The sequence below is a fragment of the Mycobacterium sp. NGS45 genome (genome assembly GCF_059812645.1).
The window spans coordinates 56182-113145 of the sequence record NZ_JCALDB010000016.1; the positions used below are offsets into that span (position 1 = coordinate 56182).

The window sequence follows — 56964 nt, forward strand, 5'->3', positions numbered from 1 at the left end:
CGGGAAGCGCCGGTAGAGCGTGCTGCGGCTGATCCCGGCCGCGCGCGCGATGGCGTCGAGCTGCGCCCGCTCGACCCCGAGCAGCGCGACCTCCGCACCGGCGGCCGCCAGGATCGCGGCCTCCTGTTCGGCAGCGTCGCTACGGGTGCGCGGCGCTCGCATACCACCGGCTCCTCGGCTCTCCCGTCGCTGACATGAAGAACGAGAATACGTCTCAACGTTTCAGTGAGGTCGAGAAACCCGTCAGGTTGCTGGACGCAGCGCACCGGCCGCGGGTCAGCTGCCGGCTGAGTCCGCCAGGACGGCGGACGGTCGGGCGCGGACTTCGGATTTACCTGACCGTAAATAGACGCGCCCAAGTGCCATCCGGTTGCGCAATTGCGCATGTGTAGCGGTATTTCCACACGGCATCCGGTGAAGTTAATGAGAATTCCCTGAAAGCTTGACGCTAATGTGAGGGCCACCATACGGTGACGGTCGGTGCCGAACCCGTCACCACGAGTTGCTGGTCTCCGCTCCCCAGGGCGGAGGCGCTGCGGGGAGGGATGTTGACTTTGCGTTACCAGCGGTTGCACCGTGCCGGCGAACGACGGTTCCACGAGTGCGCTGCAATCGCGGACCGCGCTGGCCGATGCGTTCCGGTCGGCCGACACGCAGAGGATCCGCTCCGATGACCGTCCAGGATTCGCCGCCGGCCCGCCCGCAGGGCGACGGCGTCAAGGCCATCGAGGACTGGACCACCGGCTACGTCCGGCGCCACCCGATGGCGTCCGTCGCGACGGTCGGCGACCAGTTCGTCATCGGGGTGCGCACCATCCAGTACCTGTTCGTCGATCTGTTCACCGGCCGCTTCCAGTGGAAGGAATTCGTCCGCCAGGGCGCGTTCATGGCCGGAACCTCGGTGGTGCCGACCGTGCTGGTGGCATTGCCGATCGGCGTCACGCTCTCGATCCAGTTCGCGTTGTTGGCCAGCCAGGTGGGCGCCACCTCGCTGGCCGGTGCGGCCAGCGGACTGGCGGTGATCCGGCAGGCCGCCTCGCTGGTGGCCGCGGTGCTGATGGCCGCCGCGGTCGGCTCGGCGATCACCGCCGATCTCGGTTCGCGCACCATGCGCGAGGAGATCGACGCGATGGAGGTCATGGGTGTCTCGGTGCTGCGCCGCCTGGTGGTGCCGCGCTTCGCGGCGGCCATCATGATCGGCGTCGCGCTCACCGGTGTGGTGGCCTTCGTCGGCTTCTTGGCCAGCTACCTGTTCAACGTCTACTTCCAAAACGGTGCACCGGGCAGCTTCGTCGCCACCTTCGCGTCCTTCACCACCACCGGCGACATGATCGTCGCGTTGATCAAGGCGGTGATCTTCGGGGCGATCGTCGCGGTGGTCTCGGCGCAGAAGGGGCTGTCCACGCAGGGCGGCCCGACCGGCGTCGCGAACTCGGTGAACGCCGCGGTGGTCGAATCCATCCTGGTGCTGATGATCGTCAACGTCTCGGTCAGCCAGCTCTACGTGATGCTGTTCCCACGGACGGGCCTGTGACATGACCGCCTCGACCTACGTACCGATTCTGGGACGCCTGTCCCGGGCCGGCAGCCGGATCGCCGAACCGATCATGCGGCTCGGCCACATGCTGGTGTTCTTCGTCCGGGCCCTGGCCGGGATCCCGATCGCGCTGCGGCACTACCGCTCCGAGTTCACCCGCCTGCTCTCCGACATCGCCTGGGGCAACGGCTCGTTGGTGGTCGGCGGCGGTACCGCGGGGGTGGCGATCGTGCTCGGTGTCACGGTCGGTGCGCTGGTCGGCATCGAGGGCTACAACTTCTTGAACCTGCTGGGCCTGGGTCCGGCGACCGGCATCATCTCCTCGCTGGTCAACACCCGTGAACTGGCCCCGATCGCGGCGTCGCTGGCATTCGCGACGCAGGCCGGCTGCCGGTTCACCGCGCAACTCGGCTCGATGCGGATCGCCGAGGAGATCGACGCGCTGGACTCGCTGGCCATCCGGCCGATCCCGTACCTGGTCACCACCCGGCTGATGGCCTCGATCGTGGCGGTGATCCCGCTCTACGTCGCCTGCTTGGCGGTCAGCTACCTGACCACCCAGCTGGTGGTGGCCGCGATCAGCGGCGGGTCCACCGGCTCCTACCTGCATTACTTCACGATGATGCTGTCCGGCTCCGACATCGTGTACTCGTTGATCAAGACCGTGGTGTTCGTCTGGCTGGCGTCCACGGTGCAGTGCTACTACGGCTTCTACGCCAGCGGCGGGCCGGAGGGCGTGGGGGTGGCCGCCGGGCACGCCATGCGTGCCAGCATCACGGTGGTGGTGATCGTCAATATGCTGCTCACGATGGCCATCTGGAGCGTGGACGCCGGCGCAAGGTTCGGTGGCTGATGTCCAGCGCATTCGATGGTGACGGCCGCGGACCGACCGCGCGCCAGCTGTTTGGTTGCGGTGTCGCGGTGCTGGCGGTCGCGGCACTGGTGACCGGAATACTGCTGTACAAGTCGACCGGCAGGCTGGACCCCTACGTCCGCGTGGTGGCGAACCTCGAGAACGTCGGCGACGGCCTGCCGCAGAAGTCGGACGTCAAGTACCACGGCCTGCTGGTCGGTTCGGTCAACAACGTGATCCCGGCGGCCGACGGCAACCCGAACTTCGTGCACATCAACCTCGATCCCGAGTACGCCAAGTCGATTCCGGCCAACGTGACCGCGCGGGTGGTGCCGAGCAACGTGTTCGCGGTGTCCTCGGTGCAACTGGTGGACCAGGGCGGCGGTCCGGCGATCCAACCCGGAACCCACATCGCCGAAGACACCGAGTTGCCGACGGTGTTGTTCCAGACCACGATCAGCAAGCTGCGCGACATCCTGGCCGCCACCGGCCGCGGCCGCGAGGACCACACCGTCGGTCTGCTGGCCGCGGTGCAGGAAGCCACCCACAACCGGCGCGGCAAGCTGCTCACCAGTGGCGCGCAGCTGAGCCGCACGCTCGACGAACTCGACAAGATCGTCGCCGGCAACCCGGACGGCACCACGGTGTCGGCGTTGATCGACGCCGCCGAGGGCCTGCAGGCCACCGCACCCGAGTTGCTCGACTCGCTGCAGCAGGCGGTCCGGCCGATGCAGACGCTGGTCGAGCAGCGCGCGCAACTGCGCTCATTGCTCGGTGCCGGGATGAACACCCTGGGCACCACGCACACCTCGCTGGCCAACCACTCCGACCGGCTGGTGAAGATCACCGGCGAGCTCACCCCGGTGATTGGGGTGTTGGCTCAGACCGCGCACCACTACGTGCCGGCGTTCGTCAAGCTCAACGGGTTGTCCAAGAAGTTCTTCGACGAAGTGTGGATTTCCGAGGTGGACACCGGGAACATGCGGATCAACCTGTCGCTGACCCCGAGCTACACCTACACCCGGGCGGACTGCCCGCGCTACGGCGAGCTGAAGGGACCCAGCTGCTTCACCGCACCGCTGATCCCGGTGCGCCCGGATCTGCCCGAAGTCCTGATGCCGCAGAACTACCAGCCGCCCAAGGACCTGGCGCCGCCGCGCGGGACCGTGCTGGGCCCGAACGGCAACCTGGTGGCGGTCGGGCCGCCGCTGCTGCAGCCGAACGGCCCCAACCTGGTGGACCCCAACCCGCCGCTGCCGCCGGGCTTCAGCCCGGCCCCGCCGGTGCCCGGCACCGCCAACCCTGACCTGGGTACCGGGCCGTTCCCGGATCCGACCTACACACCGCCCGCTCCGGTGGCACCCAAACCTTGGGACCAGCCCGCGCCCGGCGCGCAGGCACCGGCCCCGGCCGAGCCGGCCGCACCCGCGCCGGCGGCTCCGGCCCCGGCCGCTCCGGGTACCGGGTTCCCCGCCGAGGCTGCGTCGTTCGGCGGCAACGTCGGCCCGGTTGGCAGCGCGCAGGAGCGCACCGCGCTGAGCGCCATCACCGGCCAGCCGGCCAGCACGGCCACCCAGCTGTTGCTCGGACCGGTCACCCGCGGTATGACGGTGTCCCTGACCGAGCAGAGCCAGGCAGAGAGGCCGTCGTGAGGTACCGCACCGCAGCTGTCGGACTGGCCATCTTCATGGTGGTCGCGTTGACGCTGACGTATCTGATCTATGCCACGTTGCGCCGCGACGTGTCCGGCAAGACCACGCCGTACGCCGCGATGTTCTCCGACGTCTTCGGGTTGCGGGAGGGCGACGACGTGCGGATGGCCGGCGTGCGGGTCGGCCGGGTCGAGAAGATCGAACTGCACGGCAACGAGGCCAAGGTGTCGTTCGTGGTGCAAAACGACCAGCGGGTGCTGGGCAACACGGTGGCCTCGGTGACCTACCAGAACATCGTCGGCCAGCGCTACCTGGGCCTGTCGCTGGGTAGCGTCGGCGAGCCCGAACCGCTGCCCGCGCACAGCGTGATCCCGATTGAGCAGACCGATCCGTCGTTCGACGTCGGTTATCTGCTCAACGGCTACGAACCGCTGTTCAGCGTGCTCAACGTCGAAGACGCCGACAATCTCACCAAAGGCGTCATCGACTCGCTGCAGGGTGACACCCGATCGATCACCACGCTGGTGGATCAGACCTCGCGGCTGACCGAATCGGTGGCCGGCCGCGATGAGGCCCTCGGCGGCGTGATCACCAACCTCAACACGCTGTTCGGGACGCTGGCCCAGCAGAACGAGAACCTGGACAACGTGATCGCCAACACCCAGCAGGTGGTCACCAGCTTCGACGCCCGCCGGCCGGAATTGATCGACTCGATGGGGTCGATCGCCAGGGTGGTGCGGCAGCTGTCCACCATCTCCGACGAGGTGTACCCGTCGCTGGACGCGTTGGTGGCGCGTGAGCCGGGCTTCGTGAAGCACATGGTTTCGATCGAGCCGCAGTTGGCGTTCACCGGTGCCAACCTGCCGCTGATGCTCAAGGGCCTGGCCCGGCTCAGCGGCGAGGGCGCCTACACCCAGGTGTACGCCTGCGACCTGAACGCCACCGGATTCTTCCCGGGCCTCAACGACGTCACGCCGATCATCGTCGCGGCCGCGACACCGGGCAACAAGACTATGTATTCACCGAGGTGCAGGAACATGGCCAATGGCTGATCCGGTATCGGCCCGGCGCCGTCCATTGGAGTCCTACAACCGGACCTGGTTGGGGATCATCGCGTTGGTCGTGGTGGGTGTGTTGGTCGCTGCGATGCTGATGGTCAAGCTGCTGGGCTTCGGCTACAAGAACTACAGCGCGCAGTTCCTGCAGGCCGCCGCACTACAGGTGGGCAACCCGGTCACGATCGCCGGTATCGAGGTCGGAACCGTGCAGGGCTTGAAGCTGGCCGGCGACCGGGTCGACGTCGACATGCGGGTGCGCGACGACGTCAAGCTCGGCGAGGACACCCGGGCCAGCATCCGGATCACCACGATCCTGGGTTCGCGGTATCTGTCGCTGGAGCCGGGCGGTGTGGGCGAATTGCCGGACGGCATCATCGATCTCGACCACACCGAGGTGCCCTACGACCTGCAGACCGCACTGCAGGACGTGGCCACCACCTACAGCGAGGTCAACACCGATCAGTTCGCCGAGTCGCTCGGCGTGCTGGGCAAGCAGCTCGCGACGCTGCCGCCGGTGGTGCCGCAGGCCATGCACAACATCCAGACCCTGTCCTCGATCGTCGCCGACCGCCGCGATCAGCTCGGGGAGCTACTGGAGACCACCGAACTGGTCAGCAACACGCTGCGCCGTCAGCAGGCCAACATCGGCAACATGGTGCGGCAGGGCCAACAGCTGCTCGGCGACTTCGTGGTCCGCCAGGCCACCTTCCAGGCCATGATGGATTCGCTCACCAACCTGGTGAACACGCTCAGCGATGTGGTGATCAACGACCGTCCGAAGCTCGAGGAACTGCTCGGCAACCTGCGCGAGCTCACCGACATGCTGGGCCAGCACGACGATCTGCTGCGCAGCACGCTGCAGGTCGGTCCGGTCACGCTGCGGCAGTTGGCCAACGCCACCGGTACCGGTAACGCGGTAGACCTGACGGTCAGCAACGGTCTGCTCATCGACTCCTGGATGTGCGCGATCAGCGGGCGGGCCAAGCAGTTCAACATGATCCAGTACTTCAAGGACTGCAGGTGATGAGCGGCAAGGGCAAGGTCATAGCGCTGGTGGCGGGGATCGCCGTGCTGGCGCTGATCGCGGGCTTGATCGGCTGGAAGGCCTGGCAGCAGCGCGCCGACGTCATCCACGTCACCGCGCAGTTCGACAGCGCAGCCGGCTTGTACACCAACAACAAGGTCGCGGTGCTTGGCATGCCGGTCGGCCAGGTCACCAAGATCACGCCCCGGACCGGCTACGTCGAGGTGCAGTTCACCGTCGACCGCGATGTCGCGGTCCCGGCTGAGGTGAAGGCCGTGACGATCTCCAATTCGATCCTGACCGACCGTCAGATCGAACTGACCCCGCCCTACCGCGGTGGTCCCACGCTGCAGGACGGCGCCACCATCGGGCTCCCCGACACCCACACGCCGGTCGAGTTCGCCAAGGTACTCGACGTCATCAACAAGCTGTCGGTGTCGCTCGAGGGCGATGGTGAAGGTGGCGGACCGGTGGCCGACGTCGTCAACAACGCCGCCGCGATCGCTGACGGCAACGGTGAGCTGATCAAGACCGCGCTCGGTGAACTCTCCGAGGCGCTGAGGCTGTCGGCGGACAATGGTGCCAAGTCCGAAAAACAGATCACCACGATCGTCAAGAACATCAGCTCGCTGTTCGACGCGGCCGCCCAGAACGACACCACGCTGCGCGAATTCGGTTCCACCATCCGGCAACTGAGCCAGATCCTGGCCGACGAGAACCTGGGCACCGGCTCCACCGGCCGGTTGCTCAACGACGTGGTCAAGCAGACCGGCGAGATCCTGGAAGCCAACCGGGACAACATCAAGGCCGCCATCGAGAACGGCAACATAGCCCTGAAGACCACCGTCGACCACCAGCGCGACCTGGCCGAATTCCTTGACGTCGCGCCGCTGACGCTGGACAACCTCTACAACATCGTGGACCGGGAAAACGGTGCGGCCCGAGTCAAGTTGATGACCGACCGGGTGCTGTTCGACAACCAGTTCATCAAGGAGGTCTGCAACATGATGGGCCTGCGCCAGCTGGGCTGCAGCACGGGCACCTTGCAGGACTTCGGCCCGGACTTCGGTTTGACCTACGTGCTGGACGGACTCGCGGCAATGGGGCAGAAGTGATGAGCGCGCGCAACCGAAAGGCAGCACTGGCCGCGACGGTGGTGGCGTTGACCGCCTCGGCCTGCGCCACCAACGGCGTCTCCAGCCTGCCGCTGCCGGCGCCCGGTGTGGGTGGCGACGGCTACGTCATCACCGCGGTCTTCGAGAACGCGCTCAACCTTCCGGCCGACGCCAAGGTGAAGCTGGCCGGCGCCGACGTCGGCCAGATGACGTCGATGGTTGCCAAGGACTACACCGCGGTCACCGAACTGCGCATCATGGAAGGCGTCCGGCTTCCGGTTGGCAGCACCGCAGAACTGCGTTCGGCAACGCCGCTGGGTGACGTGTTCATCTCGCTGCGGCCGCCGACCGCCGCCGGACCGAACCCGCCGCTGCTGCAGGACGGCGACACCATCCCGCTGGAGTCCACCGCGGCCGCGGCGACCGTCGAGTCGGTCCTGAGCTCGGCCGCGATCCTGGTGAACGGCGGTGCGGTGCGCAACTTCACCAGCATCGTCAACGGGCTGGGCAAGGCGACCGGCGATCAGGGCCAGGCCTTCGGTGCGCTGATCGGCAAGACCAACCATCTGCTGGACACCATGAATGCCCGCTCCGACCAGATCTCCGAGGCGATGACCCAGACCTCGGAACTGGCCAAGGCCATCGATGCCAAGAACCAGGTGCTCTCCGATGTGATGGCCAACGCGGCGCCGGCCACCGAGGTGCTGGCCGAGAACACCACCCAGGTGGCCGACCTGCTTCGGGTGGCCGGTGACACCACCGAGGAACTGCGGAAGTTCCCGTCGGTGGCCGGCACCGACACCAGCGGACGCTCCGTGATCAAGGACGCCAACCAGATCGCCGAGCAATTCAACAACGTGGTGCTGGAGCCCGACGCCACCCTGTTCTCGCTGAACCGGTTGATGCCGCCGCTGATCAAATCGACTCCCAGCGCCGCGATCTCGACGCGCGCCAGCATCGACCGGCTGGTCCTGGGCCACATCCCGGACATCGGTTTCAAGGGCGACCTGGGTCTGCACGGGCCGAAGTGGAACGAATTCCAGCAGTTGGTCGGATCGTTCAAGTACACCCTGTTCCGGCTGCAGGAGCGCATCGTCGGCAAGGGTCCCGGCGTACCGCAGGTGCCGGTGATTCCGGACCCGAACGCGCCCGGTCAGGTGCAGGTGGCCACGCCGGAGCCGGTCCCGCCGGCACCTGAGTATCCGCACCTGCCCGAGGCGCCGCCGGTTACGCCGGTCGCGCCCGGCCCGGCCGAGGCCACGCCGGCACCGCAGTCGGGGGTGCCGCAATGATCGGGCGGTTGGCCGACGGTGTGGTGGGCGTGGTCCGCGCCGGTCACCGCAAGAAGTCGTGGCTGTCGTCGCTGGCGCTGGTGCTGGTGCTGGTGGTGGCCGGGGCCTACCTGTTCCTGGGGGCGCTGCGGGTCAATCCGCTGTCCTCCTCCTACCGGGTGATGGTCGAACTGCCGGAGTCCGGCGGACTGCTGACCGACCAGGACGTCACGTTGCGCGGCGTTCCGATCGGTCGGGTGGAGACGCTGGCGCTGTCGCCGGAAGGGGTCAACGCCACGCTGCGGGTGGACTCCAACATTCAGCTCTCGAAGTCGACCGGCGTGCGGGTTTCGGGTCTGTCGCCGGCCGGTGAGCAGTACGTCGACTTCGACGGCGGCGACGGTTCCGGGCCGTTCCTGGAGGACGGCAGCGTGATCAAACTGGGCACCGCCACGGTCCCGGTCACGCTGGCCGAACTGTTGGCCAACGCCGACGGGCTGCTGGCCCAGACCGACACCAGCAAGCTGGAGTTGATCAAGGAAGAGCTCAGCCTGAGCCAGGCCGGTCCGGAGAAGCTGGCCGACATCATCGACGGCGGCACGTTCCTGCTCGGCACCCTGGATTCGGTGCTGCCGGAAACCACCAGCCTGCTGCGCAACAGCCGGGTGGTGCTGCAACTGGCTGCCGACAAGAACGCCGGCCTGGACGTCGCCACCGACAACCTGGCTTCCACGTTCACCGGTATCGACAAGATGCGCGAGGGTTTCCGCCGGCTGACCAACCAGACGCCAGGCTCGCTGGCCCAGGTGGACAACCTGTTCGCGGACAACTCCGACACCATGGTGCAGCTGCTGGGCAATCTGACCACCACGTCACGGCTGCTGTACCTGCGGGTGCCGGCGCTGAACGCGCTGTTCCCGGATCACCGCGGCTCGCTGCTGGATGCCCTGGGCTCGATCATGCACGACAACGGCCTGTGGGCGACCGGTGACATCTACCCGCGCTACGCCTGCGACTACGGCACCCCGAGGATGCCTCCGTCGGCAGCGGACTTCCCCGAACCGTTCATGTACACCTATTGCCGCGACGACGATCCGGCCGTGCTGATCCGTGGTGCCAAGAACGCGCCGCGCCCGGCCGGGGACGACACAGCGGGGCCGCCGCCGGGAGCCGATCTGGGCCGGCGCACCGACCCCACACCCAAGGGGCGCTACACCATCCCGACGCCCTATGGTGGTCCGACCCTGCCGATCGAACCGCCGCGCTAGAACCTGCAAGGAGTAATGTTCGATGTCCGTGACGACCGATAAGAAATCCGACAGCGACGGTATCGAGGACGAGACCAGCACCGCGGTCGAACCCGAGCCGACTGTCGAGATCGATGCGTCGACCGCGGACACCGTCGAGGCCAGCACCGCCGAACCGGCCGAACCGGCCGGGGATGACGGCGACGGCGACGTTCCCGACGTCGCCGACAGCGCGACCGACGAAGACGACGGCAAACCCCGGCTGTGGCTGCGGATCGTGGCCGGCGCCCTGGTCGCGCTGTTCGTCCTGGCCTTCGCCGGGGTGGCCGGGTATCTGGGCTGGAGCCAGTGGCAGGCCGACCAGGTCGACGATGCCGCCGAGCAGGCTCAGGCGGCCGCGGTCAGCTACGCGCAGGTGCTGACCAGCATCGACTCCGACAAGGTGGACGAGAACTTCCGGCAGGTGCTGGAAGGCTCCACCGGTGAGTTCAAGGACATGTACTCGCAGTCCAGCGTGCAGCTGCGCCAGCTGCTGATCGACAACAAGGCCCAGGCGCACGGCGTGGTGCTGGAGTCGGCCGTGCAGTCCGCATCCAAGGACAAGGTCGTGGTGTTGCTGTTCGTCGACCAGTCGGTGTCCAACACCCAGGTGCCGGACCCGCGGATCGACCGCAGCCGGATCAAGATGACCATGGAGAAGGTCGACGGCGCCTGGCGGGCCAGCAAGGTCGAACTGCCCTAACCGCATCGGCAGCCACACGATCAGCACCAAGAAGGGACAGCCATGGGTATCCGGAGCGCGGCAGCCGCGGTGCTGGCGGCAGTCACCTTGCTCGGTACGGCGCCGACGGCGACGGCCGCGGTCGAACCGTTCTGTCAGGGCATCGGCGGGCAGTGGGACGGCCAGTACTGCAATGCCAGCGTGACCTCGGTGCGCAAAGCGGTCCGCAACATCAGGGTGGCGCTGCCCGGCGAGTTGGTGAACAACCCCGCGATCGGCGACTACCTGACCACGCTGATGAACAACTGGCGCACCGCGGCCGAGAAGATGGTGCAGGACAGCTACGCCGAGGAGAACTTCGAGATCTTCCACCACGGCGGGGCGATGTCGGTGGTGTTCAACGAGCGCTACACCGGCACGGTCGGCACCAACGCGCTGGAGCACCCCGACGCGCCGATCTTCAACGACGCCTTCCGCACGTTCACCTTCGCCAACGGGCGCCAGCTGCAGTTGGCCGACCTGTTCCGCGACGGCGTCGATCCGATGGCCGAAATCCCCACGCTGGGTGCGCCGTTCATCGTCGCGGCGCTGGATTCCGCGCACCCGCCGCACCAGCCGGGCAGCTACCCGTTCAGCGCGGACCGCTGGACCCCGAACAACGTGTACTCCGGCGGCTACCGGGCCTGGGCGTTGACGCCCGATGAGCTGATCCTCTACATGCCGGACTACCCGGTCGGGCACGACACCCCGCTGGACTTCAGCCCGGGCCTGATGCAGTGGTTCATGAACGGCGGCACGGTCCGGGCCCACATCCCGCTCAGCGCGCTCAGCGGCGTACTGCGCCCCGAGTACGGCGGGGCCTGAGCCGCCCGGCGGTTACAGCGAAACCGTGTCGTAGTCGCCCACCGTGTCGATCAGGATGCGCAGCTGCTCGTCGGCGGCGCCCAGACTCTGATCGATCGCGGTCAGCCGGGCCGCGTAGTGGCCGATCGGATATTCGTCGGTGATGCCGATGCCGCCGTGCAGCTGGATCGCCTCTTGCGCGATGTGCTTGCCGGACCGGCTGATCTGCAGCTTGGCGCGGGCTGCCACCACCGGGTCGATGGTGCCGTCGGCGATCGACATCGCGGCGTAGTAGTTCATGCTGCGCGCCAGTTCCAGCGACACGTACATGTCCGCGGCGCGCTGGGTCAGTGCCTGGAAGCTGGCCAGCGGAACCCCGAACTGCTTGCGGCTCTTGAGGTATTCGGTGGTCAACCGCAGGGCTTCTTCCATCGCGCCGACGGCCTCGGCGCACAGTCCGGACAGCTGCCGGATCACGGTCGCCTGGATCGCGGCGGTGGCGTCTCCGCCGGCGCCCAGCGGCTCGGCCGGTGCGGCCGTCAGATCGATCTGCGCGCCGTGCTGACCGTCGATGGTGCGGAACGGGGTGCGCACCGCGGCCGCGGCGTCGACCAGGAACACACCGACGCCGTCGTCGTCGGGCAGTGCCGCCGTGACCACCAGCGTGTCGGCGCTGCCGGCGCCCAACACGGCGCTCTTGCGGCCGGTCACCGTCCACGAATCCCCTTCGCGCACAGCGGAAGTGTTGACCGTGGCCGACAGCGGTGCGCGCATGCCGGGCTCGGTGTGCGCGAACGCCAGCAGACTCTGCCCGGCCGCGACCGGGTCCAGCAGCTCACGCTGCGCGGGGCTGCCCAGCTCGGCGACCAGACCACCGGGAATCAACGCGGCCGCCAGCACCGGCTCCGGGGCCAGTCGGCGCCCGATCTCGGTGCACACCGTCATGATCTCGAGTTGACCGGATTCGTCGGGCTCGAAGCCCAACCCCAGAATCCCGATCTCGGCCAGTTGCTGCCAGACCTTCGAGTTGAATCCTGGTGCGGATTCGATTGTGGCGTTGCGTGTTTCGATGTCGCCGGTGCGGGCCAGCAGATCCCGCGTGGTGTCCCGGAGCAGAACTTGTTCGTCGGTCAGGTCGAAGTCCATGGCGTGCTCACAATCCCAGGATGGTCGAGGCGATGATGTTGCGCTGCACCTCGTTGGTGCCGCCGTAGATGGAGGTCTTGCGGTAGTTCAGGTAGTGCGCTGCGGCCTCGCGCGCCCATTCCGGGACACCCAGGTCGCCGTCGCCGAACATCGGCAGCGCGTCCGGGCCGGCCACGTCCACCATCAGCTCGGTGGCCGCCTGTTGCAACTGGCTGCCCCGCAGCTTGAGGATCGACGATGCCGGGTTGGGAGTGCCGTCGGCCTCGGAACCGCTGACTCGCAGCTGGGTCAACTCCAGGGCCAGCAGCGCGTTCTCCACTTCCACCACCCGGGCCGCGAACAGTGGATCGGCCAACAGGGTGCCGTACGGCCCCGGGATCTGCGCCGCGCGTTCCTTGACCTGCGCCAGCACCACCTTGGTGGCACCGATCCGGGCGATGCCGGTGCGTTCGTTGGACAGCAGGAACTTCGCGTAGCTCCAGCCCTGGTTCTCCGCGCCGACCAATTGATCCGCGGGAACCCGGACGTCTTCGAAGAACACCTCGTTGACCTCGTAGCCGCCGTCGATCAATTTGATCGGCCGCAGCGTGATGCCCGGCGTGGACATCTCGGCCAGCAGGAACGAGATACCGGCCTGCCGTTTGGGTGCGTTCGGATCGGTGCGGGCCAACACGAAGATCCAGTCCGCGTACTGGCCCAGCGTGGTCCAGGTCTTCTGGCCGTTGATCACGTAGTCGTCACCGTCGCGTACCGCGGTGGTCCGCAGCGACGCCAGGTCCGACCCGGCCTCGGGTTCGGAGAAGCCCTGACACCACCAGATGTCCAGGTTGGCGGTCGGCGGCAGGAAGCGCTGCTTGAGTTCCTGGGAGCCGAACTGCGCGATCACCGGACCCACCATGGTGGCGTTGAAGGCCAGCGGTTCCGGGACGCAGGCCAGCCGCATCTCGTCGGCCCAGATCTGGCGCTGCAGCGGAGTCCAATCCCGGCCGCCCCATTCGACAGGCCAGTTCGGCACGGCCAGACCGTGCTCGTTGAGGATGCGCTGCGTGACGACGACGTCGTCGGGGTGGCGCGGGTGACCGTTGCGGGTCCGGTCGCGGATCTCGGCCGGAATCTTGGTGACGAAGAACTCGCGCAGATCGTCGCGGAACTTCGCGTCGGCGTCGCTAAGTGCCAACCTCATGGACGTCGCCTCCGAATCGACTACGTGGCTCCCCTGCCGTCCATCACAGCATCACCGCCCGACCCGCTGCCAACCGGGTGGTCGGTTGGTGGCGCGGGATGATGCCCGCAGACTCGACCGCCACCAGTTCTCCGACACGGTTTAGGGTGGTCGGCAGTGTCGCTTGCCGCAGGCGTTGGCGACGTGTCCGAGCGATGGCTGCAGACTGAGCCCCCGGACAGCCATCAGGCCTGGTCAAGCGTGCGCCAAGGAGGGATCGCGGGTGAGTCTGAATACCATCGCGTTCGAATTGGTACCGCCGAACGTCGAGCACGGCGAGGTGCGGGCGCGCGAGGACGCGCACAAGCTGCTGGAGTGTTCGGAGGCGGTCGGTCTGGCCGGCCGGATCCGGCACGTGATGATGCCGTCGATGATCGAGGAGGACGACGGCCGGCCGGTCGAGATGAAACCCAAGCTGGACGTCTTGGATTTCTGGAACCTGATCGGTCCCGAACTGCCCGGCATCAACGGGCTGTGCACGCAGGTCACGGCGTTCATGGACCAGGCCAGGCTGCAGCAGCGGCTGGACGCGCTGACCGGCGCCGGCATCGAGGGCATCGCGTTCGTCGGTGTGCCGCGCACCATGAACGACGGCGAAGGCTCCGGCGTGGCACCCACCGATGCGCTGACACTTTTCCGGGACACGGTGGCCAACCGGGGCGCGATCTTGATTCCGACCCGCGAGGGCGAGCTGGGCCGGTTCGCGTTCAAATGCGAGCGCGGCGCCAGCTACGGCATGACCCAACTGCTGTACTCCGACGCCATCGTGCAGTTCTTGACCGACTTCGCCGCCGAGCACGAACACCGACCCGAGATCCTGCTGTCGTTCGGCTTCGTGCCGGCTGTGGAAAGCCGGGTGAACCTGATCAACTGGCTGATCCAGGATCCGGGCAACCCGGCCGTCGCCGCGGAGCAGGCGTTCGTGGCCGAGCTGGCCGACGCTGAACCGGCCCGGCGCCGGACGTTGATGCTGGATCTGTACAAACGTGTCATCGACGGTGTGGCCGAACTGGGCTTCCCGCTCAGCATCCACCTCGAAGCCACCTACGGCGTGAACAAGGCGGCCTTCGACACCTTCGCCGAACTGCTGGAGTACTGGTCCCCGGACCGCTGACCGGCCGCGGGCGCCTATTCTCGTCGGCGTGCCCGACCCCAGCCCCGACCTCGTCCGCAACCTGCGCGCGCGGCTGGCCGGTGTCACGCTGCACGACGAGGCCCGGCTCCGGCGCAAGCTGAAGAGCCTGCGCCAACCCAGCCAGGCGCAACTGGATCGGATCGCCGAACAGATCGCCGCCTCCGAACGGCTGGTCGCCGCCCGCACGGCCGCGGTCCCGACGATCAGCTACCCGGATCTACCGGTCAGCCAATTCCGCGACCAGCTGGCCGCGGCCATCACCGAGCATCAGGTGGTCGTGGTGGCCGGTGCAACCGGCTCGGGCAAGACCACCCAGCTGCCCAAGATCTGCCTGGAACTCGGCCGCGGCATCCGCGGCACCATCGGGCACACCCAGCCGCGCCGGTTGGCGGCGCGCACCGTCGCGCAGCGGATCGCCGACGAGTTGGACAGCCCGCTCGGCGACGTCGTCGGCTACTCGGTGCGGTTCACCGACCAGGTCGGTGAACGCACCATGATCAAGCTGATGACCGACGGCATCCTGCTGGCCGAGATCCAGCGTGACCGTCGGCTGCTGCGCTACGACACGTTGATCATCGACGAGGCCCACGAACGCAGCCTCAACGTCGACTTTCTGCTCGGGTATCTGCGCGAATTGTTGCCCCGCCGAACGGATCTCAAGGTCATCATCACCTCGGCGACCATCGAACCGGAGCGGTTCGCCGCGCACTTCGGACGGCCCGAACACGGGCGCAGCGGTGATGCCCCGATCGTCGAGGTGTCCGGCCGCAGCTACCCGGTCGAGATCCGGTACCGGCCTCTCGAAGTCGAGGTCCGCAGCGACGACGACACCGCCGATCCGGACGACCCCGATCACGAGATCGTGCGCACCCAGACCCGCGACCAGACCGAGGCGATCGTGGATGCGATCAACGAGTTGTCCGCCGAACCGCCGGGCGATGTGCTGGTGTTCCTGTCCGGTGAGCGTGAAATTCGGGACACCGCAGAGTCTTTGCGGCAGCTGCCGAACACCGAGGTGCTGCCGCTGTACGCCCGGTTGCCCACCGCAGAACAGCAGAAGGTGTTCAGCCCGAGCCGCAGCGCGCGGCGCGTGGTGTTGGCCACCAACGTCGCCGAGACCTCGCTGACCGTGCCCGGCATCCGCTACGTCGTCGACCCCGGCACCGCGCGGATCTCCCGGTACAGCCGCCGCACCAAGGTGCAGCGGCTGCCGATCGAACCGATCTCGCAGGCGTCGGCCGCGCAGCGGGCCGGCCGGTCCGGTCGCACCGCGCCCGGGGTCTGCATCCGGTTGTACTCCGAGGCGGACTTCGAGGCGCGGCCGCGCTACACCGACCCGGAGATCCTGCGCACCAATCTGGCCGCGGTGATCCTGCAGATGGCCGCGCTCGGCCTCGGCGATATCGAGCAGTTCGGCTTCCTGGATCCACCGGATCGGCGCAGCATCCGCGACGGTGTGCAACTGCTGCAGGAGCTCGGTGCCTTCGACGCCGCCGGTGCGCTCACCGAGGTGGGCCGCAGGTTGGCGCGGCTGCCGATCGATCCGCGGCTGGGCCGAATGATCCTGGCCGCGGACGACGAAGGGTGCGTGCGTGAGGTACTGGTGCTCGCCGCGGCCCTGGCCATCCCCGATCCGCGGGAACGGCCGGCCGACCGCGAGGAGGCCGCGCGCGCCAAGCACGCCCGCTTCGCCGATCAGCACTCCGACCTCATCAGCTACCTGAACCTGTGGCAGTACCTGCGTGAGCAACGAAACGAACTGTCCGGCAGCGCGTTCCGGCGGCTGTGCCGCAACGAGTTCCTGCACTACCTGCGGATCCGGGAATGGCAGGACCTACACGGACAGCTGCGCAGCATCGCCGGCGAACTGGGTATCCGGGCCGGCGACCATCCCGCGGACCCGGCCCGCGTGCATGCCGCCCTGACGGCCGGTCTGCTCTCCCACGTCGGGCTGCGCGACGGCGACGGCCGCGAGTACCTCGGCGCCCGCAACGCCCGGTTCGTGCTGGCCCCGGGCTCGGTACTGACCAAACGACCGCCGCGCTGGGTGGTGGTGGCCGAACTGGTCGAAACCAGCCGGCTGTACGGACGGACCGCCGCGCGAGTGGATCCGGAGGCTGTCGAGCGGGTCGCCGGGCACCTGGTGCAGCGCAGCTACAGCGAACCGCACTGGGACGCCGAGCGCGGCGCAGTCATGGCCTATGAGCGGGTCACGCTGTACGGGCTGCCGCTGGTGGCCCGTCGACGGGTGGGCTACGCGCAGGTCGACCCCGAGGTCTCGCGTGAACTGTTCATCCGGCATGCCCTGGTGGAAGGCGACTGGCAGACCCGGCACCACTTCTTCGCCGACAACGCCAAACTGCGCGCAGAACTGGGCGAGCTCGAGGAACGGGCCCGACGGCGTGACCTGCTGGCTGGTGACGACGAGATCTACGCGCTGTACGACGCCCGGATTCCGGCCGAGGTGATCTCGGCCCGACACTTCGACGGCTGGTGGCGCAAGCAGCGGCACCGCACCCCGGATCTGCTCACCTTCACCAGGGATCAGTTGCTGCGCACCGAAGAAGACACCGCGCATCCCGACACCTGGCGGGCCGGCGATCTGGCGCTGCCGGTGAGCTACCGGTTCGCCCCGGGCGCCGAGGACGACGGCGTCACCGTGCACGTCCCGGTGGACGTGTTGGCCCGGCTCGGCGGCGACGCCTTCGCCTGGCAGGTGCCGGCACTGCGCGAGGAGTTGATCATCGCGCTGTTGAAGTCGTTGCCGAAGGACTTGCGGCGCAACTTCGTTCCGGTTCCTGACACCGCCCGGGCGGTGCTCGCGACGCTGGATCCCGGTCAGGGTTCGCTGCTCGAGGCGCTGTGCCAGGAGTTGCGCCGGCGCACCGGCGTCGTGGTGCCGCCGGCGGCCTTCGATCTGGACAAGCTGCCCGCCCACCTACGGGTGACGTTCCGGGTCGAGACCGCCGAGGGCGTGGAGGTGGCCAGCGGCAAGGACCTCGCCGACTTGCAGCACGACCTGGCCGCACCCATGCGCCAAGCCGTGGCGGCGGCAGCCGGCGGCCTGGAACGCAGCGGATTGCGCAGCTGGCCAACCGATCTGGATGAACTGCCACGCACCGTCGAACAGGATCGTGGCGGGCACCGGGTGCGCGGATACCCCGCGCTGGTGGAAACCGCTGACGGCGTGGACCTGCGGATCTTCGCCACCGGCACCGAAGCCGACGCCGCGATGCGGTTCGGTAGCCGACGTCTGCTCCGGCTGGCCGTACCGTCGCCGGTCAAGGCGGTCGAACGCAGTCTGGCGCCGCGCGGCCGACTGGTGCTCGGCAACAACCCGGACGGGTCGCTGGCTGCGTTGATCGACGACTGTGCGGACGCGGCTGTCGATCAGTTGGTACCCGAACCGGTGTGGAACCGGGCCGATTTCGATGCTGCGCAAACCGCAGTGGCCGCCGATCTGGTGATGGTCACCGGCCAGGTGCTGAGCCGAGTCGAACGGGTGCTGACGGTCTGGCATGAGGTGCGGGTGGCGCTGCCGGACCAGGTACCGGCGGCCCAGCAACCGGCGGTCGCCGACATCGATGAACAGTTGAGTCGTTTGCTGCCAGCGGGTTTCGTGGCAATGGCCGGTGTCGGTCGGCTCGGTGATCTGACCCGCTACCTGACCGCGGTACTGCGCCGGCTGGAACGGCTGCCCAGGGACCTGGCCGGCGACCAGGACCGGATGCTGCGGGTGCACGCTGTCGAAGATGCCTACGACGAACTGGTGACTGCGCTGTCGCCGGCCGCTGCGGACTCCGCCCAGGTTCGGGAAATCGGCTGGCAGATCGAGGAATTGCGGGTCAGTCTGTGGGCTCAGCAACTGGGTACGCCGCGTCCGGTCAGTGCCCAGCGCATCCAGCGGGCGATCGACGCCCTCGCCCGGGGCTGATCGGGGCTCAAGGGGCAGCGCGGGCTGCGCCACGGTGCCCCGAAGTCGAACGCCTTGGCGGAGGCGTTCTGTAGTTCCGGATCCTCAGGCCAGCCCCTTGAGCATCAGGTTCCAATACAGAAACGGCAGACCGTACTTCTTCAGATACCAGTAGCTGCGGTGCGGCTTGGTCGGGTCCAGGAGGGGGAACGACGGCGTGAGGTTCAGGTCGTAGTCGAACTCGGCCAGCAGCATCGAATGCGACGACGTGACGATGGGACAGGATCCGTATCCGTCGTAGCGGGCGCGAAGTGGTTCGCCCTTCAGGACCGAGCCGACGTTGTCCACCACCACCGGAGCTTGTTTGCGAATCGCCGCGCCGGTCTTGGAGTTCGGCGACGAACCGGCGTCGCCGAGACTGAAGACGTTGGGGTACCGGACATGCTGCAAGGTGTGCTTGTCGATGTCGACGTAGCCATTGGCATCGGGGGCGGACAGCGGGCCGGCCTTGATCCAATCCGGTGCTGATTGTCGTGGCACGGCATGCAGGAAGTCGTAGGACAGCATCATGCTCGAGCCGGCTTCCGCGGTACTCGTTATCCCGACCTTGTGGGCTGCCGCATCGACCATTGTCACCTCGGCGTTGGTGTGCACCGTGATGCCGTAGTCGGCGGCGACGGCATCGAGGGTGTCCGCGATCGCCGGGATGCCGAACAATCGGGGTGTCGGGACCACCAGATGGATGTCGATGTCATCGAGCACACCCTGGGAGCGCCAGTGGTCGCCGGCCAGGTAGGCGATCTTCTGCGGTGCGCCGGCGCACTTGATCGGACCGGACGGCATCATGAACACCGCACTGCCCGAACGCAGCCCACGGATGGCATCCCAAGTGAGCGGCGCCAGGTCGAATCGGTAGTTCGACGTCACGCCGTCCTGTCCGAGCGCATCCTGCAGGCCCGCGGTCCGATTCCAATCCAGTTGGATGCCGGGACAGACTACGAGGACGTCGTACTCGTAGTCCGTGCCGTCGCTGCAGGTGACTGTGTTGTTGTCCGGATCGACCGATGCCGCCCAGCTCCTGATCCAGGTCGCCCCGACCGGCAGCACCGAGGCCTCGGATCGTTCGGCGGTCGTGGCCTTCGCCCGGCCGCCGCCGACCAGCGTCCACAGCGGTTGGTAGTAGTGCTTGTCGGACGGTTCGATGACGGCCACGTCGGTATGGCCGTTGCGGAGCAGTCGGGCGGCGACCGTGATCCCGGCTGTGCCGCCGCCGACGATCACGATCTGGTGTTTCGCAGTGGTCATGAATAGCGGCCCTTCTGGGTTCTGTCGGCACTCAGGCGTTCTGCCGAGATTCCGCCCAGGCGCCGAAGCCGCCCAGGATGTCGCTGACGTCGGCGAATCCCCGCTGCCGCAGCAGGCTCGCAGCCACCGAGGACCGGTACCCACCGGCGCAGTAGACGACGGTCGGTTTGGCCGGGTCCAGCTCATCCAGCCGGCTGGGCAGCTGCCCCACCGGAATGGTGATCGCGCCGGGGATGGTGCCGGCCTCGACTTCGCCTGGGTTGCGGACGTCGACGATCTGCAGGTCGGGCAGTTCGGCGGCCCGCTCGTCGAAGGCCTTGGCCGTCAGCCGGGAGGCCATCTGGACGTCGTCACGATGGGCGAACAACACCTCGAACGGTCGATCCAGGTAGCCGATCACCCGGTCGAACCCGATGCGTGCCAGCCGGTTCTTGCCCTCCAGTTCCTGTCCGGGCTCGGTGAACAACACGATGTCGACGTCCGGCGGCAGCACCGATCCGGCGAATTCGGCGTAGCGACCGTCCAGTCCGATGTTGACCGCGGCGCGCAGGTGACCCAGGGCGAACTCCTCGGGGCTGCGCCCGTCGACCAGCATCGCGCCGTCGGCCAGTGCCTCGCGAACCTGTTCGTAGGTCAGCGCCGGTGGCATCGCGGTCTCGTCCAGCAACGCGCGATCCTGGCGATTGCGGATCGCGTCGTAGACGAAGTAGCTCGGTGCCGGCGGCTGCCCTTCGGTGACCAGCGCCATGAAGGTGGCCTTGTCCGGGGCCCGCAACGCGTAGTTGGTTTGCTTCTGTTCCCCGATGGTCGACCACAACTCGGTGGACAGGTTCTTGCCGCAGGCCGATCCGGCACCGTGCGCCGGGTACACCCGGGTGGCGTCGGGCAGGGTCATCAGCTTGTCGTGCAGCGAGTCGTAGAGCTTGTCGGCCAGCTCTTCTCGGGTGAACCCGATCGAGGCCAGCAGATCCGGGCGGCCGACGTCACCGATGAACAGCGCATCTCCGGTCAGCACCCCGTACGGCACCTCGTCGTCGGGATATTCGTAGACCACGACGCTCAGTGATTCGGGGGTGTGGCCCGGGGTGTGCCGGAACTCCAGGGTGACCTCGCCCAGCGAATGGCGTTCACCATCGGCCACGCCCATCGACTCGAACTCGGTCTCGGCGACCGAGGAGTAGACGATCTTGGCGCCGGTGGCCTGGGCCAGTTCCAGGTGACCGGACAGGAAGTCGGCGTGGAAGTGCGTCTCGATGACCAGCTCGATGGTGTAGCCGAACTCCTCGGCATCGGCCAGATACCCGGCCACGTCCCGCTGCGGATCCACAACGACCGCGCGCCCGGTGTTTTCATCGGCGATCAGGTACGACGCGTGTGACAGACAGTCCAGGTAGTACTGGATGAACTTCATTTGACAGCCTTCCGTTCGGTGCTGGGTGCGGCTTCCTGGCGACCAGATTGCCAATACCCCTATGGGTATGTCAAGTACCCTATGGGGTATCTGTATTCCAAGTTGATAGTACCCCCTGGGGTATGTATACACTGGCGGTCGAATATACCCCTAGCCGTATACCGACCTTATCTGAGAGGATCCCGATGACCACGCCCACCACCATCGACCCACATGAGCTGAACCAGTTGCTCGACTCGGCTGCGCCACCGCGGGTCCTCGATGTCCGGACCCCGGGCGAGTTCGGCACCGCGCACATCGCCGGCGCCTACAACGTGCCGTTGGATTTGCTGCGGGAACACCGGAGCGAGATCATCGAGCATCTCGACCAGGACGTGGTCCTGGTCTGCCGCTCGGGACAGCGAGCCGGTCAGGCCGAGCAGACGCTGCGCGCCGCCGGGTTGACCAACGTGCACATCCTGGAAGGCGGAATCACCGCCTGGCAGGACCGGGGATTCGCGGTCAACCGCGGCGCTCAGCGCTGGGATCTGGAGCGTCAGGTCCGTTTGGTCGCCGGCTCGATCGTGCTCTCCAGTGTGCTGGGCAGCCTGGCGGTCCCGAAGTTGAAGTGGGTTGCCGCAGCGGTCGGCGGCGGATTGACCTTCGCGGCGCTGTCCAACACCTGCGCGATGGGGGCGATGCTCGCGAAGCTTCCCTACAACCGCGGCGCGTCCTGTGACGCCCAGAGCGTCGTGTCCCAGCTGGTGGATTCCTGTCCGGCAGCGCAGAACCCGGCCGGTCGATCATGATCGCGCTGACCATCGGCCTGGCCGTCGTCGTCGGGATCGCGTTGGGCTTGCTCGGTGGCGGCGGCTCCATCCTGACCGTCCCACTGCTGGCCTACGTCGCCGGAATGGACGCCAAGCAGGCCATCGCCACCTCGTTGTTGGTGGTGGGTGTGACCAGCGTGATCGGCGCCGTCTCGCACGCGCGCGCCGGCCGGGTGCAGTGGCGCACCGGCCTGATCTTCGGCGGTGCCGGCATGGCCGGCGCCTATGCCGGCGGACTGCTGGCCCGATTCATCCCGGGAACCGTGCTGCTCATCGGCTTCGCCCTGATGATGGTCGGCACGGCGATTGCCATGCTGCGCGGACGGATGGCCGGGCAGGACACCGAGGGAACCCATCGGCTGCCCATCCCGAAGATCGTCGCGGAGGGTTTGGTCGTCGGGTTGGTCACCGGCCTGGTTGGCGCCGGCGGCGGTTTCCTGGTCGTGCCCGCGCTTGCGCTGCTGGGCGGACTGCCGATGCCGGTCGCGGTCGGCACCTCGCTGATCGTCATCGCGATGAAGTCGTTCGCCGGCCTGGCCGGGTATCTGTCCAGCACTGCGATCGACTGGCCGGTGGCCCTGGCGGTGACGGCCGCCGCGGTGCTGGGCGCACTGATCGGCGCGCGGTTGACCGCGCTGGTCGACCCCGATGCGCTGCGGAAGGCGTTCGGCTGGTTCGTGCTTGCAATGTCCTCGGTGATCCTGGCCCAAGAGATCCACCTGGGGGTCGGGATCGCCGCGGCGGCGCTCACCGCGGTCGCCGCCCTCATGACGCTGGTCTGCAGCCGCTATGGGCGTTGCCCGCTGCGCCGGTTCGGTGGCGCCGGCGCCGCGCCGGCCTGAGCGATACCCCCGTGGGTACGCTTGGAAATATCGTCGACCGTCGAAAGGAGACGTGCCATGGTTGGTGACGAAGATGCGATCGTCGCCGTGCTCAACAGGTTACGCAGGGCGCAGGGTCAACTTGCCGGTGTGATCGCGATGATCGAACAGGGGCGTGACTGCAAGGATGTCGTCACGCAATTGGCCGCGGTGTCGCGCGCCCTGGACAAGGCCGGGTTCAAGATCGTCGCCACCGGTCTGCGCGAGTGCCTGACCGGACAGGCCGCCGACGGTCAACAGCCGATGTCCGAGGCCGAGCTGGAGAAGCTGTTCCTGGCCTTGGCCTGACCGGTCAGGGGTTGTGCCGGACCGAGGTGTCGACCTGCGGCGCGGTGGCCGTCGGCTGGATCTTGTCAAGCCAGTCGTGCCGGTCCACCCCGGCCTGGGCGGGACTGGCCAGACCCAGCACCGCGGCGGTCAGGACGCCGGCGATCAAAGTGCCGAAGCCGAACTTGTTCATGATGAAACATCCTCTCTCCCTTGTGGTTCGAACCGAGGCATGCTGTCGCGGTTCGGACGCTGGGCCGGCTGGTGGGAAGTTCTTGGTGCCGGTCTGATCTGCTCAACGGTGCCGCCGCGCGGGTTTAGTTCCGGATGGCAGAAATTACGCGCAGGATGGCAGGATCTGGCGATTTCGGTGCGCTAGCGGGCGCTGAGCGCCCGTAAACGCACCGAAATCACCAGGTGTCGATGAACCTGCGGGACTGCGGTGCGCCGCTGGATCCGGCCGCGGTCAGCGTCGCGGCGATCAGCGCGCGGGTTTCGGCCGGGTCGATCACATCGTCGATCTCGAACTGCGCGGCCGCGTTGAGTGCCGCGGCGTTGCGTTCGGCGGCCGCGGTGGCCTCCCGGACCCGCTGTTCCCGCAGCTCAGGATCGGCGATGGCGTCGAGCTCCTTGCGCATCCCGAGCCGTACTGCGCCCTCGAGTCCCATCGGCCCCAGATGTGCGGTCGGCCAGGCCACCGTCAACACCGGCTCGTGCAGGCTGCCGCCGGCCATCGCCTGGGCGCCCAGTCCGTAGCCGCGGCGCAGGATCACCGCGATCAACGGTGTGCTCAGCGCGGCCCCGGCCACCAACATCCGCGACGCTCGGCGCACCAACGCTTCAGCCTCGGCGGCCGGCCCGACCATGAAGCCCGGGCAGTCCACCAGTGAGACGACCGGGAATCCAAATCCGTTGCACAACTGCAGGAATCGTGCGGCCTTGTCGGAGGCCGCGGCGGTCAGCGCACCGGCCATCACGCGGGTGTTGTTGGCGATGAATCCGACCGGGCGGCCTTCGATCCGGGCCAGCGCGGTCACCAGTTCCGGCGCGAACTTGGGCCGCAGGTAGGTCACCGAGTCGACGTCGGCCAGGGTCTCGATGATCGGTTCGACCTGATAGGCCCGGCGGGCCCGCTCGGGCAGGATGCTGCGCAGCGTGCTCTGGTCGACGGCGGTGCCGCCGGTAATCGGGCCCTGGAAATAGCTCAGCAGTCGTTTGGTCACCGCTACGGCCTCGGCCTCGTCGGCGACCACGACGTCGACCACGCCGTTGGGTTGTTGCACCGAGATCGGGCCGACGTCATCGGGTGCCACCTCGCCGAGGCCGCCGCCGGCGATCATCGCCGGCCCGCCCATCCCAATCGAGGTGTCGGCGGTGGCCACGATCAGATCCGAACAGCCCGCGATCACCGCGTTGCCGGCGAAGCAGCGGCCGTGCACCACAGCTATCCGGGGCACCACGCCGGACAACGCCGCCCACAACTTGAACGCCCGAACGTCCAAGGAGGACACGGTGGGGAAGTCGGTGTCGCCGGGCCGGCCGCCCCCGCCCTCGGCGAAGAACACCGTGGGCAACCGCATCCGTTCGATCAGCTCGAACAGCCGGTCCTTCTTGAGATGACCGAACGCGCCTTGGGTGCCGGCCAGCACGGTGTAGTCGTACGACAACACCGCGCAGGCCGCGGTTTCGGCGTCGAACAGGTCGCCGTTGATCCGCGCGGTGCCGGCCAGCAGACCGTCGGCCGGCGTCGCGGCGATCAGGTCGTCGAGCTCCCGGCGCCGGCGCTGTGCGGCCAGCACGAACCGGCCGTACTCGACGAACGAGCCGGCATCCACCAAATCCGCGACGTTCTCCCGCGCGGTGCGGCCGCCGCGCGCGTGCCGACGGGCCACCGCGTCCGGGCGCGCGCTGTCCTCGGTTTGCGCGCGTCGGGTCAGAAACTCCCGATGCGCTTCGGGTAGGTCCGGATCTGGTTGGGTCGGTACGGGTTTGGCCACGACTCAGGCCGGCCGTCTCACTCGGGTACTCCGACGGCTACCCGCGGTGCGCGCTCGTCGACGGCGTTGTCGAGTACCGCGGTGGCCACCCGGTCGCGGTGCGCCTCGGCGGAGCCGAACAGTGCGGCGTCGGTGGTGGCCCGCTTGAAGTAGAGGTGCGCCTGATGTTCCCAGGTGAACCCGATGCCGCCCAGGGTTTGAATGGCGTCCCGTGCGACCCGGCTGAATGCCTCGGAGCACACGGCCTGCGCGATGCTGGCCGCCAGCGCCGGATCGTCGGTGCCGTCGGTGAGCGCCCACGCGGCATGGTAGGCCGCCGACCGGGCGTGCTCGACGTCGACCAGCATGTCGGCCAACCGGTGCTTGACGGCCTGGAACGAGCCGATCGGGCGGCCGAACTGCAGCCGGGTCTTGGCGTAGTCGACCGCCAGATCCAGCAGGTGCTGGCCGGCGCCCACCTGCTCGGCGGCCAGCAGCACCGCACCGACGGTCAGCGCATGCTCGATCACCCGGGCCGCGGATTCCGGGCCGGCCACCAAACGTGCCGGCGCCGAGTCGAATTCGATGTTCGCCTGGGGCCGGGTCAGGTCCAGGGTGACCAGCGGGGTGCGCGCCACCCCGGTCGCGTCGGCCGGCACGGCATACAGTCCGACACCGTCGGCGCCGGTGGCGGCGACCAAGATGTGCTCGGCGGAGGCGCCGTCGAGCACCCGCCCGACGCTCCCGGTGACGGCCAGGTCATCACCGGATCCGGCGACCGTCACGGTCACCGCCGACGCGTCGAAGCCGCCCGCACGTTCCGGCACCGCGACCGCCGCGGTGCGGCGCCCCTCGACCAGATCGGCGAGCAGTTCGTCGCGCACCGCACCTTCGGCAGCCACCAACGCCGGGATGGCCAGGAACACCGTGCCGACCAACGGGCCACAGGCCAACGCGGCGCCGAGTTCTTCGACGGCGACGGCCTGGTCCACCAGGGTGCCGCCGGCGCCGCCGTCGGCCTCGGGCACGGCCAGGCCGAGCACACCGAGTTCGGCGCCGAGCCGGGCCCAGACCTTCGGGTCGTGGGCCGCAGGGGATTCCATCAGCCGGCGCACGGTCTGCTCGTCGAAGTTGTCGGCGCAGAACTTGCGCACCGCGGCGCGCAATTGTCGTTGTTCGTCGCTGAACACGAATGCTGCACTGTCACTAGCCACGGGGGATCTCCTTCCACGGCATGCCGGCATCGGCACGCAGATCACCGGGCAGTCCCAGCACCCGTTCGCCCAAGATGTTGCGCATCACGTCGGAGGTGCCGCCCTCGATGGTGTTGGCCCGGCTGCGCAGGAAGCGCTGCTGCACCGGCCCGCGCCAGTCCGCGCCGTCCTCGTCCCGGCCCAGCTCGTAGCCGTGATACAGCAGGCCTTCTGGCCCAAGCAATTCCATGCACCACTGGTAGATGTCCTGGTTGAGCTCGGCGCCCACCAGTTTGCCGATCGAACCTTCCGGCCCGGGACCACCGACCCCGGCGGCCGCGCGGGAGCGTTCGGCGGTGAGCCGCTGCGCCTCCGACCGCAGCCACAACTGGGTGAGCCGATCCCGCAACACCGGCGTGCGCAGATCCGGCCGGGCCGCCCACAGTCCCACCGCATCGGAGATGGTGCCGGCGCCGCGCCGGCTGCCGCTGCCACCGAGGGCGCTGCGTTCGTTCATCAACGTGGTCATCGCGACCGCCCAGCCGTTGCCGACCGCGCCGAGCCGGTGCGCATCCGGGATCCGGGCGTCGGTGAAGTACACCTCGTTGAACTCGGCCTGCCCGGTCAGCTGGCGCAGCGGCCGGGTCTCGACCCCGGGTTGGGTCATGTCGACGACGAAGTAGGTCAAGCCCTTGTGTTTGGGCACATCGGGATTGGTGCGAGCCAACAGCAGTCCCCACCGCGCCCGGTGCGCCAGGCTGGTCCACACCTTCTGGCCGTTGACCACCCAGTCGGCGTTCTCGCCGGAACCGTCCTGCACCGCCGAGGTGGCCAGCCCGGCGAGGTCCGAACCGGCACCCGGCTCGGAGAACAGCTGGCACCAGATGTCCTCGGTGGTGGCCAGCGGACGCAGCCAGGTCTGCTTGACGTCGTCGGTCTGCGCGTGTTCGCGGATGGTCGGAGCGGCCATGCCGTAGCCCATCGGATTCAACGCCAGCGGCACCGGGCCGCCGGCGCCCTGCAGGATCCGGTCCGCCACGGCCTGCAGCCCGCGGGACACCCCGAGACCGCCCAGGCCGGGCGGAAAGTGCACCCAGGACAGTCCAGCGTCGTAGCAGGCGCCGAGGAACTCGGGGATCGGAACGCTCTTCGGGTCGTGCTCGGCAACGACCGTGCGCGCCAGTTCGGCGACCCGGTCGGTATCAGAAGCGGGGCTCATCGCCTCACGATAGGAAATCGACGGGCGTCAACTGTGACCCGGGTCGCTTTTCGGTCCGGCCGGTCAGCCCGGCGGGCGATTGGCGAACACCCGGCCGAGCTGACCGAGGATGTCCAACGGGTTGGCGCCCGGCGCCGGGCTGGCGCTGTTGTCCAGCGTCCAGGTCTGGCACTCACTGGTCTTGAAGGTGGTGTCGCCGGCCTCGATGGTCACCACCGCCGGCTTCTTGGTCATCGCGTTGTCGAGCATCTCGTCACCGTTGCTGCGTTTCCAGTAGCAGGTGCCGCCCTCGACGGGACCGGCCGAGGTGTAAGTGCCCGGGACGATGTCGGTGCCCACTTGGTAGAGGCCATCGCCTTCGAAGCTGGTCTTGGGGCCCGCTGCGGCCGGCTCCGCGGACTCAGGGTTCTCGGCGGCCGGGCCGGGCGCGGGTCCGCTCGGCTCGGGGGTCGGCTCGGCGTGCGCGACGGCGGTGACGCTGCAAGCCAACAGCAGCGCGGCCGCGGCAGCGCAGCTCTTCTGGAACGTGCTCATCCAAATAGCTTAGCTGGGCGAAGCAAGTGCGCACCTGGCTTCGCGCCGGCCCGGCCGGTTTGGGCGCCGTCGGTGACCGGCAATACTGCCCGCAGCACGGCCTGGCCAGCGCGGGGCCGCGCGCGTCCGTACGCTCGGTGACGCGCGTCATGCACCGGTCGCGGACCGGAGGAACGGGATCGTCGAACAGGAGGACGCAGCGCATGTCGGAGACGGTCCAGGCGGTACCCGACGATCAGGGCAACGAGCCGACCGAGATCACCTTCGACGAGTACCTGCACCCGGCCCGGCCGGGGACGCTGCGGTTCCGGCCGCGGGTCAAGACCCCCTTCCGGCGCCGGTCACTGGCCCAGGACGGTCCGCCGTCGGCGGACAACCCGGCGTATGTGTCCTGGTTGCTGACCCAGTCGATGCTGGCCGACGCCAACGAGATCAGCCAGCAGTTCTCCGGGCAGGGTTCGATGTGGCAGAACCCGTTTGCCAATCCGGCGCCGCGGGGCGCGGTGGAGACCGCTTCGGTGTGGTTCACCGCCTACCCGCCGTCGCTGATCACCCGGCCCGACGAATCGTTCCTGGCGGCAATGGCCGACGAGCAGATGTGGAAGGCGTTCGCCGCGATCGGTATCAACGCCGTGCACACCGGCCCGGTCAAACGCGCCGGCGGCATCGCCGGCTGGCAGCACACCCCCAGCGTGGACGGCCACTTCGACCGGATCAGCACCCAGATCGACCCGGCGTTCGGCACCGAGGAAGAGTTCCGGCAGATGTGCGGCACCGCCAACTGGTACGGCGGCACCATCATCGACGACATCGTGCCCGGCCACACCGGCAAGGGTGCCGACTTCCGGCTGGCCGAGTTGAAGTACGCCGACTACCCGGGCATCTACCACATGGTCGAGATCGACCCGCGGGACTGGGATCAGCTGCCGACCGTGCCGCCGGGGGCGGACTCGGTCAACATCGACGCGGCCTGCGAGGACTGGCTGGACAAGGCCGGCTACATCATCGGGCGGCTGCAGCGGGTGATCTTCTACGCCGAAGGTGTCAAGGAAACCAACTGGAGCGTCACCCGGCCGGTGCTCGGCGTCGACGGCGTCGAACGGCGCTGGGTGTACCTGCACTACTTCAAAGATGGTCAGCCCTCGATCAACTGGCTGGACCCGTCGTTCGCCGGCATGCGGTTGGTGATCGGCGACGCACTGCATTCCCTGACCGACCTGGGCTCGGGCGGACTTCGGTTGGACGCCAACGGGTTTCTGGGTGCGGAGAAGACCGCGGCCGAGGACAACCCGGGCTGGTCGGAGGGGCACCCGTTGTCGGAGGCGGCCAACCACCTGATCGCCAGCATGGTGCGCAAGGTGGGCGGCTTCACCTTCCAGGAGCTCAACCTGACCATCGAGGACATCCGCCAGATCGGCGAAGCCGGCGCGGACCTGTCCTACGACTTCATCAACCGGCCCGCCTACCACCACGCGCTGGCCACCGCCGACACCGAGTTCCTCCGGTTGACCCTGCGCAGCACCCTGGAGTTGGGCGTGGACCCGGCCTCGCTGGTGCATGCGCTGCAGAACCACGACGAGCTCACCTACGAACTGGTGCACTGGTCGACCGGGCATCGCGACGACCTCTACGACTACAAAGGCGAGCAGGTCACCGGTGAGCAACTGGGAGCGACCATCCGGGCCGACCTGACCGCCGCGCTGACCGGCCCGCGCGCGCCGTACAACCGGGTGTTCACCACCAACGGCATCGCCTGCACCACCGCGACGGTGATCGCCGCGACCCTGGGGCACGCGGATCTGTCCGAGCCGATCGACATCGACCAGGTGCGCCGCGCGCATCTGCTGCTGGCCATGTTCAATGCGCTGCAACCGGGAGTGTTCGCGCTGTCCGGCTGGGATCTGTGCGGCATGCTCACGCTGCCGGCCGAACAGGTTGCCGAACTGTTGCGCTTCGGCGATACCCGCTGGATCCACCGCGCGGCCCACGACCTGATGGGCGTCAACCCGGCCGCGACCGCCTCGTCGGCCGGAATGCCCAGGGGAGTGAGCCTTTACGGATCGGTGCCGGATCAGTTGCAAGACGAGACCAGCTTCGCGCGGCAGCTGCAGGCGATCCTGCGGGTGCGCTCGCACTACGGCATCGCGACCAGCCGGCAGGTCGACATCCCGGAGGTCTCGCACCGCGGCATGCTGGTCATGGTGCATCTGCTGGAAAGCGGCGCGCATCAGCTGACCGTGCTGAACTTCGCGGGCGAGGAGATCGCCGGCAGCGTGCGTTCGGAGTGCCTGCCCCCGGGTGGTCGGGTGTCGGACATGTTCAGCGGCAAGCCGCTGGCCACCGTCGACGACCTGTGCAGCTTTCCCGTCGAGTTGCCCCGCCACCACGGCATGTCGCTGTTGGTGGAGGCTGGCGAACCGCAACCGTAACCGCAACAGTAAGATCCACCGAAGTGCCCGGGTGGGCTTTGCTGCGCCCCGCGCTTTCCGCACGTAGACCGAGAGGACACCTGTATGGCCGAGTTGCTCACCGACAAAGTTGCGTTCATCACCGGCGCCGCCCGAGGGCAGGGCCGGGCGCACGCGGTGCGGTTGGCCGAGGAAGGTGCGGACATCATCGCCGTCGACATCGCCGGGCCGCTGCCCGAGGGCGTGCCGTGTGACCCGGCCACCCCGGACGACCTGGCTGAGACCGTCGACCTGGTCAAGGCGACCGGGCGTCGGGTGTTCTATCGCGCCGTCGACGTGCGCGACCACGACGGGCTGCGCTCGGCCGTCGACGACGGCGTCGCCGAGCTGGGTCGGCTCGACGTCATCGTGGCCAACGCCGGCATCTCGATCCCGGAGCGCTGGCACGAGATCACGCCGCGCACCTTCCAGGACACCCTGGACATCAACGTGACCGGGGTGTGGAACACCGTGATGGCCGGCGCCCAGCACATCATCGACGGCGGCCGCGGCGGGTCGATCATCCTGACCAGTTCGCTGGCCGGGGTCAAACTGCAGCCGTTCATGGTGCACTACACCGCCAGCAAGCACGCCGTGGTGGGCATGGCCCGGGCGTTCGCCGCCGAACTCGGCCAGCACAAGATCCGGGTCAACAGCGTGCACCCCGGCCCGGTGAACACCCCGATGGTCAGCACCGGCAACATGATGGAGAAGATGCTGGGCGCGGCCGAGGCGAATCCGACGCTGATGCAGGGCGGTACGCCGTTCCTGCCCGATTTCATGGCCGAACCCGGGGACATCGCGGCCGCCGTGTGCTGGCTGGCCTCCGATGAATCACGCCTGATCACCGCAGTCGCGTTGTCGATCGACAGCGGGATGGCGCAGTTCTGACCGAGTCCGGCAATGGCGCCCGGGTGTCACCGGCGCGCCGGCCAGCCGTGAGAATGGTCCTATGACCTATCCGAGCCCGATGGGCCCGCAGGCGCAGGCACCGGTGTGCTTCCGCCATCCGAACCGCACCACCTACCTGTCCTGCACCCGGTGCCATCGGTATGCCTGCCCGGAGTGTCTGCAGCAGGCCGCGGTCGGTCAGCACTGCGTGGACTGTGTCCGGGCCGGGGCCGCGACGGTGCGCGCCCCGCGCACCGAATTCGGGGCCAAGCTGCGCGCCGGCGCCCCCGTGATCAGCTACACGCTGATCGGTCTGAACGTGCTGTTCTTCCTGGCGCAGAACCTCGCGCCGGATTTCGAGCACCAGTTCATGTTGTGGCCCGCCGGGGTTGCGCACTACGGCGAGTACTACCGGCTGGTCACCTCGGCGTTCCTGCACGTGGACGTCATGCACATCCTGTTCAACATGTGGGCGTTGTACGTGCTGGGCCCATCGCTGGAGGCTGCGCTCGGACGGTGGCGGTTCAGCCTGCTCTACGCGCTCAGCGCGCTGGGCGGCTCGGTGCTGGTCTATCTGCTCTCGCCGGTGAACGTCGCGACCATGGGAGCCTCGGGCGCGATCTTCGGACTGTTCGGCGCATCCTTCGTGGTGGCCCGACGGTTGAACCTGGATGTGCGCTGGGTGGTCGGGTTGATCGCGATCAACCTGGTGATCACCTTCGTGGTGCCCAACATCAGCTGGCAGGGGCATCTCGGCGGTCTGGTCACCGGTGCCGGGGTGGCCGCCGCGATGGCGTACGCGCCGGCGGGCAGACGCAACGCGGTGTTGACCGCGGTGACGGTCGGGGTGGTGCTGCTGTCCTTGGTGCTGATCGGCTGGCGCACCGAGGCGATCCTGCAGCTGGCCGGCCGCTAACCGTCCGCCGACCGGCCGGCCTTGAGGCCGACCGAATGGCGCAACTGGTCGAGGAACCCGTCGTCGTCGTCGCTGCGCACGATGTAGTGCGAGACCGCGACCCGGATCGCGGTCGCGGCCTTGACCGCGGCGTTCGGTCCGGACAGCAGACGCTCGAGCCGGGAGCGCATCACCGGGATGACCTCGGCCAGCCGGGCGATCACCACTTCCGGTTCGATGTCGATGGCCCGCACCCCCGAGTAGGAATGCTGATATTCCACGATGAACTGCAGCGCGGCATCGAGACGTTCGTTGCCGCGCAAACCGGCGGTGGCGCGGGCCACGCCGTTGTCGAACGATTCCCGCTCATAGATCGAAAACGCGTCCAGCAGGGCCTCTTTCGAGGCAAACCAGCGGTACAACGTGGGTCGCGACACCCCGGCCTGTTGGGCCACGTCGGACAGGCTGAGCTTGGATTGCCCGCTGCGCCCGAGCACTTCGGCGGTGGCGGCCAAGATCCGGCTGCGCGTCGAGCTGTCCTCGTCGGCGCTGACGGTCGAGGGTTGGTTCACGGCTGCCTCACCACGGTTAGCTGAGCGGATTGGGTTCGATGGTAGGCGGCCGACGGTGCGGGCGGTGCCAGGTGCCGGGCGGGTCGCGAAATTCAGCCAGTAGATCGCACCCGTCGGCCCACCTCGGTTAGGCTTTAGGAGATCCTGCCCTGCTGGGCGGACCGCAGCTGCATGTCCTGCCGCGCGCGCACTGCCAGGTTCAGCCCGTAGCCTCGCAGACGATGCGCAGTCGTACGACACGCGATGAACAGTGAAGGTGCTGAAGATGCCCGAGAAGTCCGAGGCCGACGAGGTCTCGACTCCCACCTGCACAGTGAGCGAAGCATGGTCGGGACGCGTCGCGGTGGTTTCGGCCGCGGGAACGGTGGACATGCTCACCGCGCCGCAACTGGAAGCGGGCATCGCCGCGGCACTGGCCAAGGAGCCGAGCGCCATTGTGGTCGATCTCACAGACGTGGATTTTCTGGCTTCGGCCGGGATGAGCGTTTTGATGGCAGCCCACCAGCAGGCCGCCCCGAGCGTGGTGTTTGCCGTGGTCGCCGACGGTCCGGTCACCGGCCGGCCGTTGCAGCTGGTCGGAATCGCCGAAATCATCGACGTCTTTCCGACGTTGGCCGAGGCGCTGGCCAAACTGGCCGCGTAGTGGACGGCAAAACGGGGTAGACCTCTCCCGCCATGAGCGACGACCTGCATCTCAGCGTTGCCGCCGACGCCGTCAGTGTCGGTCGGGCGCGCGAGCAATTCGCCAGTTGGTTACGTCGCTTCGCCCTGGATGCCGCACGGCACAACGACATCGTGCTGGCGGTCAACGAGGCGCTGGCCAATTCCGCGGAGTTCGCCTACCTGCATGCCGCGGCGCCGGGTGAAGTGGTCTTGCAGGCCAGTCACGCCGGCGCGGATTCGGTTCTGAACGTGACCGTGGCCGACGAGGGCAACTGGCGCGAACCCACCGGTGTCGATGACGGTCAGTACCGCGGCCGCGGCATCCCGCTGATGCAGGCGCTGGCCGATCTGGTCAGCATCGCGCGGTCGCCGAAGGGCACCACGGTGTGCATGCGCTTCGACGACGTCGACGCGGACCGCTCTGCGGTCTCCTAGCGCCCGGGTGTCAGCCCGGCAGTTCGGCGATCAGGTCGACCTTGCCCGCATCGAAACTCAGGTGCCCTGCGAGGGCCTGCGATTCGGGCAGCGGGTCGTCGTAGCTCCAGGCCACGTCGTCGATCACGGTGTCGCCGAGCACCGCGGCCCAATAGGTCGCCACCCCTTTGTAATTGCAGTAGCTGGTGGTGTCGGTGCGGCGCAGCAAGTCGGTGCGCACCTGACTGGGATCGACGTACAGGCGCGGTTCGAGCGCGGTCTCGAACACGATCACGGTGTCGCTGGTGTCCACCAGCGTGGTCTGACCCACCTGCACCCGTAACCTGCGGTGGGTGGGGCGGCAGTCCACCCGGTGATACGGGTTGGGCGGGTAGTGCACCAGACGGCGGCCCTCCTCGAACCAGCTGTCCACGGCGTCCCACGGCACCCGCACATAGCCCGGCGCGTGCACCTCGGCCTCGTGCGGTAGCGCACCGACCAGCTCGGCCGGGAAGGCATAGGACAGCGGTTGTCCGGCGCGGTGTACCAGCAGCGCGCGTTCGGTGTCCAGCACGGTGCGCCCGTCGCGCACCGCTTGGATCCGGCGCGGATGCGGCTCGATGAAGACGACGTCGGAGGGGACCGGAACCGAGAACCAGCCGGCCCGGTCCGGTCCGAGCGGACCGCGTCCGACAACGAGGCTCATTCGGCCGATAGTAGCGAACTTTACAAACAGATGCCTAACTGTCACGCTCACCGGGTGGACTTCTCGACCGTCGAACTGGCCCCCGACGACCTGGCTTTCCGCGCTGAGCTGCGCCGTTTTCTGGCCGAGGTGGTGACCCCGGAGGTGCTCGAGCGGGATCGGCGGACCGGGGAGAACTTCGACGAGGGCGTGCATCTGGCGCTGGCCGAACGCGGCTACCTGGCCGCGGACTACGAATCCGAAGCCGACGGCGGATTCTCGGCGGTGCGCCGACGGATCTTCGAGCTGGAGATCGGCCGCGCGCACACGCCGTGGTTTCACTGGGGCACCACCGCGATGGTCGCGCACGTGGTCGCCAAGCTGGCCAACGCCGACCTGGTCGCCGAGATCATGCCGGCCGTGCTGGCCGGTCAGGTGCGGCTGTGCCTGGGTTACACCGAGCCCGAGGGTGGTTCGGATGTCGCGACCTGCAAGACCCGCGCGGTGCGGGACGGATCCGACTGGGTCATCAACGGCTCGAAGATGTTCACCTCGAATGCGCACAACGCGCAGTACGTGTTCCTGCTCACCAATACCGATCCGGCCGCGCCCAAGCACCAGAGCCTGACCATGTTCCTGGTGCCGATGGACACCCCGGGCATCGAGGTGCAGGGTATCCGCACCATCGACGGTGATCGCACCAACATCGTCTACTACAGCGATGTCCGGGTGGACGACCGCTACCGGATCGGTGCGGTCAACGGCGGTTGGTCGGTGATGCGCGAGGCGCTCGCAGTCGAACACGGCGTCGTCGAGCGTGACGACCAAGGTCTGCAGAAACTGGCCACCATGACTGAGCACGCCCTGCTGATGGCCGAAGCGGTCGACGGTGCCGCGGGCATCCTCGGTGGCGTCGGCCCGGACGGCGAACGCCGGATCGACGACGGCGCAGTGTCATATCGGTTGGGCCGCAGCGTTGCCCGGATGGAAGCCGCGCTGAGCGCACCGGAGATGTACGGCCGGGTCGCGATCGCGCAGACCATGCGCGAGGTGGCACCGGAACTGATGGACCTGCTCGGCGCCGCGGCCGCGTTGTCGGTGAACGCCGACGGTGCGGTCGACGACGGCGCCGCCGAGTACCTGTTCCGGCTGGCCGGGCCGACCGGGATCTACGGCGGCACCCTCGAGGTGTTCCGCAATATGATCGCCCAGCATGCGCTGGGGTTGGGCAAGCCCAGCTACCGCTGATGGCATCGAGATAGCGTTGACGCAGGTGTTCTGATCGAATCTCCCTGCGTGAGTACTATCTCGATGCGGGTGAGTACGGTTTGAGCCCCACCACGTTGCGCAGCTGAGCCAACAACTGATCGTCGTCGTCGGAACGAACCACGAAGTGCGACAACAGGACCCGGATCGCAGTGGCCGCCTTCAGGGCGCCGTTGGGGCCGGGCAGCAGCCGCTGCAGACCACCGCGCATGGCCGGCAGCACCCGGGCGATCTGATCCAGGGCTACGTCGGGTTCGACGTCGACCAACCGCACCGGCGAATAGGACTGCTGATAGTCGACGACGAACTCCAGTGCAGCCGAGAGTTTTTCCTCGCCCTTCAAGCCTGCGGTGATCCTGCGCAGGCCGTCTTCGAAGGCCTGCATCTCGTGCAGGCTGAACGCCTCCAGCAGATCGTCCTTGGAAGAGAACCAGCGGTACAGCGTCGGCCGCGACACCCCGGCCTGATGCGCCACCTCGGACAGGCTGAGCCGGGTCTGCCCGTTGCGCGCCAACACCTCGGCGGTGGCCGCCAGAATCCGTTGCCGCGAGGTGTTTTCGTCCTCGTCGCCGAGCACCGGGCGGCTCACCGGGACCGCTGTCGCATCAGGACCGACTGCGCAATGCTGCCCACGGCCCCGGTCTGGTCGAACAACGTGCCCACCGTGGTGCCGATACCGTCGGGTCCGTAATGGGTCTCGGCCCGGATGCCGTTCCACTCCCCGTCCGGGACCCGATGTAGGTGCACCGCCAGATCGGTATTCAGGAACGTCCACTTACGGATGTCCAGGGAATTGCCCAGACCGTTGGCGCAGTCGGCGACCGTGAACAACCGTTGCACCGGCGACATCTGCTCGCCTGCGACCAGGTCGACCTTGGGTCTCAGCCAGGACTCGCCCGGGCCCGGGTCCCGCAGCGAGGTCAGCCAGCGCCAGTCGACGCTGTGCACGTAGTTGCGGTCCCAGTCCTTGGCCATGTCCCGGGCGCGTGCCTCGGAAAGCGCCCGCAGCGGCGGTTCGGGTGCGTGCACCAGCGCCGCGGTGTCGGTGGTCTGCATCCGCCAGGCACTGGCCCTGGCCACCGGCCGGACCTGGCCGTCGCGGCCCGGCCCGGCCATCTCGGCGCTGACCAACTCGATCTGCTTGCCGGGCCGGTCGACGCGGGCGGTCACCCAGAACTCGCCATCGGCGGGAACTCCGCCGAGCAGATCGATCACGACGCGGCTCAACCGGGTGTCCGGGCGGGCCTGACAGCGTTCCAGGGCGCGGACCAGGATGGCCGACACGGGCGCGCCGTGCTGGATCTGGTCCGACCAGGTCGAGCGCACGAAGTCGGTGCAGGTGAACTTCTCGCCGCGGGCGTCGTCGGCGTCGACCAGGGCGTAGTAGGAATCGGCCATCAGTGGTGGTGCCCTTCGTCGACGGGGCCGGTGCCGGGGATTTCCACCTCGACGGTGTCGACCCGGGATTCGTTGGTGCCGACCAGTTCCCGCGGGTAGGCGCTGGTAGTGCTGACCAGGAACAGGGTCTTGCACTCCGCGCCGCCGAGTGCACAGGCGATCGCGACGCGGTCCACGAGATCGATGCGGTCGGTCACGGCACCGCCGTCTGTGATGCGGTGGAACTGATGGGTCAAGGTCATCGCGGCCCATACGCCGCCCTCGACGTCGAGCGCGATACCGTCTGGCGGCCCTTCCAGGCCTTCGGCGAACACCCGCCGGTCGATCAACGCGCCGTCGGCGGCCACGGTGTACGCGGTCAATCGGCGGCCCACCGACTCCGCCACGATCAGCGTCGCACCGTCCCCTGTGATCACCATGCCGTTGGGGAAGTCGAGTTCGCGCGCGACGACGGCTGCGGTGCCGTCGGGATCCAACCGCACGATGACGCCGACCTCGCGGGCCTGCGCGCCGATATAGGCGCGTCCGTGATCGTCGATCACCATGTCACCGAGGTCGGCGGGCGCCAGTTCGGCCAGATCGGCAACCAGGGTGACCTCGTCGCCGTCATAGCCCCACACCTGACGTCGCTCCGTGGAAACAATCAGCAGGGTCCCGTCGGGGCGAAAGCCCAGGCCCGAGGGCGCGTGCCCGGGCAGCGGCAGCGTGGTCACGTCGCCGTCGGCGGTCACGGTGTGCACCGCCTCGCCGAGCATGTCGGAGAACCACAGTAGACCCTCGAACCAGCGGGGCCCCTCGCCGAAGCAGAAGCCGGTCGCCAAGGGCCGCACGGTTGTCGGGTCGGCGGTGCTCACGACATTGAACCTTTACAAAACACTCACAAAGTGTCACGCTCGCAGTTGGCGATGTCAACTACCGGGTGGGCCGGTGGCGAAGGTGAGGGTCGTGAAGCAGTTCTACGGGCACACGTTGTTGTACCTGCACGAGACCATTGCGCTGGGATCGGAAACCGCTGACGGCTTCTCGGCCAAGTTCAGCGGAGCCTACGCGCCGATGATGGCGGAGCTGGGTGCGCGGTTGTTCGCGATCTGGGAGACCACGGCCTTCAACGGGCATTGGCCGCAGGTGACGATCATCTGGGAGATCGACGCGTTCGCCGATTACGCACGGATTGGCCGGGCCCAGGCTCGCGGTGGCAGCCACCACCTGCCGGCCCGCGCCTGGCAGCAGTACCTGGCCGGTGTCGGAGCCCACGGTGAAGGCCGAATCATGTACGCCGGCAAGTACAATCGGACACTGGCGCAGTTGCAGGAGGCCGACTTCAAGGCCGGCTTGGTGATCCAGGAGATCATGGAGACCAAGCCCGGTCAGCAGGACGCCTACATCCGCGAACTCGAACGGCTCTACGTGCCGTGGTCGGAATCGACCGGCAAGCGTTGGCTGGGTTCGTTCATCACGACGTTCCGGTTCAACGAGGTGATCCACTACTGGGCGCTCGACGGTGACTGGGATTGCTTCGAGAACCACTACCCGTCCTGGAAGGGATCGCCGCCGGCCGAGATCGTCACCTGGATGAGCGTGGCCCCGGCGCTGCGCGACGGCTGGGAGGATTCGATCCTGGCCGCCCTGCCGCCTTCGCCGCTGAAGTAGGTGAATCCGTGAATCAGCCCACCCTGCAAGACTTCACCTACGATCCGTTCGACCCGGCCGTGATGGCCGACCCGCTGCCGTACTACCGGGTGCTGCGCGACGAACACCCGGTGTACTACATCGAGAAGTGGGACACCTACGCGCTGTCGAGGTTCGACGACATCTGGGAGGTCCTCGGTGTCACCGACGGGACCTTCGTCGCCTCGGAGGGCACGCTGCCGGCGGCCAACGTGCTCGCCCAGCACAACGACGGACCGGTGCCGCAGCCGCCGCTGCACCCGATGGCCTTTCATGCCAACTTCGACTCGCCGATTTACGAGGACGTCCGCCGGTGCACCTCGGCGCAGTTCCGTCCGCGTGCGGCCGGCAAGGTGGCCGACCTGATCCGCCGGCTGGCCAATGAGCGGCTCGACGAACTGTTGCCGCGCGGCCGGTTTGACCTGACCCAGGACTACGGCGGTGTGGTGGCAGCGGCGATGACGTGTCACTTCCTGGATCTGCCGCTGGAGCTGGCGCCCGAGGTGCTGGCCACCGTGAACGCCGGAACCTTGGCGCAGCCCGGCGAAGGGGTCGAGATCGCCAATGCCAGACCGGGTTACCTGTCCTACCTGACGCCGATCATCGAACGGCGCCGGGCCGCCGGCGCGGACGGCAGTGTGCCGATTGCGGACAATCTGATCAACTACCGACTGCCGGACGGTTCGGCGCTCAGCGACACCGAAGCTGCCACCCAGATGCTCGCGGTGTTCATCGGCGCCACCGAAACCGTTCCCAAGGTGACCGCGACGGGCTTGTGGCGGCTGCTCGAGCACCCCGACCAGTTGGCCGCCGTGCGTACCGATCTGGCGGCCAACGTGCCGGTGGCACGCGAGGAGATCATCCGGCACAGCGCACCGGCACAGTGGTTCGCCCGCACCGTGCGTCGGCCCTACTCGTTGCACGGCACCACGATGCGGCCCGGCCAACGCGTGATCGCGCTGTTGGCTTCGGCTGCCCGCGACGACCGGGAGTACCCGGAGCCGGACTCCTTCATCTGGAACCGGCCGATCGAACGCCTGCTGGCGTTCGGGCACGGCCAGCACTTCTGCATGGGAGTGCACGTCGCACGGCTGGAGATCGCCATCATGATCGAGGAATTCCTGCGGCGGGTACCGGAATACGTGATCGACACGACGGCCGCCCAGCGTCCGCCGTCAAGCTTCCAGTGGGGCTGGATCAGGCTGCCGGTGGAGGTCTGAACCGTGTGGGGCTACCGACTGACCGCGCCGTATGAGTTCGAGCGCATCGAGCTGCCCGAGCCGTCACCCGAGGCGCTGGGAACCGACCAGGTGCTGCTGCGCTTCCTGGCGGCCGGGATCTGCGGCAGCGACCTGCCCGGGTTTCGCGGCACCAAGGGCAAACTGCCCGGCGACACCGGTGCCTGCGCCGCCGAGATGAACGGCTTTCCGGTACACGAGATCGTCGGTGAGGTGATCGCCAGCCGGCACCCCGACCATCAGGTCGGCGACCGGGTGGTCGGCTGGGCATCCGGCTTCGACGGACTGATGGCGCGGGTGGTCGCCGACGGCAACGGTCTGGCGCCCTACGACCCGGCCCTGCCGCCCAACCTGGCGGTCGGTCTGCAGCCGTTGGCCTGTGTGCTGTACGCACTCGAGCAGATCCCGGAACTGCCCGGTAGCCAGGTGGCGATCCTCGGCCAGGGCTCGATTGGTCTGCTGTTCGGTTATGTGGCAAAGGCTCTGGGCGCAGCCCGGGTCACCGGCGTCGATCCGGTGGACCGCTCGGCGATCGCCGCGGGCTTCGGCATCGACGTGGCTGTGCGTGCCACCAGCGACCGGTGGGTCAGTCGATTGGATCCGGCCGACAAGCCGAACGTGGTGATCGAAGCGGTCGGCCACCAGGTGGCCACGCTGCAACATGCGGTCGAGGCCGCGGCGTTCGGCGGTTCGGTGTTCTACTTCGGGGTACCCGACGACGACTGCTATCCGATCAGCATGCGCACCATGCTGCGCAACAACCTGACCTTGCGTTCCGGGGTCACCCTGGAGCGCGCCCGGGTGTTGCGTCGCGCTGACGAGTTCGCGCGGGAGCACCCGGAATTGTTGCCCCGGTACGTGACCCATACTTTCGGCGTCGACGAGGTGCAGGCGGCCTTCGAACTCGCCTGCCGTCCGGTGCCCGAGCGTGTGAAGATCGCGATAGCCGAAGGGGACATCAGATGACCAGTCCGAACCGGTTGCAGACCAGCCTGGCTGAGCGCAAACACGTATGGGGCGGCTGGATCGTCGGTCCCAGCCCGTCCGGGCCGGAGGAGTTCGCCCGGGCCGGCTACGACTACGTCGGAATCGACGTCCAGCACGGCTATCTCGACGATGCCGATGCGGCGCTGATGATCCGCCGACTCGAACATGTCCCGATCGGAACTGCCGTGCGGCTGCCGTCGGCGGATCCGGCGCCGATCGGTCGGGTGCTCGATGCCGGCGCCGACGCGGTGATCGTCGCGCTGGTCGAAACCCCGGAGCAGGCCGCCGCGGCGGTGGCCGCCACCCGCTACGGGCCGGGCGGGGTACGTAGTTTCGGGCCGCTGCGCGCCGCCTTGGGCGTCGATGCAGCTGAACTCGAGCGGCGCGCCGCGGTCTACGTCATGATCGAAACCGCTGCCGCGTTGCCGCGGGTCGCCGAGATCTGCTCGGTGCCTGGGCTTTCCGGCGTATATGTGGGACCCGCGGACCTGGCGATCTCGATGGGGTGCAGCATCCCGGACATGTGGTCGCACCAGCAGTTGGTGGAGGCGGTCCAGGAGGTGCAGGCCACCGTCGCGGCCGCTGGTCTGGTCGCCGGCATCCACGCAAGCTTCGGGTCGGTGGGTCGTCAGGCGGCCGGCTGGGGATTCCAGATGATCACCTTGACCTCGGAATCGCGGGCGTTGCAACGCGGTGCGGCCGCGGATCTGGCCGACGCCAAGGCAGGTGGTGACGATGACTGAGGCGACCCGGGTGGCCCTGGTCACCGGAGCCGCGCGGGGCCAAGGTGCAGCGATCGTCGCAAAACTTCATCACGACGGCTGGCAGGTGCTGGCCTGTGATGTGGTCGCCGACCAATTGCGCTCCACGGTCGAAGGGTTCGATGACCCCAACGTGGTCGGGGTCGAGTTGGACGTGACCTCGGAGACCCAGTGGTCTGCCGCGGTGGACGTCGCCGTGCAGCGGTTCGGTGGGCTGAGCGCCCTGGTGAACAACGCCGGCGTGCTGCACCGCGCCCCGATCGCCGTGGAGACCGTCGAAGGCTTCGAACGCGCCTGGCGGGTCAACACACTCGGCCCGTTCCTGGGGATCCGGGCCGCACTGCCGGCGTTGCGGGCAGCCCAACGGGCCGCGATCGTCAACACCTGCAGCACCGGCGCGGTGCGGCCGTTTCCGAACCACGCCGCCTACGGTTCCTCCAAGTGGGGTCTGCGGGGACTGACCCAGACCACCGCGGCCGAGCTGGCCCGCGACGGTATCCGGGTCAACGCGGTGTTCCCCGGCCCGGTGCAGACACCGATGCTCGATACCGCGACCCAGCAGCGGCTGGCCACCACGTCGGTCTCCGGCCGGCTGGGGACGCCGGCTGAGATCGCCGACGCGGTGGCCTTCCTGCTCTCCGACGCGGCGTCGTTCATCACCGGCGCCGAACTCGTCGTCGACGGCGGCCAGTGTCTGCAGATCGGTTGAGGGAGAAGATGAATCGATCACCAGAGTTGTCCATCGGCATCATCGGTGCCGGACCCGGCGGGTTGGCGCTGGCCATCTTCCTCAAGAAGTCGGGTTTCACCAACTTCACCATCTTCGACCGGACCGACGGGGTGGGCGGGACCTGGCGTACCAACACCTATCCCGGTCTGGCCTGCGACGTGAAATCGCACCTGTACTCGTTCTCGTTCGATCTGAACCCGCACTGGTCGCGGCTGTGGTCGGAGCAACCGGAGATCTTGGCGTACTTCGAGCAATGTGCGCAGCGGGCCGAACTGACGCCGCACCTGAAGCTGCGCACCGAGGTCACCGCGGCGGTATGGGACGCCGAGTCGCAGACCTGGTTGCTGTCCACAGCCACCGGCGAGGCGTACCGGTTCGATCTGGTGATCTCGGCGGTGGGCATCTTCAACCAGCCGCTGATGCCGAAGCTCGAAGAGCTGGAACCCTTTTCCGGTGTGCTGATGCACACCGCGCAGTGGGACCACTCGGTGTCGCTGGCCGGTAAACGGGTCGCGGTGCTGGGGACCGGTTCCACGGCCTCGCAGGTGCTACCCGAGGTGGCCAAGGTCGCCGCGCAGGTGTATTCGGTGCAGCGTTCGCCGACCTGGATCCTGCCCAAACCCGACCGGCCCTACACCGATCGGGAGAAGTGGTTGTTCGCGCACGTTCCGCTGGCCAAGAAGCTGCACCGGCTTCGGCTGTGGTTGCGCAGCGAACGCAACATCTCGGTGATCGAGAACGGCAGCGACAAGACCCAGGAGTTCAAGGCGGTTGCGCTGCAACAACTCGACACGCTGATCCCGGACCAGCAACTGCGCGACAAGTTGACGCCGGATCACCCACTGGGGTGCAAACGGCTGGTGTTCGCCACCGACTACCTGCAGACCCTGACCCAACCGCACGTCGAGGTGGTGGACAGCGCCGCCCGGGCATTGCGCGCCGGTGCGCTGGTGACCGAGGACGGCCGCGACCTCGACGTCGACGTGGTGGTGTGCGCGACCGGCTACGCCGCCGCGGACTACCTGGGTCAGATCGACGTCGTCGGTGAGCACGGCCGATCACTGCACCAGGAATGGGCCGACGGCGCCTACGCCTATCTGGGGATGGCGGTGCCGGGGTTCCCGAATTTCTTCATGCTCTACGGGCCGAACACCAACGTCGGCTCCAACAGCGTGATCTTCGTGCTGGAAGCCCAAGCCCGCTACGTGGTGCGGGCCTGCCAATACCTGCGCCGCCGGGGCCGACGCTACATCGCGGTGCGCCGCTCGACCACCGATGCGTTCCTGGCCAAGCTGGACCGGTGGATGCAGGGCACGGTGTGGACCACGCGGTGCAGCAACTACTTTCGGGCCGCCAACGGTCGCGTCGTGACGCAGTGGCCGCGTAGCGCGAGCGCACTATGGGCGATGACCCGCCGGTTTCGGGCCGGCGACTACCATTTCGAGGCCGGCGCCCAAACCGCCGCGCAGCCCGAGCTGCGGTCGGCCCATGGCTAGCCCCGACGAGGTGGCGGCCCGGCTGGATCCGGTGCTGGCACCGTTGGCCGGGTTTCGCACCGATCTGAGTGCCGCGGGGCTGGACGGCCTACGGGAATCGCTCAACCTGCGCCGTAAACAGACCGCTGCCGAACTCGACCTGTCCGGGGTCGAGGTGTGCGACACCGCCCTGAGCTACCCGTCGGGCCGGTCGATTCCGGTGCGGATCTACCGCGGCGCGCCGGCGCCCGCGCCCGGCGTGCTCTATTGCCACTCCGGGGCGTTCGCGGTGGGCAATCTGGACACCGACGAGTTGCAGTGCGTGGAGTTCGCCCGCCGCGCCGAGTGCACCGTGGTGTCGGTCGACTATCGGCTGGCGCCCGAGCATCCGTATCCGGCTGCACTCGACGATGCGGTGGCGGTGCTGGATTGGCTGGCCGGCAATGCCGTCGAACTCGGTGTCGACCCGGCCCGATTGGCGGTGGCCGGCAGTAGCGCGGGCGGTGCGTTGGCCGCGCGACTGGCGCAGTGCTCGGCGGCCGGCGATGTCGCACCGGTGATCTTTCAGCTGTTGCACCAACCGGTGCTCGATGACCAATTGACGCCGTCCAAGCAGGAATTCGACAGCACACCCGGATTCGACGGTCCGGCAGCGGCGTTGATGTGGCAGTACTACCTGGGCGCGGACGCGGACCGGGCCACCGCGGTGCCGGCCGCGGCCGTCGAGCTGGCCGGCCTGGCACCGGCGTTGATCACCTGCTCGGAGCTCGATCCGCTGCGCGACGAGGCGATCGACTATGCGCTGCGCTTGATGTGGGCTGGGGTGTCGACCGAACTGCACGTGTTCCCCGGCACCTGCCACGGATTCGACTCGCTGGTGCCCGAGGCCGCGGTCAGCCGCCGGCTGTTCGACTTGCAGGGCGCGGCCTTGCGGCGGGCGCTGCACACCGGCCGGTAGACCGCAGCTCAGGCCGGCGCTGCCGCAGCAGCATCGAGTTCGCGGGCGATCGCCGCGTGGTAGGAATCGATGTAGGCCGGGTTCACCACCCGGAACAGCTTGTCCGGCAACGGTGCATCCTTGTACGCCTCGATCGTCATGGTGCGGGTGAACAGCGTGACGTCCCGGCCGGGCCGGGTGAAGTGGTACTGCACACTGATCCGGCCTGGCATGCCACCCGTGCCGTCGCGGCGGTGGCCGAGGTGGCCCACCGAGTTGAACACCCACAGCTTGGGGCGCATGGCGATCGCCAGGTGCCAGCTGTAGATGTGATCGCCGTCGGCGCCGGCCTCCTCCCAGGTGTCGCCGACTCGGAGCGGCAGGTCGTCGAGCTTGCCGACGTAGTTGCTGCCCGGGTAGGTCTTGGTCCAGTTCGCCGGGTTGGTCACGAAGTCGTAGACCACCTCCGGCGGATACCCAAAAGCGGTTTCGGAACTCGTGGTCACGATGCCCATGCCGGGTCCTCCTGGTGAATCGTCGCTTGGCTGGCGCAGTCTCGGGTCATCCGCCGGCCAGGCCGGCCCGTAGCGCCGGCACGGTCTCGAGGTCACCGAGGGCCGCCACCGCGCGGTGCAGCCCCTCGAGTGCAATCGTCTCGTCCTGCATGCCGCCCATCCCGGCGGTGGCCAGGGCAGCGACGTAGGCGTACAGCGCGGCTTGGCGGTACCGGCGCCACAGGTCGTCGGCATCGAGTTCGGGCCCGCCGTAACCGGCCAGGGCGGTGCGGTAGCCATCGAGCAAGCTGCGCTGGTGTTCCCGCCGGTCCTCGACGGTCATGCCGGTGATCAAGGTGTAGGCCAGCTCGCGGCTGGGGTGGCCGCGCCGCACCGCCTGCCAGTCCAGCAGGCCGGCCGTCCCGTCGCGGAAGTACAGGTTGCCCGGGTGCGCATCACCGTGCATCACGGTGTGCGGCCCGGTGTCGATCAGCCGCGACACCGCGCGCAGGTTGTCGATGATGTAGCGGCCGTCCTCGATCGGGATTGCGGTGCGCCCGGCCAGGCGGCGCGCGGAGAGCCGCATGATCGAAGCGGTCAGCAGCGAGGTGTCATCGCCGGATGCGGAGTACACCCAGCCCAGTTCGCCACGCCCGCGTTCCCGGGCCGGCAGCCGGCCCCAGAAGGTGCCGTGCAGTCGGGCCAGCAGGTCGAGCACCAGCGCGGCCTGATCCGGGCTGATCGGGTGGACGGTGTCGGGGAATTCGCACGGCCCGGCGGCCAGGTCTTCCAGCACCAGCACGAAGCGGCCGGTGTAGGGATCGAAGGTGGAGCCGTAACATTTTGGCACGCTGGTCAATTCGGGTGACAGCTCGGAATAGAACCGGACCTCGGTCTCAGCCAGCCGGCCCAGTTCGCCCATCAAGCGGATGGCCGGTGTCGTTGCAGCCAGCTTGACGAACACCGAATCGGGCACGCCGGTACCGGTGAGCGCCAACCGGGCTCGTTCGGAGGTGCCGGCGTCGTCGTCGAGCACCTGCACGGTGCGCACCGGCGCCCCGATCAGGCTGGTCAGCAAGGCGGGACTCAGTTCGGCCGCGCTACGCGGCAACTCGCGGAAGCGGCCGACGGCGGTGTCGACGGCCAGTCGGCCGAAGCCGGTGCCCAGGTGCGCGACCAACCGGGCGACGTCGGGCAGGGCCGAGGGCTGCTTGCTCAAGACAGTGGGTCCTTTACTCCGGAAGCTCTGCGGATGACTTTACATATTCGCCGATAAATGTCACGCTGGGGGTGTCCTGTCGTCGGCGTTAGCCGCACCTGAATGGATGGCCCATGGTTGCTCCCAGCTCCGAGCCCGTTGCCGCTGAGTTCTCCGAGGATGCAACGCGCCCGGCCTGGCTGCACACCGTGGGTTCGGACGGGCCGCTGCGATATCGGCTCGACGTGGCCGGTGCCAGCGCCGCCGAGGTGGTCGCCGGTCTGGGCGGCTGGCTGTTCGATCGGGCGATGGGCGGCTGGGAGGTCAGCGTCTACCTGCGTGACGTTGCCGGGTACGGCGCCCTCGAGGTGCTCGGCGCACGCGTGTACGAACTCGACGCCGCCTTCGCCGAACCGGAACCGGCGCAGCGTCCACACGGGCTGGCGGTCGCCACCGAACTGTTCGACACCGACGACCGGGTGCACCGCGCGGCGGTGCACGGGATGCGCCGCAGTGGCGCCGAGGTCACCTTCTGGGGCGCCGAACGTCCGGCCCGGCTGAACCGCGCGGTGCACCGGGTGGACTACCAGCCCACGTTGGCCGCCCAGGCCTTCAAGGCGCGTGCCGCGGTGCTCGCCGGGCTGCCGGCGACCGGTGGTGTGACCGAGGCGTTCTTCAGCCACCGCTGCTTCCGCTGACGCTGCGCTATCAGTCCTGCCGCGGGGTGGCGGACGTGGGTAGGGTCCACCCATGCAACCTGACGATCCGAATCAGCCCGAGCCGACGAACCCGGCGCAGTCCGAAGCGGCGCAGCCCGGTCCACCGGCCGCCCCACGGCGCTCAGCCCGCACCGCGTGGATAGTCGGCGGCGTCGCGGTATTGCTACTGGCGGTGGCGGGGGTGGTCGCGGCCACCACCATGTCGTCCGGTGCTGAGTCCGACGAAGATCAGATCCGGGCGGTGACCGCCGCATACGTCGACGCGCTGAACGCCGCCGATACGGAAGCGCTGGATGCAGTGGTCTGTGAGATCGACCGCGGCGACCGCTCCGCGGCGGGACTGCAGGCGCTGGCCAGGCGCAACGGTGAGCTCACCGTGACGGTGAAAGCTATTGCCGTCGAAGGTGATACCGCCACAGCCGAGGTCACCGCGGCGGCGGCCAATGAGTCCGCTCCCGACGACGCCGAGTTCGACTATGTGCGGGAAGGTGGCGCCTGGAAGGTGTGCATCTGACGCCGTGACGGCCCCTTTCGCTCTTCGGTCTCCGTCCCTCTCACGCGGCCGCGTGAGCGGGACGGAGACGAAAGAGCGGCAATCGAAACACCATTTAGCCTCAGCTCAACTGGGCGCGCAGTTCCCGCTTGAGTACCTTGCCGTAGCTGCTCTTGGGCAGCTCGTCGACGAACACGTACCGTTTCGGGCGTTTGAACCGCGCTATCCGGTCCAGCAGGTGCGCATCCAGTTCGGCCGGGGTCGCCGTGCCCACCACGAAAGCCACCACCACCTCGCCCCATTCGGGATCCGGCGCGCCGACCACGCAGGCCTCGACGACACCGGGATGGTGCATCAGAATCTCTTCGACCTCACGCGGATAGATGTTGGACCCCCCGCTGATCACCACGTCCTTGGAGCGGTCCCGCAGCGTCAGAAAGCCGCGTTCGTCGAACGAACCCAGGTCGCCGGTATGTAGCCATCCGTCGGCCAGCGTGGTCGCGGTGGCCTCGGGATTGTTCCAGTAGCCGGACATGACGACGTCTCCGCGGCAGACGATTTCCCCGATTTCGTTGACCCCGGCGATGGTGCCGTCCGGACGCCACACCGCCACCTCCACGCCGGAGCGCGGATAGCCGACCGATCCCAGCACCGCCTCGTCGGCGTCCACATGGTCCGTGCGCCGCAGCCCGGTGATCGTCATCGGCGCCTCGCCTTGTCCGTAGAGCTGCACCAGCACCGGACCGAACACCGCCAACGCGGCCCGCAGGCTTTCGACGTACATCGGGCCGCCGCCGTAGACGATGGTCTTCAGGTTGGCCGGCTTACGACGCCCGGTGGCCACCAATCTCTGCACCATGGTGGGTGCCAGGAACGCGCTGCTGCCCGGGTGATGTTCGCACAGATCGAGGAACTCCTCGGCATCGAATCCGTTGGACTGCGGAATCACCTGCCGGGCCGCGCGCAGCACGTACGGCGGGATGTACAGGCCGGAACCGTGCGACATCGGCGCGCCGTGCAGCAGCGCGCAATCCTGGTCGGGATCGTCGAAATCGGCCAGGTGGGCAACGGTCATCGCCATCAGGTTGCGGTGCGAGAGCATCGCGCCCTTGGAGCGCCCGGTGGTGCCGCTGGTGTAGAACAACCAGGCCAGCTCGCTCGACTCGACGTCCAGCGGGCCGGCGGGTTCGGTTTCGAACCGCACGGCATAAGAGTTGGATTCGAACGTGGTCACCCCGACCGAGATCAGCGGTGTCAGTCCCGCGGCGATCTTGGCAGACGCGAACACCTCGGAAACGCCGGAATCATCGAGGATGTCCGCCATTTCGCGGGGGTGCAGCTTGAAGTTCAGCGGGACGAACACACAGCCGGCAGCCCAGATACCGAACATCGTCTCGATGATCTCGGCCCGGTTCGCGCTGGCCACGGCGATCCGCGCGCCGGTGCCGTAGGACCGGCGGATCGAGGCACCCAGGCGCAGCGCGCGCTCACGCAGCTGGGACCAGGTCGCCACTTGGCGCTGACCGACGTACACCGCACCGCGGTCCGGAAACCGGGCGGCGGCCTGCTCGAGCACGGTGAAGATGTTCACCGAGCCACCCATTCTGCTGACATCGCGAACTCCGACAGGTACTTCGTCGAGCTCCAGCCACCGTCGACGACGATGGTCTGGCCGTTGATGAAACTGCCGCCGGGCGAGCACAGGAACGCCACCGTGCTGGCGATGTCGTCGATCTGGCCCAGCCGGGTGTGCGGCGTCATCTCGGTCTGCATCTTGCGGAAACCCGGATCTTCCAACCGGTGCTCGACCATCGGGGTGACCGTTACCCCCGGCGCCACCGCATTGCACCGGATCCCTTGCGGCCCATACTGAGCCGCGATGTGGGTGGTCAACGCCGTGAGCCCGCCCTTGGCCGCCGAGTAGGCACCACCGCGCAGCCCGCCGACCACCGCGAACGTGGACGTGATGTTGATGATCGCCGATCCGGTGCCCATGTGTGGCAGCACGTCACGGGCCAACCGGAACGGCGCCCGCAGCATCAAACCCAAGAAATAGTCCAGGGTTTCGTCATCGGTTTCATGCAGCGGCTTGGGGCTGCCGACACCGGCGTTGTTGATCAGGAAGTCGATGTGGCCCCAGCGTTCGACGGTGGCGTCGACCACCCGGGCTGGACCGTCGTCGGCGGTCAGGTCGACCGCCACGGTGGCGACCCGCTGCGGATCGCCGGTGGCCGCGGTCACCGCTGCGGTCAACTCGGCCAACCGCGTTTCGTCGCGGCCGGTGCCCAGCACCGCCATCCCAGCCTCGGCGAGCTTGACCGCGCACCCGAAGCCGATCCCGCTGCTGGCCCCAGTGACCACCGCTACCTGCATGCTTGCCTCTCCATCAGGGTCGCCCGGATCTGATGCTTGAGTACCTTGCCGGCATCATTCTTCGGGAGGCCATCCCAAATCTCCACCTGTTCGGGAACTTTGAACTTCGCCACGCCGTGCCGGCCCAGCGCAGCGCGCAGATCCGGCACGGTCGGCGGAGGGTGCCCGTCGGCGACCACGATCACCGCGCAGGCGCGTTCGCCGGTGCGGTCATCCGGTAGGCCCACCACCGCGATCTCGGCGATGGCCGGCTCGGTGACCAGCAGGTCCTCGATCTCCTTGGGGGCGATGTTCTCGCCGTTGCGGATGATCAGATCCTTGGACCGCCCGGTGACCACCAAATAGTCACCGTCGACCCAGGCGCCCAGATCGCCGGTGCGGAAGAAGCCGTCGTCGTCGATCCCCGCAGCGGTGTCGGCGTCGTGCAGATAGCCCAGCATCATCTGCGGCCCGCGCGCCCGGATCTCGCCGTCGACCAACCTGATCTCGGCGATCCCGGGCCGGCCGTCGGTCTCGGCGGCATGCGCGACGTCGCCGGCAGCGGTGGAGCCCACGGTGGTCACCGGCACTTCGGTGGACCCGTACACCCGGGACACCACAGCCGATGCGAAGTACTCGGTGGCAGCGCGGATCAACGACGGGGGCACCGAGGCGCCGCCGCAGATGAACACCTTCAGATCCGGCAGCCGGGTACCGGCCGCTTCGGCGGCGGCCAGCAGGTTGGTGAGAAACGGTGTGGCACCGGCCATGTGGGTGCAGCGCTGATCTCTCATCAACGCGACTGCGGCCTCGGCGTCCCAGTGCTCCATCAACGTCGCGGTGCTGCCGAGCAGAAGCGGGCATTCGAAGGCGTAGATCGAGCCGCCGATGTGTGCGATCGGCGAGGGCACCAGGAACCGGTCACCGGCCTCGACGCGCCAGTGCCGGCCGATCTGGCGGATCAGCGCGTGCAACGAATTATGGCTGTGCAAAACGCCTTTGGCGCGACCGGTGGTGCCCGAGGTGTACATGATCATCCGGACCGCGTCGGCGTCGAGGTCCGGTAGTGGTGCCGGTGAGGCATCGGCCAGCAGGCGCGGGTACGGGGTGTGTTGGTCACCGCGGACCACCACCACCTCCGGTGGATCGGTCAGCCGGCCGGTCACCCGGGTCAACATCTCGGCGTAGTCGTGGCCGCGGAACTGCTGCGGGATGAAGATCATCCGGCTGTCCACGTCGTCGAGGATGAACTCCAGCTCCCGATCGCGCAGCGAGGGCAGGATCGGGTTGACCACCATCCCGGCCAGCGTGGCACCCAGGTAAATCACCGCAGCCTCATGCCAATTCGGCAACATGAATGACACCACGCTGCCGACCGGCATCCGGGCCAGCAGGGCCTGCGCCATGGTGCCGGCCTGCTGGTGCAGTGCGGCGGCGTCGAGGTGGGTGTCGCCGTCGATCAGCAGCACCCGACCCGGTTCGGTAGCAGCGGCTTCACGCAACGCATCAGCCAGCGTGGTGTCGACCCACAGGCCGTCCGCGCGGGCCGCGGTGGACAGATCAGCGCTCGGTGGCATCAGCGGTATCAGCCCTTCACCCGGCGCAGGGTCATCGAATAGCGGTACCGCGACGCCGGATGGGTGTTGATCGTGACCTGCGCGGTCTCGCCGTCCGAGGTGGTGTAGGTGCGTCGCACTTCCAGCGCGGCGGTGCCCGGATCGACGTCCAGGCGCGCGGCCAGGTCGGTGCGCATCAGCACCGCGGTGATCTCCTGGTGCACTTCCACGATGCTGCGCCCGAACATGTCCTCGATCAGCGGGAACACCGGTCCGTTGTGCCGGTGCAGGATTCGGCCCACGGAAGCGAAGGCCCGGTTGATGTAGTACTCGGTGAAACACACCGGGTTGGGTGCACCCTCGACCTGGCGGTATCCGCCGACGGCCAGCCATTCCTCACCCACCGGCAAGCCGGTGCGCTCGGCCAGCGCGGCGTCGACGGTGAGCATCTTGTTGGCGCCGATGACGAACTGGGCTCCGGTGGCAAACGCCATCAGATCGTCGATCGACATCACGTCCTGCGCGTAGGAACTGGTGGAGGTGCGCGGGACCACCAGGGTGCCGGCCCTCGGGCGCGACGAGATCAAGTTGTCCTCGCGCAGCCGGCGCAGCGCTTCCCGCACGGTGTAGCGGCTGACCGAGAACCGTTCGCACAGTTCATGTTCGGTGGGCAGCTGGGCACCCACCGGATAGACGCCGTCGACGATGTCCTGCCGCAGCGCGCGGGCGACCTGCAGATATCGGGGGTCGGCGGCCCGGACTTCGGTCATGGCGATCAGGCGGTCGGACGCAACGCCAACACGGAGCCGTCGGCGTCGGCGGAGATGTAGAGGGTGCCGTCGGCGCCCGCGGCGATCCCGGCGAACGGGCCCTGCGGTCCGGAGAACGGCGGCATGCCCAGCAGCGGTTTGGGCGTCACGCCGGCCGGCGGACCGACCGGCAAGTCGGAGGCAATGGTGCGCCGGGTGCCGTCGGACAGATCGACTTCGACCACCGACTTGGCGCCCGCGTCGACGATGAAGAGTCGGCCCGCGCGCACCAGCAGCCCCTGCGGTTGCCCCAGCCCGTGGACCAGCGTTTCGGCCGTCCCGCCGGAGATGCGCAGCACCCGGCCCGCGCCGGACTCGGCCACCAGCACCGCGCCGTCGCTGTCCAGCGCCACCCCGACCGGCAGCTGCAGGTCGCCGGCGAGCACCTCGGTGCCGCCGGCCCGGATGGCCAGCACCCGTCCGGTGCCCTGCTCGGCGACGACGGCGGCGCCGTCGGGCGCCAGCGCCACACCGTAGAGCTGGTCCAATCCGCTTGCCAGCACCTCGGTTTCGCTACTCGCCGGCCGGTACCGCGCGACGTCGCCGTTGGCCGTGGTGACCACGAACTCTCCCGGGCCGGACGGTGTCAGGCCGCGCAGGAAGCCCGGGTAGCCGGGGGTGAACAGCATGCCGGCGATCTCTCGGCTGCCGTCGGCGGCCAACCGGTAGAAGAAGGTGCCGTCGGCGATGTAGAGCGAACCGTCGGCGCCCACCGCGAGATCCAGCGGCCAGTTCAGCCCGCCGGGCAGCGCCGCGCGGGTGCTGCCGTCGGGGGCGATCTCGGTGATCTCGCCGGTGAAGTTGGAGACGTAGAGCCGCCCGCCGGCGAAGGTGCAGTTGTCCAGGCCGGGGGACAGTTGCGCCAACACCTGCTGGTCGCCGGTGCGCGGGTCGATGCGCAGCACCTGACCGCTGAACACCTGGGTGGAGACGATGAACCCGTCGGCGTCGAACTTGACCGAGTCCGGCACCCCGAGGCCGGCGGCCACCCGCTGCGGTTCCCCGCCACCGTCGACGTCGATGCGCCAGATCTCGTTGGCATCCATCACCGGGAAGTACAGCAGCCCGTCGGGGCCGAACTCCATGGCGTTGGGCGACGGCAGGTTCTCCAGGATCACCCGGGGCGCGGCGCCGTCGAGGCTCAATTCGAGCAATCGACCGCCGGCGCGGCATTCCCCGATGAACAGTCGACCGTTGTGCGTGGTGATGCCGTTGGCCGAGGGCACGTCGTCGCGCAGCACGCGGGACTGGCCGTTCTCCAGCACGCTGACCCGGCCGTTCATCACCTCGGTGGCGATCAGCCGGCCGGCGTCGTCGAAGGCCACGTCATCGGGTGCGACGATGCCGCCACCCTTGGGGCTGATCGTCTCGACCTCGCCGGTGCCGGGGTCCAGCGCGCTGATCTGACTGCCGGTGACCTGGGCGATGTAGACCCGCCCGTCCGGTCCGGTGCGCAGACCATTGGCACCGAACACCCGGCTGGGCGGGGTCAGGCGCTGCAAACTCCAACCGGAGGCTGCGGTTGGCGGCTGTGCTGCGGCATAACGGGTCTTGGATCCGGCGGTCACGAAACCGGACACTATCAATCCGAATTGGTCCAGACAATAGTGAGCGACAGTTTCGAATCTCGGCCTTGACGTGGCAGCTCTCAGTGGAGAAGGATGTTCTCCGATGAGTGCACAGTCATTTCTTGTCCGGACAATTAACTTCCGGCGCGGGGAGTACTAGTCAACGTGGACCAGGATCTGTTGGGTTTGGCCGGCCGCGTGGTGATCGTGTCCGGCGCCGGCGGCGGCGGCATCGGCACCACGGTGACCGAGCAGGTGGCCCGGGCCGGAGCGCGGGTGATCGCGGTGAGCCGGTCCGCGGAGAACCTCGATCGGCACATCGGGCCGTTGCTGGCTGCGGGTTTGCCGATCACCCCGGTGGCGGCGGACGCCTCGACCGACGACGGCGTCGCCACTGCGCTGGCGGCCGCCCGCGCGGCCGACGGCGAACTCTACGGTCTGGTCAACATCGCCGGCGGCGCCGCACCGGATACCTGGATGCCATGCACCCGGGTGTCGCGCGCCGACTGGCGGGCGCTGTTCACCCAGAACCTGGAGACCATGTTCTTCATGAGCCAGGCGGTGGCCGCCGAACTGCGCGAACGCGAACTGCCGGGCTCGATCGTGTCGGTGTCCTCGATCAGCGGGATGAACACCGCGCCCCTGCACATCGGCTACGGCACCGCCAAGGCCGCCGTCGTCGCGGCCACCCGCACCATGGCCGTCGAACTGGCCGCGGCCGGCATCCGGGTCAACGCCGTCGCACCCGGGGTGACCGAGACGCCGGCGTCGGGAACCTATGTCGACGAGGATCCGGACCGGGACCGGCGCGCCATCGCGATGGGCCGCCGCGGCCGGCCCGCCGAGCAGGCCGGTGCCATCGTCTTCCTGCTTTCGGAGCTGTCGAGTTACGTCACCGGCCAAACGCTGCTGGTCGACGGGGGATTGAACTTGCGGTGGACGCACCTGGGTGCCGACAACACATCGCTGTTCCTGAAGGACGAGTCCTTCCGTGCTGCCATCACCAGCTGGGAGGCCCCGTGACCGAACGGAGGATCACATGACCGACACCGACCGCGCACTCGATGATCTGATCGACGCCGCCGAGCCGCTGGCCGAGCCGATGACCATCCCGGTGGATGCCTACATCTCGCCGGAATACGCACGCGCCGAACGAGATCGGCTGTGGCGCAAGGTATGGCTGCAGGTGGGCCGCATCGAGGAACTCCCCGAGATCGGCAGCTACATCACCTACGAGGTCCTCGACGACTCGATCATCGTGGTGCGCACCGCCGACGGTACGTCGGGCGAGAGCTTCACCGCGCATCACAACGTGTGCATGCACCGCGGCCGCAAGTTGATCGACACCCCGCCGGGGGCCAAGAATGCGCTGGGCCGGGCCCGCAAGTCCTTCGTGTGCGGATTCCACGGCTGGACTTACGGTTTGGACGGCGCCTGCACGCACATCCGCGAGCAGGACGACTGGAAGGGCGCGCTGACCCCGGCCAACACGCACCTGGCCCCGGTCAAGGTGGACACCTGGGGCGGCTGGCTGTGGATCAACATGGACCCGGAGTCCGAGTCGTTGGCCGACTACCTGTTCCCGGCCGCCAAGATCCTGGATCCGTTCGGGCTGGAGAACATGCGCTGCAAGTGGCGCAAATGGCTGCACTTCGACTGCAACTGGAAGGTCGCCCTCGAGGCGTTCAACGAGACCTACCACGTCTACACCACGCACCCGGAGTTCAACCAGTTCGGCGAGTTCAAGGGCTGGGCCAAGGCCCAAGGCAAGCACTCCAACATCGGCTACGACGCCCCCAAGGACATGGAGGAGACCCAGTCCAAGATCCGCCTGGGCACCGGCGATCCGCGCATCTCGACCGCCGAGATGCAGGTGTACACCATGGAGGAGACCAACGCGACCACCACGCAGACGCTGGTCAACGCTGCGCTGCGACTGGTCGACGAACTGCCCGAGGGCACGCCGGCCGACAAGGTGCTCGAGCACTGGCTGGCCTCGGCGCGCGCCGATGACGCCAAACGCGGCGTGATCTGGCCGACCATCCCGCCGGAGATCCTGGGCCAGAGCGGCACCGCCTGGCAGATCTTCCCGAACTTCCAGATCGGTCAGGGCTTGACCAGCGCGCTGTGCTACTCGGCGCGTCCCGATCCGGGCTACAACCCGGACAAGTGCATTTTCGAGGTGTCGGTCTTCGAGCTGTACCCGAAGGGTGAAGAGCCCGAGACGGTTTGGGAATACACCCCGCCGGACAGCCCGAACTGGCGCTCGGTGCTGCCGCAGGACTTCTCCAACATGGCCGCGGTGCAACAGGGCATGAAGTCGGCGGGCTTCCCCGGCACCAAGCCCAACCCGTACCGCGAACGCAGCACCGTCAACCTGCACCACCAACTGTCCAAGTACATGGGCACCGGAGAG

General features: G+C 68.1%; 54 protein-coding genes (1 of these 54 only partly in view). 32 read left to right on the forward strand and 22 right to left on the reverse strand.

Annotation, left to right across the window (positions count from 1 at the left end):
* Positions 1-162, reverse strand: the 5' end (the start) of a protein-coding gene (locus tag AC5Y3P_RS15635) for a TetR/AcrR family transcriptional regulator (protein ID WP_500046829.1). The gene continues 429 nt to the left of window position 1, outside the view; 162 of the gene's 591 nt are visible here — the first part of the coding sequence; it begins with the start codon at positions 160-162; the stop codon falls past the left edge of the window.
* Between the two features lie 508 nt (positions 163-670).
* Here AC5Y3P_RS15635 and AC5Y3P_RS15640 point away from each other — a divergent pair.
* The 10 genes from AC5Y3P_RS15640 to AC5Y3P_RS15685 are packed head-to-tail and all read left to right on the forward strand — an operon-like array spanning position 671 to position 11342.
* Positions 671-1534, forward strand: coding sequence for an MlaE family ABC transporter permease (locus AC5Y3P_RS15640; protein WP_500046830.1), 864 nt, complete (start codon positions 671-673; stop codon positions 1532-1534).
* 1 nt (position 1535) lies between these two features.
* On the forward strand, positions 1536-2390 hold the full coding sequence (locus AC5Y3P_RS15645) for an MlaE family ABC transporter permease (RefSeq protein ID WP_500046831.1): 855 nt from the start codon (positions 1536-1538) through the stop codon (positions 2388-2390).
* Positions 2390-4042 (forward strand): MlaD family protein, encoded by a 1653-nt coding sequence (locus AC5Y3P_RS15650; protein WP_500046832.1) that lies wholly within the window; start codon positions 2390-2392, stop codon positions 4040-4042. Before AC5Y3P_RS15645 ends, AC5Y3P_RS15650 begins: the two co-directional genes overlap by 1 nt.
* Positions 4039-5094, forward strand: a complete 1056-nt coding sequence (locus AC5Y3P_RS15655) for an MlaD family protein (protein ID WP_500046833.1) — start codon at positions 4039-4041, stop codon at positions 5092-5094. The genes AC5Y3P_RS15650 and AC5Y3P_RS15655 overlap by 4 nt, the downstream gene beginning before the upstream one ends.
* Positions 5087-6124, forward strand: a complete 1038-nt coding sequence (locus tag AC5Y3P_RS15660; RefSeq protein ID WP_500046834.1) for an MCE family protein — start codon at positions 5087-5089, stop codon at positions 6122-6124. The genes AC5Y3P_RS15655 and AC5Y3P_RS15660 overlap by 8 nt, the downstream gene beginning before the upstream one ends.
* Positions 6124-7239 carry an MCE family protein gene (locus AC5Y3P_RS15665; protein WP_500046835.1) on the forward strand — a complete coding sequence of 372 codons (1116 nt, stop codon included), beginning with the start codon at positions 6124-6126 and terminating at the stop codon, positions 7237-7239. Before AC5Y3P_RS15660 ends, AC5Y3P_RS15665 begins: the two co-directional genes overlap by 1 nt.
* A complete protein-coding gene (locus tag AC5Y3P_RS15670) occupies positions 7239-8531 on the forward strand; it encodes an MCE family protein (RefSeq protein ID WP_500046836.1) in 1293 nt (430 codons plus the stop codon). The genes AC5Y3P_RS15665 and AC5Y3P_RS15670 overlap by 1 nt, the downstream gene beginning before the upstream one ends.
* Positions 8528-9778 (forward strand): MlaD family protein, encoded by a 1251-nt coding sequence (locus AC5Y3P_RS15675; protein WP_500046837.1) that lies wholly within the window; start codon positions 8528-8530, stop codon positions 9776-9778. The genes AC5Y3P_RS15670 and AC5Y3P_RS15675 overlap by 4 nt, the downstream gene beginning before the upstream one ends.
* Positions 9779-9800: 22 nt before the next feature.
* The gene (locus AC5Y3P_RS15680) at positions 9801-10499 is read left to right on the forward strand and encodes an Rv1363c family protein (RefSeq protein WP_500046838.1); all 699 of its coding nucleotides are present in this window, start codon (positions 9801-9803) and stop codon (positions 10497-10499) included.
* 42 nt (positions 10500-10541) lie between these two features.
* A complete protein-coding gene (locus AC5Y3P_RS15685; protein WP_500046839.1) occupies positions 10542-11342 on the forward strand; it encodes a DUF3298 domain-containing protein in 801 nt (266 codons plus the stop codon).
* A 12-nt stretch (positions 11343-11354) separates the two neighbouring features.
* On the opposite strand, the gene AC5Y3P_RS15690 is transcribed toward AC5Y3P_RS15685, so the two are convergent.
* On the reverse strand, positions 11355-12467 hold the full coding sequence (locus AC5Y3P_RS15690) for an acyl-CoA dehydrogenase family protein (RefSeq protein ID WP_500046840.1): 1113 nt from the start codon (positions 12465-12467) through the stop codon (positions 11355-11357).
* Between the two features lie 7 nt (positions 12468-12474).
* Positions 12475-13650: an acyl-CoA dehydrogenase family protein gene (locus AC5Y3P_RS15695; protein WP_500046841.1), complete on the reverse strand. Its 1176-nt coding sequence runs from the start codon at positions 13648-13650 to the stop codon at positions 12475-12477.
* 262 nt (positions 13651-13912) lie between these two features.
* Between AC5Y3P_RS15695 and AC5Y3P_RS15700 the strand changes: the two genes are divergently transcribed.
* Both AC5Y3P_RS15700 and hrpA read left to right on the forward strand, forming a co-directional pair.
* Positions 13913-14803 carry a mycobacterial-type methylenetetrahydrofolate reductase gene (locus tag AC5Y3P_RS15700; RefSeq protein ID WP_500046842.1) on the forward strand — a complete coding sequence of 297 codons (891 nt, stop codon included), beginning with the start codon at positions 13913-13915 and terminating at the stop codon, positions 14801-14803.
* A 28-nt stretch (positions 14804-14831) separates the two neighbouring features.
* Entirely contained in the window at positions 14832-18758 is a 3927-nt protein-coding gene (gene hrpA, locus AC5Y3P_RS15705; RefSeq protein WP_500046843.1) for an ATP-dependent RNA helicase HrpA, read from the forward strand.
* A gap of 84 nt (positions 18759-18842) precedes the next feature.
* On the opposite strand, the gene AC5Y3P_RS15710 is transcribed toward hrpA, so the two are convergent.
* On the reverse strand, positions 18843-20042 hold the full coding sequence (locus AC5Y3P_RS15710; protein WP_500046844.1) for an NAD(P)/FAD-dependent oxidoreductase: 1200 nt from the start codon (positions 20040-20042) through the stop codon (positions 18843-18845).
* Positions 20043-20073: 31 nt separating this feature from the next.
* Positions 20074-21453 (reverse strand): MBL fold metallo-hydrolase, encoded by a 1380-nt coding sequence (locus AC5Y3P_RS15715; RefSeq protein ID WP_500046845.1) that lies wholly within the window; start codon positions 21451-21453, stop codon positions 20074-20076.
* A 185-nt stretch (positions 21454-21638) separates the two neighbouring features.
* Between AC5Y3P_RS15715 and AC5Y3P_RS15720 the strand changes: the two genes are divergently transcribed.
* From AC5Y3P_RS15720 to AC5Y3P_RS15730, 3 genes are read left to right on the forward strand one after another with little or no spacing between them, the layout of a single operon-like run.
* A complete protein-coding gene (locus AC5Y3P_RS15720; protein WP_500046846.1) occupies positions 21639-22241 on the forward strand; it encodes a rhodanese-like domain-containing protein in 603 nt (200 codons plus the stop codon).
* On the forward strand, positions 22238-23104 hold the full coding sequence (locus AC5Y3P_RS15725) for a sulfite exporter TauE/SafE family protein (RefSeq protein ID WP_500046847.1): 867 nt from the start codon (positions 22238-22240) through the stop codon (positions 23102-23104). The genes AC5Y3P_RS15720 and AC5Y3P_RS15725 overlap by 4 nt, the downstream gene beginning before the upstream one ends.
* A 57-nt stretch (positions 23105-23161) precedes the next feature.
* Complete coding sequence (locus AC5Y3P_RS15730; protein ID WP_500046848.1) at positions 23162-23431, forward strand: metal-sensitive transcriptional regulator; 270 nt, start codon at positions 23162-23164, stop codon at positions 23429-23431.
* 4 nt (positions 23432-23435) lie between these two features.
* Here AC5Y3P_RS15730 and AC5Y3P_RS15735 read toward each other — a convergent pair whose 3' ends face one another.
* From AC5Y3P_RS15735 to AC5Y3P_RS15755, 5 genes are all read right to left on the reverse strand, one after another.
* Positions 23436-23603 (reverse strand): hypothetical protein, encoded by a 168-nt coding sequence (locus AC5Y3P_RS15735; RefSeq protein WP_500046849.1) that lies wholly within the window; start codon positions 23601-23603, stop codon positions 23436-23438.
* A gap of 217 nt (positions 23604-23820) precedes the next feature.
* Entirely contained in the window at positions 23821-25407 is a 1587-nt protein-coding gene (locus AC5Y3P_RS15740) for an acyl-CoA carboxylase subunit beta (RefSeq protein ID WP_500046850.1), read from the reverse strand.
* Positions 25408-25424: 17 nt separating this feature from the next.
* On the reverse strand, positions 25425-26600 hold the full coding sequence (locus tag AC5Y3P_RS15745; RefSeq protein WP_500046851.1) for an acyl-CoA dehydrogenase family protein: 1176 nt from the start codon (positions 26598-26600) through the stop codon (positions 25425-25427).
* Positions 26593-27798 (reverse strand): acyl-CoA dehydrogenase family protein, encoded by a 1206-nt coding sequence (locus tag AC5Y3P_RS15750; RefSeq protein WP_500046852.1) that lies wholly within the window; start codon positions 27796-27798, stop codon positions 26593-26595. The genes AC5Y3P_RS15745 and AC5Y3P_RS15750 overlap by 8 nt, the downstream gene beginning before the upstream one ends.
* 63 nt (positions 27799-27861) lie before the next feature.
* Positions 27862-28332 (reverse strand): Rv1352/Rv1906c domain-containing protein, encoded by a 471-nt coding sequence (locus tag AC5Y3P_RS15755; RefSeq protein WP_500046853.1) that lies wholly within the window; start codon positions 28330-28332, stop codon positions 27862-27864.
* A 203-nt stretch (positions 28333-28535) separates the two neighbouring features.
* Between AC5Y3P_RS15755 and treS the strand changes: the two genes are divergently transcribed.
* From treS to AC5Y3P_RS15770, 3 genes are all read left to right on the forward strand, one after another.
* A complete protein-coding gene (gene treS / locus AC5Y3P_RS15760; RefSeq protein WP_500046854.1) occupies positions 28536-30761 on the forward strand; it encodes a maltose alpha-D-glucosyltransferase in 2226 nt (741 codons plus the stop codon).
* A gap of 84 nt (positions 30762-30845) precedes the next feature.
* Positions 30846-31670 (forward strand): mycofactocin-coupled SDR family oxidoreductase, encoded by an 825-nt coding sequence (locus tag AC5Y3P_RS15765; RefSeq protein ID WP_500046855.1) that lies wholly within the window; start codon positions 30846-30848, stop codon positions 31668-31670.
* A gap of 61 nt (positions 31671-31731) precedes the next feature.
* On the forward strand, positions 31732-32586 hold the full coding sequence (locus AC5Y3P_RS15770) for a rhomboid family intramembrane serine protease (protein WP_500046856.1): 855 nt from the start codon (positions 31732-31734) through the stop codon (positions 32584-32586).
* Here the strand turns inward: AC5Y3P_RS15770 and AC5Y3P_RS15775 are convergent.
* Entirely contained in the window at positions 32583-33137 is a 555-nt protein-coding gene (locus AC5Y3P_RS15775) for a TetR/AcrR family transcriptional regulator (protein ID WP_500046857.1), read from the reverse strand. The genes AC5Y3P_RS15770 and AC5Y3P_RS15775 overlap by 4 nt on opposite strands.
* A 265-nt stretch (positions 33138-33402) precedes the next feature.
* Between AC5Y3P_RS15775 and AC5Y3P_RS15780 the strand changes: the two genes are divergently transcribed.
* Together AC5Y3P_RS15780 and AC5Y3P_RS15785 are read left to right on the forward strand one after the other, a co-directional pair.
* Positions 33403-33780 carry an STAS domain-containing protein gene (locus tag AC5Y3P_RS15780; protein WP_500046858.1) on the forward strand — a complete coding sequence of 126 codons (378 nt, stop codon included), beginning with the start codon at positions 33403-33405 and terminating at the stop codon, positions 33778-33780.
* Positions 33781-33812: 32 nt separating this feature from the next.
* Positions 33813-34235 carry an ATP-binding protein gene (locus tag AC5Y3P_RS15785; protein ID WP_500046859.1) on the forward strand — a complete coding sequence of 141 codons (423 nt, stop codon included), beginning with the start codon at positions 33813-33815 and terminating at the stop codon, positions 34233-34235.
* Positions 34236-34245: 10 nt separating this feature from the next.
* On the opposite strand, the gene AC5Y3P_RS15790 is transcribed toward AC5Y3P_RS15785, so the two are convergent.
* Positions 34246-34920, reverse strand: coding sequence for a DUF427 domain-containing protein (locus AC5Y3P_RS15790; RefSeq protein WP_500046860.1), 675 nt, complete (start codon positions 34918-34920; stop codon positions 34246-34248).
* Between the two features lie 54 nt (positions 34921-34974).
* Between AC5Y3P_RS15790 and AC5Y3P_RS15795 the strand changes: the two genes are divergently transcribed.
* Positions 34975-36147 carry an acyl-CoA dehydrogenase family protein gene (locus tag AC5Y3P_RS15795; RefSeq protein ID WP_500046861.1) on the forward strand — a complete coding sequence of 391 codons (1173 nt, stop codon included), beginning with the start codon at positions 34975-34977 and terminating at the stop codon, positions 36145-36147.
* Positions 36148-36202: 55 nt separating this feature from the next.
* On the opposite strand, the gene AC5Y3P_RS15800 is transcribed toward AC5Y3P_RS15795, so the two are convergent.
* Genes AC5Y3P_RS15800 through AC5Y3P_RS15810 form a run of 3 tightly spaced genes read right to left on the reverse strand, consistent with a single transcriptional unit; the run spans position 36203 to position 38417 of the window.
* A complete protein-coding gene (locus AC5Y3P_RS15800; protein WP_500046862.1) occupies positions 36203-36754 on the reverse strand; it encodes a TetR/AcrR family transcriptional regulator in 552 nt (183 codons plus the stop codon).
* A complete protein-coding gene (locus AC5Y3P_RS15805) occupies positions 36751-37563 on the reverse strand; it encodes a thioesterase family protein (RefSeq protein ID WP_500046863.1) in 813 nt (270 codons plus the stop codon). The genes AC5Y3P_RS15800 and AC5Y3P_RS15805 overlap by 4 nt, the downstream gene beginning before the upstream one ends.
* On the reverse strand, positions 37563-38417 hold the full coding sequence (locus tag AC5Y3P_RS15810; RefSeq protein ID WP_500046864.1) for an SMP-30/gluconolactonase/LRE family protein: 855 nt from the start codon (positions 38415-38417) through the stop codon (positions 37563-37565). Before AC5Y3P_RS15810 ends, AC5Y3P_RS15805 begins: the two co-directional genes overlap by 1 nt.
* A gap of 91 nt (positions 38418-38508) precedes the next feature.
* Here AC5Y3P_RS15810 and AC5Y3P_RS15815 point away from each other — a divergent pair, with 91 nt between their 5' ends.
* The 7 genes from AC5Y3P_RS15815 (at position 38509) to AC5Y3P_RS15845 (ending at position 45380) form a co-directional block, all read left to right on the forward strand.
* On the forward strand, positions 38509-39213 hold the full coding sequence (locus tag AC5Y3P_RS15815; protein WP_500046865.1) for an NIPSNAP family protein: 705 nt from the start codon (positions 38509-38511) through the stop codon (positions 39211-39213).
* Positions 39214-39275: 62 nt separating this feature from the next.
* The gene (locus tag AC5Y3P_RS15820) at positions 39276-40451 is read left to right on the forward strand and encodes a cytochrome P450 (protein ID WP_500046884.1); all 1176 of its coding nucleotides are present in this window, start codon (positions 39276-39278) and stop codon (positions 40449-40451) included.
* A gap of 3 nt (positions 40452-40454) precedes the next feature.
* Positions 40455-41435: a zinc-binding dehydrogenase gene (locus tag AC5Y3P_RS15825; RefSeq protein ID WP_500046866.1), complete on the forward strand. Its 981-nt coding sequence runs from the start codon at positions 40455-40457 to the stop codon at positions 41433-41435.
* Positions 41432-42199: an HpcH/HpaI aldolase family protein gene (locus tag AC5Y3P_RS15830; RefSeq protein WP_500046867.1), complete on the forward strand. Its 768-nt coding sequence runs from the start codon at positions 41432-41434 to the stop codon at positions 42197-42199. Before AC5Y3P_RS15825 ends, AC5Y3P_RS15830 begins: the two co-directional genes overlap by 4 nt.
* Entirely contained in the window at positions 42192-42926 is a 735-nt protein-coding gene (locus tag AC5Y3P_RS15835) for an SDR family NAD(P)-dependent oxidoreductase (protein WP_500046868.1), read from the forward strand. The genes AC5Y3P_RS15830 and AC5Y3P_RS15835 overlap by 8 nt, the downstream gene beginning before the upstream one ends.
* A gap of 8 nt (positions 42927-42934) precedes the next feature.
* Positions 42935-44443, forward strand: coding sequence for a flavin-containing monooxygenase (locus AC5Y3P_RS15840; RefSeq protein WP_500046869.1), 1509 nt, complete (start codon positions 42935-42937; stop codon positions 44441-44443).
* Entirely contained in the window at positions 44436-45380 is a 945-nt protein-coding gene (locus tag AC5Y3P_RS15845) for an alpha/beta hydrolase (protein ID WP_500046870.1), read from the forward strand. The genes AC5Y3P_RS15840 and AC5Y3P_RS15845 overlap by 8 nt, the downstream gene beginning before the upstream one ends.
* Positions 45381-45388: 8 nt before the next feature.
* On the opposite strand, the gene AC5Y3P_RS15850 is transcribed toward AC5Y3P_RS15845, so the two are convergent.
* Positions 45389-45874: an SRPBCC family protein gene (locus AC5Y3P_RS15850; protein ID WP_500046871.1), complete on the reverse strand. Its 486-nt coding sequence runs from the start codon at positions 45872-45874 to the stop codon at positions 45389-45391.
* 46 nt (positions 45875-45920) lie between these two features.
* Entirely contained in the window at positions 45921-47072 is a 1152-nt protein-coding gene (locus tag AC5Y3P_RS15855) for a phosphotransferase (RefSeq protein ID WP_500046872.1), read from the reverse strand.
* A gap of 113 nt (positions 47073-47185) precedes the next feature.
* On the opposite strand from AC5Y3P_RS15855, the gene AC5Y3P_RS15860 reads away from it, so the two are divergent.
* Both AC5Y3P_RS15860 and AC5Y3P_RS15865 read left to right on the forward strand, forming a co-directional pair.
* Positions 47186-47749 (forward strand): hypothetical protein, encoded by a 564-nt coding sequence (locus AC5Y3P_RS15860; RefSeq protein ID WP_500046873.1) that lies wholly within the window; start codon positions 47186-47188, stop codon positions 47747-47749.
* 52 nt (positions 47750-47801) lie between these two features.
* Positions 47802-48284, forward strand: a complete 483-nt coding sequence (locus tag AC5Y3P_RS15865; protein WP_500046874.1) for an Rv0361 family membrane protein — start codon at positions 47802-47804, stop codon at positions 48282-48284.
* A gap of 100 nt (positions 48285-48384) precedes the next feature.
* Here AC5Y3P_RS15865 and AC5Y3P_RS15870 read toward each other — a convergent pair whose 3' ends face one another.
* The 5 genes from AC5Y3P_RS15870 to AC5Y3P_RS15890 are packed head-to-tail and all read right to left on the reverse strand — an operon-like array spanning position 48385 to position 54548.
* Positions 48385-49866 carry an acyl-CoA synthetase gene (locus AC5Y3P_RS15870; RefSeq protein WP_500046875.1) on the reverse strand — a complete coding sequence of 494 codons (1482 nt, stop codon included), beginning with the start codon at positions 49864-49866 and terminating at the stop codon, positions 48385-48387.
* Positions 49851-50636: an SDR family NAD(P)-dependent oxidoreductase gene (locus tag AC5Y3P_RS15875; RefSeq protein ID WP_500046876.1), complete on the reverse strand. Its 786-nt coding sequence runs from the start codon at positions 50634-50636 to the stop codon at positions 49851-49853. Before AC5Y3P_RS15875 ends, AC5Y3P_RS15870 begins: the two co-directional genes overlap by 16 nt.
* Positions 50627-52192, reverse strand: a complete 1566-nt coding sequence (locus tag AC5Y3P_RS15880) for an AMP-binding protein (protein WP_500046877.1) — start codon at positions 52190-52192, stop codon at positions 50627-50629. Before AC5Y3P_RS15880 ends, AC5Y3P_RS15875 begins: the two co-directional genes overlap by 10 nt.
* An 8-nt stretch (positions 52193-52200) precedes the next feature.
* Entirely contained in the window at positions 52201-52941 is a 741-nt protein-coding gene (locus tag AC5Y3P_RS15885; RefSeq protein ID WP_500046878.1) for a GntR family transcriptional regulator, read from the reverse strand.
* Between the two features lie 5 nt (positions 52942-52946).
* Positions 52947-54548, reverse strand: a complete 1602-nt coding sequence (locus tag AC5Y3P_RS15890) for an SMP-30/gluconolactonase/LRE family protein (protein ID WP_500046879.1) — start codon at positions 54546-54548, stop codon at positions 52947-52949.
* A gap of 165 nt (positions 54549-54713) precedes the next feature.
* Between AC5Y3P_RS15890 and AC5Y3P_RS15895 the strand changes: the two genes are divergently transcribed.
* The gene (locus tag AC5Y3P_RS15895) at positions 54714-55571 is read left to right on the forward strand and encodes an SDR family NAD(P)-dependent oxidoreductase (protein WP_500046880.1); all 858 of its coding nucleotides are present in this window, start codon (positions 54714-54716) and stop codon (positions 55569-55571) included.
* A gap of 16 nt (positions 55572-55587) precedes the next feature.
* The coding region (locus tag AC5Y3P_RS15900) for an aromatic ring-hydroxylating oxygenase subunit alpha (protein ID WP_500046881.1) at positions 55588-56964 on the forward strand (1377 nt) is incomplete at its 3' end.

Bases quoted from the DNA above. Each gene is read 5' to 3' on its own strand.
- AC5Y3P_RS15640 (WP_500046830.1), top strand. From the start codon at position 671: ATGACCGTCCAGGATTCGCCGCCGGCCCGCCCGCAGGGCGACGGCGTC.
- AC5Y3P_RS15645 (WP_500046831.1), top strand. From the start codon at position 1,536: ATGACCGCCTCGACCTACGTACCGATTCTGGGACGCCTGTCCCGGGCC.
- AC5Y3P_RS15650 (WP_500046832.1), top strand. From the start codon at position 2,390: ATGTCCAGCGCATTCGATGGTGACGGCCGCGGACCGACCGCGCGCCAG.
- AC5Y3P_RS15660 (WP_500046834.1), top strand. From the start codon at position 5,087: ATGGCTGATCCGGTATCGGCCCGGCGCCGTCCATTGGAGTCCTACAAC.
- AC5Y3P_RS15665 (WP_500046835.1), top strand. From the start codon at position 6,124: ATGAGCGGCAAGGGCAAGGTCATAGCGCTGGTGGCGGGGATCGCCGTG.
- AC5Y3P_RS15670 (WP_500046836.1), top strand. From the start codon at position 7,239: ATGAGCGCGCGCAACCGAAAGGCAGCACTGGCCGCGACGGTGGTGGCG.
- AC5Y3P_RS15675 (WP_500046837.1), top strand. From the start codon at position 8,528: ATGATCGGGCGGTTGGCCGACGGTGTGGTGGGCGTGGTCCGCGCCGGT.
- AC5Y3P_RS15680 (WP_500046838.1), top strand. From the start codon at position 9,801: ATGTCCGTGACGACCGATAAGAAATCCGACAGCGACGGTATCGAGGAC.
- AC5Y3P_RS15685 (WP_500046839.1), top strand. From the start codon at position 10,542: ATGGGTATCCGGAGCGCGGCAGCCGCGGTGCTGGCGGCAGTCACCTTG.
- AC5Y3P_RS15690 (WP_500046840.1), bottom strand. From the start codon at position 12,467: ATGGACTTCGACCTGACCGACGAACAAGTTCTGCTCCGGGACACCACG.
- AC5Y3P_RS15695 (WP_500046841.1), bottom strand. From the start codon at position 13,650: ATGAGGTTGGCACTTAGCGACGCCGACGCGAAGTTCCGCGACGATCTG.
- AC5Y3P_RS15710 (WP_500046844.1), bottom strand. From the start codon at position 20,042: ATGACCACTGCGAAACACCAGATCGTGATCGTCGGCGGCGGCACAGCC.
- AC5Y3P_RS15715 (WP_500046845.1), bottom strand. From the start codon at position 21,453: ATGAAGTTCATCCAGTACTACCTGGACTGTCTGTCACACGCGTCGTAC.
- AC5Y3P_RS15720 (WP_500046846.1), top strand. From the start codon at position 21,639: ATGACCACGCCCACCACCATCGACCCACATGAGCTGAACCAGTTGCTC.
- AC5Y3P_RS15725 (WP_500046847.1), top strand. From the start codon at position 22,238: ATGATCGCGCTGACCATCGGCCTGGCCGTCGTCGTCGGGATCGCGTTG.
- AC5Y3P_RS15730 (WP_500046848.1), top strand. From the start codon at position 23,162: ATGGTTGGTGACGAAGATGCGATCGTCGCCGTGCTCAACAGGTTACGC.
- AC5Y3P_RS15735 (WP_500046849.1), bottom strand. From the start codon at position 23,603: ATGAACAAGTTCGGCTTCGGCACTTTGATCGCCGGCGTCCTGACCGCC.
- AC5Y3P_RS15750 (WP_500046852.1), bottom strand. From the start codon at position 27,798: ATGAGCCCCGCTTCTGATACCGACCGGGTCGCCGAACTGGCGCGCACG.
- AC5Y3P_RS15755 (WP_500046853.1), bottom strand. From the start codon at position 28,332: ATGAGCACGTTCCAGAAGAGCTGCGCTGCCGCGGCCGCGCTGCTGTTG.
- treS (WP_500046854.1), top strand. From the start codon at position 28,536: ATGTCGGAGACGGTCCAGGCGGTACCCGACGATCAGGGCAACGAGCCG.
- AC5Y3P_RS15765 (WP_500046855.1), top strand. From the start codon at position 30,846: ATGGCCGAGTTGCTCACCGACAAAGTTGCGTTCATCACCGGCGCCGCC.
- AC5Y3P_RS15770 (WP_500046856.1), top strand. From the start codon at position 31,732: ATGACCTATCCGAGCCCGATGGGCCCGCAGGCGCAGGCACCGGTGTGC.
- AC5Y3P_RS15780 (WP_500046858.1), top strand. From the start codon at position 33,403: ATGCCCGAGAAGTCCGAGGCCGACGAGGTCTCGACTCCCACCTGCACA.
- AC5Y3P_RS15785 (WP_500046859.1), top strand. From the start codon at position 33,813: ATGAGCGACGACCTGCATCTCAGCGTTGCCGCCGACGCCGTCAGTGTC.
- AC5Y3P_RS15790 (WP_500046860.1), bottom strand. From the start codon at position 34,920: ATGAGCCTCGTTGTCGGACGCGGTCCGCTCGGACCGGACCGGGCCGGC.
- AC5Y3P_RS15805 (WP_500046863.1), bottom strand. From the start codon at position 37,563: ATGGCCGATTCCTACTACGCCCTGGTCGACGCCGACGACGCCCGCGGC.
- AC5Y3P_RS15820 (WP_500046884.1), top strand. From the start codon at position 39,276: ATGGCCGACCCGCTGCCGTACTACCGGGTGCTGCGCGACGAACACCCG.
- AC5Y3P_RS15830 (WP_500046867.1), top strand. From the start codon at position 41,432: ATGACCAGTCCGAACCGGTTGCAGACCAGCCTGGCTGAGCGCAAACAC.
- AC5Y3P_RS15835 (WP_500046868.1), top strand. From the start codon at position 42,192: ATGACTGAGGCGACCCGGGTGGCCCTGGTCACCGGAGCCGCGCGGGGC.
- AC5Y3P_RS15840 (WP_500046869.1), top strand. From the start codon at position 42,935: ATGAATCGATCACCAGAGTTGTCCATCGGCATCATCGGTGCCGGACCC.
- AC5Y3P_RS15845 (WP_500046870.1), top strand. From the start codon at position 44,436: ATGGCTAGCCCCGACGAGGTGGCGGCCCGGCTGGATCCGGTGCTGGCA.
- AC5Y3P_RS15850 (WP_500046871.1), bottom strand. From the start codon at position 45,874: ATGGGCATCGTGACCACGAGTTCCGAAACCGCTTTTGGGTATCCGCCG.
- AC5Y3P_RS15860 (WP_500046873.1), top strand. From the start codon at position 47,186: ATGGTTGCTCCCAGCTCCGAGCCCGTTGCCGCTGAGTTCTCCGAGGAT.
- AC5Y3P_RS15865 (WP_500046874.1), top strand. From the start codon at position 47,802: ATGCAACCTGACGATCCGAATCAGCCCGAGCCGACGAACCCGGCGCAG.
- AC5Y3P_RS15870 (WP_500046875.1), bottom strand. From the start codon at position 49,866: ATGGGTGGCTCGGTGAACATCTTCACCGTGCTCGAGCAGGCCGCCGCC.
- AC5Y3P_RS15875 (WP_500046876.1), bottom strand. From the start codon at position 50,636: ATGCAGGTAGCGGTGGTCACTGGGGCCAGCAGCGGGATCGGCTTCGGG.
- AC5Y3P_RS15880 (WP_500046877.1), bottom strand. From the start codon at position 52,192: ATGCCACCGAGCGCTGATCTGTCCACCGCGGCCCGCGCGGACGGCCTG.
- AC5Y3P_RS15885 (WP_500046878.1), bottom strand. From the start codon at position 52,941: ATGACCGAAGTCCGGGCCGCCGACCCCCGATATCTGCAGGTCGCCCGC.